At 34.9% G+C, this 57,671-nt stretch carries 50 protein-coding genes (2 of these 50 cut by a window edge); 23 read left to right on the top strand and 27 right to left on the bottom strand.

From position 1 onward, the window contains the following. Positions 1-955 carry the 5' portion of a beta-ketoacyl synthase N-terminal-like domain-containing protein gene (locus tag CLU83_RS15770; protein ID WP_100432488.1) on the bottom strand. Its footprint begins 200 nt before the window's first position, so 955 of the gene's 1,155 nt are visible here — the first part of the coding sequence; its start codon is at positions 953-955; the stop codon falls past the left edge of the window. Between the two features lie 199 nt (positions 956-1,154). Then, complete coding sequence (gene bioA, locus CLU83_RS15775; RefSeq protein WP_100432489.1) at positions 1,155-2,426, bottom strand: adenosylmethionine--8-amino-7-oxononanoate transaminase; 1,272 nt, start codon at positions 2,424-2,426, stop codon at positions 1,155-1,157. An 84-nt stretch (positions 2,427-2,510) separates the two neighbouring features. Here bioA and CLU83_RS15780 point away from each other — a divergent pair, with 84 nt between their 5' ends. The 3 genes from CLU83_RS15780 (at position 2,511) to CLU83_RS15790 (ending at position 5,004) form a co-directional block, all read left to right on the top strand. Further along, positions 2,511-2,909 (top strand): transposase, encoded by a 399-nt coding sequence (locus CLU83_RS15780; RefSeq protein ID WP_100432490.1) that lies wholly within the window; start codon positions 2,511-2,513, stop codon positions 2,907-2,909. 8 nt (positions 2,910-2,917) lie between these two features. After that, entirely contained in the window at positions 2,918-3,718 is an 801-nt protein-coding gene (locus CLU83_RS15785) for an IS3 family transposase (RefSeq protein WP_100432491.1), read from the top strand. An 89-nt stretch (positions 3,719-3,807) separates the two neighbouring features. Then, positions 3,808-5,004, top strand: coding sequence for an IS256 family transposase (locus CLU83_RS15790; protein WP_100431739.1), 1,197 nt, complete (start codon positions 3,808-3,810; stop codon positions 5,002-5,004). A gap of 194 nt (positions 5,005-5,198) precedes the next feature. Here the strand turns inward: CLU83_RS15790 and bioD are convergent, their stop codons facing one another. The 14 genes from bioD to CLU83_RS15855 form a co-directional block, all read right to left on the bottom strand. Continuing rightward, complete coding sequence (bioD, locus tag CLU83_RS15795) at positions 5,199-5,816, bottom strand: dethiobiotin synthase (RefSeq protein ID WP_100432492.1); 618 nt, start codon at positions 5,814-5,816, stop codon at positions 5,199-5,201. A gap of 29 nt (positions 5,817-5,845) precedes the next feature. Then, positions 5,846-6,106, bottom strand: a complete 261-nt coding sequence (locus CLU83_RS22545) for a GxxExxY protein (RefSeq protein WP_232727145.1) — start codon at positions 6,104-6,106, stop codon at positions 5,846-5,848. Beyond that, positions 6,030-6,248, bottom strand: a complete 219-nt coding sequence (locus tag CLU83_RS22550; protein ID WP_232727146.1) for a GxxExxY protein — start codon at positions 6,246-6,248, stop codon at positions 6,030-6,032. Before CLU83_RS22550 ends, CLU83_RS22545 begins: the two co-directional genes overlap by 77 nt. 178 nt (positions 6,249-6,426) lie before the next feature. After that, the gene (locus CLU83_RS15805; protein WP_100432493.1) at positions 6,427-7,035 is read right to left on the bottom strand and encodes a hypothetical protein; all 609 of its coding nucleotides are present in this window, start codon (positions 7,033-7,035) and stop codon (positions 6,427-6,429) included. Further along, positions 7,025-7,528: an RNA polymerase sigma factor gene (locus CLU83_RS15810; protein WP_100432494.1), complete on the bottom strand. Its 504-nt coding sequence runs from the start codon at positions 7,526-7,528 to the stop codon at positions 7,025-7,027. Before CLU83_RS15810 ends, CLU83_RS15805 begins: the two co-directional genes overlap by 11 nt. Positions 7,529-7,532: 4 nt before the next feature. Further along, positions 7,533-8,390 carry a TraB/GumN family protein gene (locus CLU83_RS15815; protein WP_100432495.1) on the bottom strand — a complete coding sequence of 286 codons (858 nt, stop codon included), beginning with the start codon at positions 8,388-8,390 and terminating at the stop codon, positions 7,533-7,535. Between the two features lie 99 nt (positions 8,391-8,489). After that, positions 8,490-9,641, bottom strand: coding sequence for a pyridoxal phosphate-dependent aminotransferase family protein (locus CLU83_RS15820; protein ID WP_100432496.1), 1,152 nt, complete (start codon positions 9,639-9,641; stop codon positions 8,490-8,492). Between the two features lie 65 nt (positions 9,642-9,706). Further along, positions 9,707-9,988 carry a F0F1 ATP synthase subunit epsilon gene (locus tag CLU83_RS15825; protein WP_100432497.1) on the bottom strand — a complete coding sequence of 94 codons (282 nt, stop codon included), beginning with the start codon at positions 9,986-9,988 and terminating at the stop codon, positions 9,707-9,709. Between the two features lie 71 nt (positions 9,989-10,059). Then, on the bottom strand, positions 10,060-11,571 hold the full coding sequence (gene atpD, locus CLU83_RS15830) for a F0F1 ATP synthase subunit beta (RefSeq protein WP_100432498.1): 1,512 nt from the start codon (positions 11,569-11,571) through the stop codon (positions 10,060-10,062). Positions 11,572-11,826: 255 nt separating this feature from the next. Further along, positions 11,827-13,314 (bottom strand): SGNH/GDSL hydrolase family protein, encoded by a 1,488-nt coding sequence (locus tag CLU83_RS15835; RefSeq protein ID WP_100432499.1) that lies wholly within the window; start codon positions 13,312-13,314, stop codon positions 11,827-11,829. Between the two features lie 33 nt (positions 13,315-13,347). Next, entirely contained in the window at positions 13,348-16,206 is a 2,859-nt protein-coding gene (locus CLU83_RS15840) for a TonB-dependent receptor (RefSeq protein ID WP_100432500.1), read from the bottom strand. A 308-nt stretch (positions 16,207-16,514) separates the two neighbouring features. Further along, positions 16,515-18,362, bottom strand: a complete 1,848-nt coding sequence (gene glmS, locus CLU83_RS15845) for a glutamine--fructose-6-phosphate transaminase (isomerizing) (protein ID WP_100432501.1) — start codon at positions 18,360-18,362, stop codon at positions 16,515-16,517. 8 nt (positions 18,363-18,370) lie between these two features. Beyond that, on the bottom strand, positions 18,371-19,984 hold the full coding sequence (locus CLU83_RS15850) for a DUF4270 domain-containing protein (RefSeq protein ID WP_100432502.1): 1,614 nt from the start codon (positions 19,982-19,984) through the stop codon (positions 18,371-18,373). Between the two features lie 21 nt (positions 19,985-20,005). Next, the gene (locus tag CLU83_RS15855; RefSeq protein WP_100432503.1) at positions 20,006-20,812 is read right to left on the bottom strand and encodes a glycogen/starch synthase; all 807 of its coding nucleotides are present in this window, start codon (positions 20,810-20,812) and stop codon (positions 20,006-20,008) included. Between the two features lie 107 nt (positions 20,813-20,919). Here CLU83_RS15855 and panC point away from each other — a divergent pair, with 107 nt between their 5' ends. From panC to CLU83_RS15880, 5 genes are all read left to right on the top strand, one after another. Continuing rightward, positions 20,920-21,768, top strand: coding sequence for a pantoate--beta-alanine ligase (gene panC, locus CLU83_RS15860; protein ID WP_100432504.1), 849 nt, complete (start codon positions 20,920-20,922; stop codon positions 21,766-21,768). 6 nt (positions 21,769-21,774) lie between these two features. Beyond that, the gene (gene panD, locus CLU83_RS15865; RefSeq protein ID WP_100432505.1) at positions 21,775-22,125 is read left to right on the top strand and encodes an aspartate 1-decarboxylase; all 351 of its coding nucleotides are present in this window, start codon (positions 21,775-21,777) and stop codon (positions 22,123-22,125) included. Positions 22,126-22,208: 83 nt separating this feature from the next. Next, positions 22,209-23,471 carry an alpha/beta hydrolase gene (locus CLU83_RS15870; RefSeq protein ID WP_100432506.1) on the top strand — a complete coding sequence of 421 codons (1,263 nt, stop codon included), beginning with the start codon at positions 22,209-22,211 and terminating at the stop codon, positions 23,469-23,471. Positions 23,472-23,473: 2 nt separating this feature from the next. Next, entirely contained in the window at positions 23,474-24,835 is a 1,362-nt protein-coding gene (gene radA, locus CLU83_RS15875; RefSeq protein ID WP_100432507.1) for a DNA repair protein RadA, read from the top strand. Positions 24,836-24,869: 34 nt separating this feature from the next. Continuing rightward, positions 24,870-26,831, top strand: a complete 1,962-nt coding sequence (locus tag CLU83_RS15880; RefSeq protein WP_100433774.1) for a transglycosylase domain-containing protein — start codon at positions 24,870-24,872, stop codon at positions 26,829-26,831. 95 nt (positions 26,832-26,926) lie between these two features. On the opposite strand, the gene CLU83_RS15885 is transcribed toward CLU83_RS15880, so the two are convergent. Next, the gene (locus CLU83_RS15885; protein ID WP_100432508.1) at positions 26,927-27,673 is read right to left on the bottom strand and encodes a LytTR family DNA-binding domain-containing protein; all 747 of its coding nucleotides are present in this window, start codon (positions 27,671-27,673) and stop codon (positions 26,927-26,929) included. Next, positions 27,670-29,487 (bottom strand): histidine kinase, encoded by a 1,818-nt coding sequence (locus tag CLU83_RS15890; RefSeq protein WP_100432509.1) that lies wholly within the window; start codon positions 29,485-29,487, stop codon positions 27,670-27,672. Before CLU83_RS15890 ends, CLU83_RS15885 begins: the two co-directional genes overlap by 4 nt. A 377-nt stretch (positions 29,488-29,864) precedes the next feature. Here CLU83_RS15890 and CLU83_RS15895 point away from each other — a divergent pair, with 377 nt between their 5' ends. The 3 genes from CLU83_RS15895 to CLU83_RS15905 all read left to right on the top strand — a co-directional run bounded on the left by CLU83_RS15895 (position 29,865) and on the right by CLU83_RS15905 (position 33,422). Next, positions 29,865-31,025 (top strand): VWA domain-containing protein, encoded by a 1,161-nt coding sequence (locus tag CLU83_RS15895; protein ID WP_100432510.1) that lies wholly within the window; start codon positions 29,865-29,867, stop codon positions 31,023-31,025. A gap of 56 nt (positions 31,026-31,081) precedes the next feature. Next, positions 31,082-31,705: a murein L,D-transpeptidase catalytic domain-containing protein gene (locus CLU83_RS15900; protein WP_100432511.1), complete on the top strand. Its 624-nt coding sequence runs from the start codon at positions 31,082-31,084 to the stop codon at positions 31,703-31,705. Positions 31,706-31,766: 61 nt separating this feature from the next. Further along, complete coding sequence (locus tag CLU83_RS15905) at positions 31,767-33,422, top strand: DUF4139 domain-containing protein (RefSeq protein ID WP_100432512.1); 1,656 nt, start codon at positions 31,767-31,769, stop codon at positions 33,420-33,422. 56 nt (positions 33,423-33,478) lie between these two features. Here the strand turns inward: CLU83_RS15905 and CLU83_RS15910 are convergent, their stop codons facing one another. The 3 genes from CLU83_RS15910 to CLU83_RS15920 form a co-directional block, all read right to left on the bottom strand. Beyond that, positions 33,479-34,516: an aldo/keto reductase gene (locus tag CLU83_RS15910; RefSeq protein ID WP_100432513.1), complete on the bottom strand. Its 1,038-nt coding sequence runs from the start codon at positions 34,514-34,516 to the stop codon at positions 33,479-33,481. A 283-nt stretch (positions 34,517-34,799) separates the two neighbouring features. After that, complete coding sequence (locus CLU83_RS15915; protein ID WP_100432514.1) at positions 34,800-35,738, bottom strand: OmpA family protein; 939 nt, start codon at positions 35,736-35,738, stop codon at positions 34,800-34,802. A gap of 167 nt (positions 35,739-35,905) precedes the next feature. Beyond that, positions 35,906-36,667 (bottom strand): exodeoxyribonuclease III, encoded by a 762-nt coding sequence (locus CLU83_RS15920; protein WP_100432515.1) that lies wholly within the window; start codon positions 36,665-36,667, stop codon positions 35,906-35,908. A 196-nt stretch (positions 36,668-36,863) separates the two neighbouring features. Here CLU83_RS15920 and CLU83_RS15925 point away from each other — a divergent pair, with 196 nt between their 5' ends. Further along, positions 36,864-38,678 carry a GNAT family N-acyltransferase gene (locus tag CLU83_RS15925; RefSeq protein WP_100432516.1) on the top strand — a complete coding sequence of 605 codons (1,815 nt, stop codon included), beginning with the start codon at positions 36,864-36,866 and terminating at the stop codon, positions 38,676-38,678. A 47-nt stretch (positions 38,679-38,725) separates the two neighbouring features. Here the strand turns inward: CLU83_RS15925 and CLU83_RS15930 are convergent, their stop codons facing one another. The 3 genes from CLU83_RS15930 to CLU83_RS15940 all read right to left on the bottom strand — a co-directional run bounded on the left by CLU83_RS15930 (position 38,726) and on the right by CLU83_RS15940 (position 40,595). After that, positions 38,726-39,163 (bottom strand): DUF2752 domain-containing protein, encoded by a 438-nt coding sequence (locus CLU83_RS15930; RefSeq protein WP_100432517.1) that lies wholly within the window; start codon positions 39,161-39,163, stop codon positions 38,726-38,728. Between the two features lie 7 nt (positions 39,164-39,170). Then, positions 39,171-39,551 carry a DUF4234 domain-containing protein gene (locus tag CLU83_RS15935; protein ID WP_100432518.1) on the bottom strand — a complete coding sequence of 127 codons (381 nt, stop codon included), beginning with the start codon at positions 39,549-39,551 and terminating at the stop codon, positions 39,171-39,173. Between the two features lie 93 nt (positions 39,552-39,644). Continuing rightward, complete coding sequence (locus tag CLU83_RS15940; protein ID WP_100432519.1) at positions 39,645-40,595, bottom strand: 2-hydroxyacid dehydrogenase; 951 nt, start codon at positions 40,593-40,595, stop codon at positions 39,645-39,647. Positions 40,596-40,939: 344 nt separating this feature from the next. Here CLU83_RS15940 and nhaA point away from each other — a divergent pair, with 344 nt between their 5' ends. From nhaA to CLU83_RS15970, 6 genes are all read left to right on the top strand, one after another. Beyond that, entirely contained in the window at positions 40,940-42,103 is a 1,164-nt protein-coding gene (gene nhaA, locus CLU83_RS15945; protein WP_100432520.1) for a Na+/H+ antiporter NhaA, read from the top strand. A gap of 106 nt (positions 42,104-42,209) precedes the next feature. Continuing rightward, on the top strand, positions 42,210-42,869 hold the full coding sequence (locus CLU83_RS15950; protein ID WP_157802117.1) for a hypothetical protein: 660 nt from the start codon (positions 42,210-42,212) through the stop codon (positions 42,867-42,869). A 69-nt stretch (positions 42,870-42,938) separates the two neighbouring features. Then, positions 42,939-43,571 carry a hypothetical protein gene (locus CLU83_RS15955; RefSeq protein WP_100432522.1) on the top strand — a complete coding sequence of 211 codons (633 nt, stop codon included), beginning with the start codon at positions 42,939-42,941 and terminating at the stop codon, positions 43,569-43,571. 73 nt (positions 43,572-43,644) lie between these two features. Next, on the top strand, positions 43,645-45,660 hold the full coding sequence (locus CLU83_RS15960; RefSeq protein WP_100432523.1) for a hypothetical protein: 2,016 nt from the start codon (positions 43,645-43,647) through the stop codon (positions 45,658-45,660). A 137-nt stretch (positions 45,661-45,797) separates the two neighbouring features. Then, positions 45,798-47,216: a hypothetical protein gene (locus CLU83_RS15965; RefSeq protein ID WP_157802118.1), complete on the top strand. Its 1,419-nt coding sequence runs from the start codon at positions 45,798-45,800 to the stop codon at positions 47,214-47,216. A gap of 180 nt (positions 47,217-47,396) precedes the next feature. Then, a complete protein-coding gene (locus CLU83_RS15970; protein ID WP_100432525.1) occupies positions 47,397-47,915 on the top strand; it encodes a hypothetical protein in 519 nt (172 codons plus the stop codon). A gap of 117 nt (positions 47,916-48,032) precedes the next feature. Here CLU83_RS15970 and CLU83_RS22295 read toward each other — a convergent pair whose 3' ends face one another. Next, positions 48,033-48,203 carry a hypothetical protein gene (locus CLU83_RS22295; protein ID WP_198512306.1) on the bottom strand — a complete coding sequence of 57 codons (171 nt, stop codon included), beginning with the start codon at positions 48,201-48,203 and terminating at the stop codon, positions 48,033-48,035. Between the two features lie 265 nt (positions 48,204-48,468). Between CLU83_RS22295 and metG the strand changes: the two genes are divergently transcribed. The 5 genes from metG to CLU83_RS15995 all read left to right on the top strand — a co-directional run bounded on the left by metG (position 48,469) and on the right by CLU83_RS15995 (position 55,052). Then, a complete protein-coding gene (metG, locus tag CLU83_RS15975; protein ID WP_100432526.1) occupies positions 48,469-50,535 on the top strand; it encodes a methionine--tRNA ligase in 2,067 nt (688 codons plus the stop codon). A 66-nt stretch (positions 50,536-50,601) separates the two neighbouring features. Beyond that, a complete protein-coding gene (locus CLU83_RS15980) occupies positions 50,602-51,288 on the top strand; it encodes an HAD family hydrolase (RefSeq protein ID WP_100433775.1) in 687 nt (228 codons plus the stop codon). 270 nt (positions 51,289-51,558) lie between these two features. After that, positions 51,559-52,827, top strand: coding sequence for an OmpA family protein (locus CLU83_RS15985; protein ID WP_100432527.1), 1,269 nt, complete (start codon positions 51,559-51,561; stop codon positions 52,825-52,827). Between the two features lie 187 nt (positions 52,828-53,014). After that, a complete protein-coding gene (locus CLU83_RS15990; RefSeq protein ID WP_100432528.1) occupies positions 53,015-53,644 on the top strand; it encodes a chloramphenicol acetyltransferase in 630 nt (209 codons plus the stop codon). 16 nt (positions 53,645-53,660) lie between these two features. Further along, positions 53,661-55,052 (top strand): hypothetical protein, encoded by a 1,392-nt coding sequence (locus CLU83_RS15995; RefSeq protein ID WP_100432529.1) that lies wholly within the window; start codon positions 53,661-53,663, stop codon positions 55,050-55,052. Between the two features lie 45 nt (positions 55,053-55,097). Here CLU83_RS15995 and CLU83_RS16000 read toward each other — a convergent pair whose 3' ends face one another. Both CLU83_RS16000 and CLU83_RS16005 read right to left on the bottom strand, forming a co-directional pair. Then, a complete protein-coding gene (locus CLU83_RS16000) occupies positions 55,098-56,642 on the bottom strand; it encodes a hypothetical protein (protein ID WP_100432530.1) in 1,545 nt (514 codons plus the stop codon). Positions 56,643-57,070: 428 nt separating this feature from the next. Continuing rightward, positions 57,071-57,671 carry the 3' portion of a hypothetical protein gene (locus CLU83_RS16005; RefSeq protein ID WP_232727147.1) on the bottom strand. It continues 116 nt past the right edge of the window, so the window shows 601 of its 717 coding nt (coding positions 117-717); the start codon falls outside the window, past its right edge; its stop codon occupies positions 57,071-57,073.

Raw genomic sequence — 57,671 nt, forward strand, 5'->3', positions numbered from 1 at the left:
TTGTCAATAAAGGCATGTTTCCGCTAAAGACTTTTTCAATAGCTTTGTATTCCGTTAAATCACCTTTTATCGTTCCTGGAGCATGCATCACGATGGCATCAACTTCGGATAAATCTGTGTTTGCTAAAGCCATTTTCATTGATTTTTGAAAACAGTCCGCTTCTGCAGAAATCGAAATGTTGTGTTCCAAAATTTCAGTAGCATAGCCGATGCCTTCAATAAAAGCCAAGGCATTTTCTTTTTTCCCAATTTCGAGACAGCACACTCCTGCTCCTTCTCCCAAAATCATGGTATTTTGCTTTTTGTCCAGATCCAAAGCACGGTTGGGATATTTTTCGTCACTTTTGGAGTAAATTTTCAGAGCCCTCATTTGACCAATCGTAAAATCGGTTAAAGGTGCTTCACTGCCGCCAACCAAAAATTTATCGGCCATACCTGAACGAAGCCACGCCACACCATTAAGAACCGCATGCAGTGCCGTAGAACAAGTGATGGAATGTGAAATTTCGGGTCCTGAACTCTGCAGATCATGACCAACCCAAGAAGAAATATTCCCTAGTGTGGTCGTTGGCGAAGCTAAAGTCTGCACCTTTCCACTCTCTAAGTATTCCTGAAAATGTTTTTCAAATAAATCAGTAGCCCCGCGGGAGGAACCAATGTTGATTCCGAAAATATCCTTATCATTCCATCCTGCTTTTTCAATCGCTTTCCGTGAAGCTGCCATTGCAAACAGAACGGATTTATCCAAAGACTTGTACTTTATGTCCGATTGCCGTAAGGCTTCAACTTCTGTCTTAGAATCCTCATCAAGTGCGGCAACAGCAGTATTTTGATGATCCAGAAATTGTATTGAGAAACAAGGATTTTCCCAAAGGTAATTTTTCCAAACAGTATCAGATGAATTCCCTAATGACGAAATGGATGTTATGGCGGTTATGGAGATAATTTGTGACAAAATATTCTATTGTGATTTGACCGCAAAGGTCGCAAAGTTTTACGCAAAGTCCGCAAATAATTATGTTCCTTTTTTACATCAACCCTTTATTTGCTAACCTGTGAGCGTAAATGGCACACAGATGACACAGATACTACTGATAAAAACAGTTTTTTAATCCGTGTGAATCTGTTTAATCCGTCTAATCTGTGGCAAATAACTAAGCGATATCTAAAGCCTTTTCAACCACTTCATACACTTTTTTCAGTTGTGTATCGGTAATCACATAAGGAGGCAAAATGTAAACGATATTCCCAACCGGCCGCAGAATCACCCCATTTTCAATAAAGAAATCATAAAGCCTGTTGCGCAAAGTTCCGTAATAGCTTGCCGAAGTTTCTGTTTTAATTTCCAATGCAAAAATAACCCCGAGAACTCTCGTGGCCGTAACCATAGGATGATTTTCAATATGTTTTTTAAATGCTAAATGGCTTTTATTTATTCTAACCAAATTATGCTGTATTGTAGCTGTTTCCAACAAAGTCAAACTAGCCAAAGCCGCTGCGCAGCCTGTAGGATTTGCGGTGAAAGTATGGCCGTGAAATAATGCTTTATTGATATCTTCATCATAAAAAGCATCGAAAAGATCGTGGGTAAAAGTCGTTATCGCCATCGGGATGGTGCCTCCAGTCAACGCTTTGGACAAACACATCATATCTGGTTTTTGTTCCAAATAATCACAGGCAAACGTTTTACCGGTTTTCCCAAAGCCCGTCATTACTTCATCGGCAATCGTGAGAACATTGTTTTCTTGGCAAATTTTAATTAATTGATCCAATGCTTCGGGTTCGTACATCACCATTCCGGCTGCTCCCTGCACCAAAGGCTCAAATATAAAACCAGCGCAATCATGATTTTTTATAACTTCCCTAAGCGCATCAAAACTTGTTTGCTCCTGCCCTTTTACAGGCACTGGAATCCGAATCACATCAATGAACATTCCTTGAAAAGCCTGCGTATAAAATGAAATTCCGCTGGCAGCCATTGCGGCAAAAGTATCGCCATGAAAAGCATTTTCGAAAGCTATTATTGTTGTTCTCTTTTCGCCTTTGTTGTAAAAATACTGCAAAGCCACTTTAATCGCCACTTCAACCGATGTAGATCCATTATCCGAGAAAAACACTTTTTTTTGATTATCAGGTAAAATAGCCAAAAGTTTTTCAGCCAAAATTATTGCTGGTTCATGCGTAAAACCGCCAAACAAAACATGTTCCAATGTGGTCAGCTGTTTATAAATCGCATCGGCAATGTATTTGTTAGAATGTCCATAAGGATTGACCCACCAGGAAGCGATGGCGTCAATGTATTCTTTGTTGTTTTCGTCCCAAAGCAAAGCTCCTTCTCCTTTAGTAATTGCAATAGGAAGAGCTGCCGTTTTATGCTGGGTATAAGGATGCCAAAGATGCTGGCTGTCTCTTTCGATTAAAGTCATTGGATAAAAGAATATAGATAACAGAGTATAGAAAAAAGACTAATGTATGTCCCTGATATATGTTGACCACAAAAGTCAATTTATATGAAAGCAAATTTAAAGAATATTCGAAAGAATCGGCATTATTCAGAAGATTTTAAACGGGAAATAGTTTCTATTTTTGAAAGTGGCAAGTTTAGTGTTCCTCAATTGGAAAAACTTTACGGAATCAATAATGTTACGATTTATAAATGGATTTATAAATTTTCTACTTTTAACGAAAAAGGATTTAGAGTTATTGAAATGAAAGGAAGTAGTATTGATAAACTAAAACAGCTCGAGCTGAAAGTAAAAGAGTTAGAACAAATTGTTGGTCAAAAGCAAATTAAGATTGATTATTTGGAGAAAATGATTGACATTGCCAAAGATGATTTAAATATTGATATTAAAAAAAACTACAATACCCCACAATCGACTGGTTCAGAAATAATAAAGAAAAAGTAAAATTTTCCATGAATCAGCTTTATAAAATTGTTGGAGTTAGTAAACAAGCCGTAAGTCAGTATTCGAACAGACAAACTGTTTTTGATAAAAATGTCCATAATCTAATAATAGAAGCTGAGGAACTAAGGGAAGATCACCCTGGTTGTGGGGTTGAGAAGATGTATAGTAGCCTTAAACCCGATTTTATAGGCAGAGATAGATTTGTGGATTTGTTTATGGATTTGGGATTTAGGATAAAAAAGAAAAAGAATTATAGGAGAACAACTTATGCGTCATCGATTTATTATCCAAATTTGATAAAAGGGATGAGTTTAAACGCTCCTTCTATGATTTGGCAGTCGGATATCACCTATATACATGTTGGCGATAAGTTTTATTATGCTGTATTTATAATCGATGTTTACACAAAGAAAATAGTTGGTTATCAAGTATCAAACCATATGAGAGCCACAGCCAATATAAATGCGCTAAACGAAGCATTAAAAGGTAACAAAGCGCCATTAATTCATCATTCAGACAGAGGCAGCCAATATATCTGCAAAGAATACAATGAATTGCTAAAGGTCAATAAAAGTAAAATCAGCATGGCTCTTTCTGGACAAGACAATGCTTATGCCGAAAGAATAAATAGAACAATAAAAGAAGAGTATTTGGATTATTGGACTCCAAAAACATTTGAACAGTTAAAAAGATGTGTCGAAAAAGCTGTAAATCATTATAATAACAAAAGACCTCATAACAATATTGGAAAATTAAGTCCGATAGAATTTGAAAATAAGTGGTTTAATGATGGCTCATTTTCTAGGTAGTATCCCATAAAGTGTGTAAGTAAAAAAAGTATGAGGGTTTGTGCAAACGCTCATACTTTTTTTACTTAATTTTAATATTTACACATTTTATGAAAAAGGAAGATTTATTATCCGATGAATTTTTGAAGCAATTCAAAACAGGCGAAGACCTTTATGGCTTTTTAGCCCAACTACAAAAACGAGGAATAGAGAAAATGCTCGAAGGCGAATTAGATGCTCATTTAGGGTATGAAAAGCACGAGAAAACTACTAAACCCAATGCTCGTAATGGTTTCTCTAACAAGAAAATAAAAACCTCATTTGGAGAATCCGAGATTCAAGTTCCAAGAGATCGAGACGCTTCATTTAACCCACTAATTGTTCCCAAAAGGCAAAGTATGCTTGATGGTTTAGAGAACGTAATTATCTCTCTCTATGCCAAAGGAATGAGCAATAGTGACATTGAAGAACAAATTAGAGAAGTCTATAACTTTGAGGTTTCTACCAGTACCATCTCCAGAATTACCGATACTGTTTCGAGTGATATTATTGCTTGGCAAAATAGGCCTTTAGAATCTGTTTATTTAATAGTTTGGATGGACGGCATTGTTTTTAAAGTTCGTGAAAACTCAAAAATAATCAACAAAACCATCTATTTAGCCGTTGGTCTGAACCGAGAAGGTAAGAAAGAAGTACTGGGAATGTGGCTAGGAAAAAATGAAAGTGCTAGTTTTTGGCTTGGAGTTCTAACCGATTTAAAAGCTAGAGGTGTTCAAGATATACTAATTACTGCTACTGACAACCTAAATGGTTTTACGCAAACCATCAAAAATGTATTCCCAGAATCACAAACCCAAATCTGTGTAGTACACCAAATCAGGAACTCGGCACGTTATGTGGTTTGGAAGGATAAAAAAGATTTTTCAGCAGATATGAAGCTTATTTACAACGCTCCAACTAAAGAAGCGGCCAAAGCATCCTTGGAAGATTTTTCTAAAAAATGGAATCATAAATATCCCTATGCGATTAAATCCTGGAAAGAAAATTGGGAGGAACTTACCGTATTTTTTGACTTTCCTGTAGAAATCAGAAAAATAATTTACACCACAAATTTAATCGAAAATCTCAATGGCAAAATCAGAAAATATACCAAAAACAAATTATCATTCCCAACAGATGAAGCTGTTTTAAAATCTGTATATTTGGCTTTGAGAGAAGCAACCAAAAAATGGTCAATGCCAATCCAAAACTGGGGATTAATCCTCAACCAGTTCTTAACTATATTTGAAAAAAGGGTTCAACTTTAATTAAAAAGTCAAACCCCTATAGTTTTTAACTTACACACTTTTTAGGATAGTGTCATTTTCTAAACCGATTTTAACTATTTTTGATAATGAAAAACAATTAAAAATCGGTCAACACTAATCAGGGAAGTTCATAAACACTGTGATTTTCGACAAAGATAAGAAAGTCTATTCTCTTTATTCTATATTCTATTGTCTTATAAGCTCAACAGTATCTCCCGAAATCGATCCGCATATTCTTTAATTACATTTTGGTCAAAATAAGGTTCCTGTTCAATTCGTCCGATGCATTTAATTCCAGTTTTATTCAAAATAATTGACTCCGTTGCTTTATTTTCTTCTCCAGAAAAAATAATTCCTCCAATTGCTATTTTACGATTAAGCAACGCTTCTATTGTAAGCAGCGCATGATTGATACTGCCCAAATAATGCCTTGAAACCACAATTACTTTATAATCGGACTGGATTAAATCGATAATACAATCCGTATTATTCAAAGGAACAAAAACACCTCCAGCACCTTCAATAATCAAATGGTTTTCGGTTTCTGGTTCCATTATTTGTTTCAAATCAATGGTTATTCCGTCAATTTCAGCCGCAAAATGAGGACTGACCGGAGTATTCAGCAAATAGCTGTTCGGATGAATAATTGTTTTACCATTGGAAACAAATGATTTTACTTTATGGCTGTCAGAATTGTGCAAATCTCCCGCCTGAACTGGTTTCCAATAATCGGCTTCTAAAGCTTCAACAATAATGGCTGAGGCAATGGTTTTGCCTACATCGGTAGAAATTCCTGTAATGAATAGTTTCATGATTTTTTAGCCACGGATATTACTGATTATCACTGATTTTTTAAATTAATTTTTCTATCATTTGTGTAGATAAACCTTTTAAATTTTGGTTCAACTCCAAAATTTAACAATAACCCTACTTCAATTTCTGTTGCTTTTAGATAATTCATTGTTTGAGCCACATGAACATTCATAAGTAATTCACAAGCTTTGAGTTCGACAATTACTTTGTCCTCAACTAGTAAATCTGCAAAATAGTCGCCTATAAGTTGCTTTTTGAAATAAATTTTTAATTTGCTTTTGAGCTTCACCTTTATAGCCTCTTGCTATAAGTTCAAAATACATTGCATTTTGATATACTTTTTCAAGGAAACCAGCACCAAGTTCATTATAAACTTCATAATAAACTTTTAAAATTGAATCTGTTATAGACCCATGTAATAAATTTGCCATACTTAATCTGCATAAATCAGTAATATCTGTATTATCCGTGGCTCAATATGCAAAGTTTTTAATAATTCTTTGCTTGTCTTCGAATTTTCATTTTGCGAGACTTAGCGTAATCATACATTTCAAAACACAAAAATACCAATAAAAAAACAAACCCATCATTGCGATGGGTTCTGTTTTATTACTCTTCTCTTAGTTCATCAATAACTTTCCTGATCTCTTTGGCATATTTTCCGTAAAAAAAGTGCACCCACCATTCCAGAGCCAAACCCATAAACAGAATTGAAAAAATAACAATCGAAAATGTAGTAACCAAAAAGGGAGTACTGTTAAGCCCTTTAGCAAAAAAATCTGGAATTTGGTAATACATAAACCCTAATAAAAACAATATAAGAAATGGTATTAACGCAAATCCGAAAGTTTTATACAGTTCCATATTCAGCCGAATATCAAAATAGGTTTCATACAGGCTGTCTTTGGTACTTAAAGTTATTCTTCCTAATCTCCTGTAAAAAATATATAATTTCACCAAATAATAAATGCAAACTGCAACAAATATCGAAAAAAGCAAATAAAATGGCATAATTGCATTGGCAGGAACCTCAAAAATAAAAGGAACGAATCCAATTATTACAATGGAAATGATTTGATATAAAAATTCCTTTTTTAAATTATTCTTAATTATTTCCAAAGGCGTATTTGCCGATTTTATTTTATCCAAATGGGTAGGAAGACTCACGTTTTCTGTGTTTTCATTCTTCCAAGCTGATTGTATATCGTTAAAGTCCATAACCTTGTTTTTTTATAATTTCTTTTAATTTGTCTTTTGCCCTGTTCAGCTTCACTCTTGCATTTCCTTCTGAAATACCTAAACTGATTCCTATTTCTTTATGTGAAAATCCCTCAAGCTGATAAAATATAATGGCTTTGTCAATTTTATCCAATTCCTGAACAGCTTTGTAAAAATGATGCAACTGGTTTTCTTTGTGGTCAGAATCACTTTCTTCTTCCTTTATATTCTCTGAGGCTATTTCGTATTTGTCAACCTTTCGTTTTTCCTTTTTCAAAAAAACAATCGATGTATTGATAGCCACTCGGTACATCCAAGTCGAAAATTGGCTTTCCCCTTTAAAACTGTCATAGGCTTTCCACAACTGCAGGACAATCTCCTGAAACAGATCCTGCTGATCGTCCCAATTATCCATATACATTTTGGAAACCTTATAGAGTATCCCTTTATGCTGCTCAATACGGGCTAAAAACTCCTGCTCTTTGATTTTCAAAATTTTAGTTCATTATAGGTTTCACTGTATATCCAGCTTTCTTTAATAAATTGATCACTCCAACTTCTCCTGCTAAATGTGCTGCGCCTACTGCAAAGAAAACACTTTCTTTACGCATCATTTCGGGCATTATTTTTAACCAATTTATATTTCTATTATCTAATAATATTTTTTTGGTTCTTACAGACATCAATTCTTTGTCAGTTGTCATCGCATAAAGACTGTCTATATCTTCATTTGCATAATCTTTTATCATAGTATCAGACATGTTGGCATTTATCTTTTGTAAATAAGCAAGCAGTTCATCATCTGTAAATGATTTGTTTAAAAAATCCAATTGCTCAGCAGCTTTTTCGAGTCCAACAATTGGCTTATTGCTTTCTTTAGCCTTAGCAAGAAATTCCACTTCATAAAATTTCAAATCGGCACAGCCAAACGATTTCATAAACAATAAACTCATAACTGTTTCCAGAGTATAACTATCGACCTGAGCCAATGTAAGTCCTCCGTTACTTTTTAAGACATCTTCTAATTGTGCAATTTGTTTTGGGGATAATGTTTTAGACAATGGTTCTTTGCCCATGGCTGCCTGCTGCACTATTTTTAACTCCTCAATATCACCCATATTAACTTCTAAAGCCAGTTTTGAGGTTTTAGAGAAAGCATCAGTGGCTTTAGGTTTCATAACAAAATCTTTCCCACAGATCATGTGAATGGTTCCGAAAAGGTAAGAAGGTTTTACCAATCCATTACCTGATACTTCCCACAACACTGAATTTTCACTTTTTTGAGTTTGTGCATTAACTGAAAAATTAAGGGCTAATACCGTTACTGCTACAATTGATTTAAATACATTTTTCATAACTTGTTTGTTTTTTGATTGATGATTGAAGTAATCTTATTTAATTACAGCACGTAAGTAATCGAACAATCAAAACGTTACAAAAAATTATAATCTTTTTCAAAGAAGTGAGGAAAGACAGGTCATCAGAGATGAAATTTCTTCTTTTGAATTGAAGTTATGGATACAAAAACGCAATCTTTCCTGCCCTTCTGGAACTGTAGGCGAAAGTATCGCTTTGACATCAAAACCCTTTTTTTGGAGAGCATTAGCAATGCTTTTTACCTTTTCATTTCCAGGAATAATGGCGCTTTGTATTGCTGATTTACTGCGGATAAAAAGCGGATTTAAATACAGCATTTTTTTTACCTGATTAAAAAAGACAATGTTTTCTTTTAGTAATTCAAGTGCGTTTTTATCTTTTTCTAAATGATGATAGCCAACTAAAATCGTGGCTACTGAATGAGGTGAAAGCCCTGTGGTATAAATAAAACTTCGGGCAAAATTAACGAGATACGATTTCAATTCCTCCGAACCCAAAACAACTGCCCCATGACAGCCTAAACCTTTACCAAAAGTCATTATTCGGGCAAATATTTTGTCCTGCAGCTGTAAATATTGAATCAAGCCTTCTCCTTTTTCTCCAAAAACTCCCAAAGCATGGGCTTCATCTACTACTAAATAACAGTTGTTTTTCTCCGAAACAGTAATCAATTCTTCCATATTTGGACAATCGCCGTCCATCGAAAAAACAGTTTCGGTCACAATATAGATTATTGCGGTTTTTTCATTGTTATTGCCATTGAAATTGATAATCTTTTTTTCTAAATCCTCAAAATCATTATGCTTGAATTTATAAGACTTGGCATTCGACAATTGAATTCCGTCCCGAATGGAAGCATGACATAATTCATCGTATAAAATCAAATCTCCTTTTTGGGGAACAGCACTGAAGAAACCTACGTTGGCATCATAACCGGAATTAAACAGCAAAGCCGATTCTGATTGATGGAATTGAGCAATAAAATTTTCTGTTTCAGTATATAAAAAGTGATTACCAGAGATTAACCGTGATCCTGTTGCTCCATTGCTTTTTATATTACGATCCAATAAAAATTGATGGGCAGCATTAAAAATTGCTTCCGATTTTGAAAAACCAATATAATCATTTGAAGCAAAATCAATTAAATCATTTGGCTGCGGAAGTACCCGTAGGGATTTATTTAGCTTACGCCTTTCGAGTTTATCGGTAAGATTTTTTGGAAAATTCATAAAAGCAAAGTTAAAAAAAAACGCCTAACAAAATGTTAGGCGTTATCTATTTAAAACTTATCGTCTTAATCTGCTAAAACAATTACTTTATTGTCTTTTAACTCAAGAGTCCCAGAGTTAATTTCTAAAGTATAATTTTGATCATTTATTTTTGTAAATAAACTTGCTGTTTCTTCGTCTAAATCAAAGCTTGGAGCAGTAATATTAACTGTTCCTTTTTGAAGCAATGAAACTATTGGAGCGTGGTTATTCAGCATTTGAAATCGACCGTCTACTCCTGGAACAGAAATAGAAGTGATTTCTCCTGAAAATAATTTCGCTTCTGGTGATACTATTTCTAATAACATAGTTATGAGTTTTGAATTATGAGTTATGAGTTTTCAAAATTTAAAAACTCATAACTTATAACTTATAATTATTAAGCTTCTGCCAACATTTTTTCTCCAGCCTCGATAGCTTCTTCAATCGTACCTTTAAGGTTGAAAGCTGATTCTGGCAAGTGATCCAATTCACCGTCAATAATCATGTTAAATCCTTTGATAGTATCTTTGATATCAACTAATACACCTTTTAATCCTGTAAATTGCTCTGCAACGTGGAAAGGCTGAGACAAGAAACGTTGTACACGTCTAGCTCTTGAAACCGCTAATTTATCATCTTCAGATAACTCTTCCATACCTAGAATTGCGATAATATCTTGCAATTGTTTGTATTTTTGAAGAATTTCTTTTACTCTTTGTGCACAGTCATAATGCTCAGCACCAATAATGTGAGGAGCTAAAATTCTTGAAGTAGAATCCAATGGATCCACCGCAGGATAGATACCTAACTCAGCAATTTTACGAGACAATACAGTTGTAGCATCAAGGTGGGCAAACGTTGTTGCTGGTGCCGGGTCAGTTAAGTCATCCGCAGGAACGTAAACCGCTTGTACTGATGTAATAGAACCTTTGTTTGTAGATGTAATACGCTCTTGCATCGCACCCATTTCAGTTGCCAATGTTGGTTGGTAACCTACCGCAGATGGCATACGACCTAAAAGAGCCGAAACCTCAGAACCTGCTTGTGTAAAACGGAAGATATTATCAACGAAGAACAATACGTCTTTTCCTTGATCAGAACCTGCACCATCACGGAAATACTCTGCGATAGACAATCCAGAAAGTGCCACACGTGCACGAGCTCCTGGAGGCTCATTCATTTGTCCGAAAACGAAAGTAGCTTTAGACTCTCTCATTCCAGGTAAATCTACTTTAGATAAATCCCATCCTCCATTTTCCATAGAGTGCATGAATTCCTCACCGTATTTAATAATTCCTGACTCCAACATCTCACGAAGTAAGTCATTCCCTTCACGTGTTCTTTCTCCTACTCCTGCGAATACAGAAAGTCCACCGTGACCTTTTGCAATATTGTTAATCAGCTCCTGAATCAATACTGTCTTACCTACTCCAGCACCACCAAACAATCCAATTTTACCCCCTTTTGAATAAGGTTCAATCAAATCGATTACTTTAATACCTGTAAATAAAACTTCAGAAGATGTAGATAAATCTTCGAATCTTGGTGCTTGCTTGTGAATTGGAGTTCCGTTTTCACCTGTTTTAGGCAAAGCTGGCAAACCGTCAATAGCATCACCAATTACATTAAACAAACGACCGTAAACATCGGCTCCGATTGGCATTTTGATTGGATTTCCTGTTCCAACTACTTCATAACCTCTGCTCAAACCGTCTGTTGAATCCATCGAAATGGTACGAACAGTGTTTTCACCGATGTGAGATTGCACTTCTAGAACTAATAACGTTCCGTCTTTTTTTGTGATTTCTAATGAATCATAAATTTTTGGAAGTTCAACATCTTTTCCGTTGAAAACTACATCGACTACTGGTCCAATGATTTGGGCAACTTTTCCTATTACTTTTGACATTACTTATGTATTTATTAAATAGCTATTTAGGTTTATGAAATACAGCCCATCGAATCTCATCGAATGGATACTTTTTTCAGAGTGCAAAGATAATTTTTTAAAATATAAAATCAATATTTTTTTTTACAAAAAAAGCTAAAATTTTATCGGATTGACTATAAAGCCGTTTCAAACTGTCAAAACAGCCTATTTTGTCTTAAAATCAAAAAACCACCTCGTCATAAACGGGTGGTTTTTTAACATCAAAAATTAGAATTACTTTATGACAGCAGGAAACAAACTTTGATACTGTGACAAATCCACTGTTCTCAATGTTGCTCCATATTTGGTATTTATAGCATTTACAAAAAGGTTAGCAATATAAGCATAGCCTCTTGGTGTAGGATGAACCCCGTCTAATGAAAAAGCACCGCCTGTCACATAAGAAGCCGTCATTTGAAAGTTTCCAAAACGGACTCCCGTTAAAGACAATTGAGTCAGCGCAGCTTTAGTATCTACAAAAGCAAGTCCTTTAGATTTTGCAATTGCATCGATAGTCACATTATAAGCATCTGTAGCTGCAGCTACTTCTTTAACTTCATCTTTTGAAAGCACCCATTGATCCGCCAAAGGAACAGAAACACCATTGATTTTTGTCTGATCTCCACCAACCAAAGTACCAATAAAATTCTTTGCTGTTAATACTACAAGATCTTCTTTGGTCACTTGTCTGTAAGATGGCACTCCATAAGCAGATAAATTAGTCAAATAACTGTCTACAATAACAACCGCATTATTACCCGCTGCAAATTTTATAGTTCTTCTTGTCGCTTCTTCTGCACTTAGCAATTTATTTGTTACCATAGCCTGCAAACCTCCATTGTATTGCGCATAACCCGCATTTAATTGAACCGCCTTTGCTGCATCCAAAGGAACAGGATTGTAAGGAACTGTTGTGAAATAAGGCAATGACGTAACGTATGGTAAATTTGCAACTACCCCTTTTGCTCCTTTAGCCGTCAAATTAGTAACCAAACCAGTATATACATTGGCAAAAACGTTTGGATCTGTAATATCATTTGAACCGTAAGTTGAAGGATCTAAATTTCCTGTTTGGTTCACACCAACACCTCCAGATGTAGCAAAACTTAAAACATCATTTCCACCAATAAACAAAGAAAAGAAACTTGGCGACTGCACCAAGGCATCAGCCAGCACAGTAGTTGTTCCTGAAGTGGCAAAACGTGCATAATAAGGATTTGCTTTACCCGAAGCCACTCCAGCCACATTTCCATATCCAGATGCAATTAAATGATAACTTTTGGCTCCTGGAATTCCCAAATTATTAAATGAACCCGTTAAGTGATTTGTAACTTCAGTTGTCGGAACACCAGGAATCGAACCTATATTTGGCGAACCCGCTGTAAAACCAAGGATAGCCATTCTGCTGCTGGCAATTACATTACCTCCCAACAGCAAACCTCCGACATTATCAGACATTAAAGGTATCGTGATAGCCGTACCGCCAGCTGGTATAAATTGTTGGGCTAATATATTTACATACGATGTTTCCTGACTTGCTTTAAAAAGAGCTCCATCGCTATAACCTGCCGCAAAAGAATCTCCTAAAGCCACATATTTTGCAAAAGAAGCAGAACCAGGAGTAATAGGAATTTCCGCCGTCGCCGAATCCTCATCATCATTATTATTACATGCTACAAAGCTTAAAGAAACTAACAGCAGCCATTTGAATTTTTTTATCATTACTATATCTTTTAAGTTTTTGTCTTATTTTAATTAAGGATTAATTGTCAATGAAGCAAACCATTGCTGACCTATTGAACCCGCACCTATTACTTGGATATAATCTTTGCCTCCAATATTAGTAGCCCCTACTTTGAATAACAATTTACAAGCTGGAACAGCATAATTGATTTGAGCATCTACTACAGTGGTAGACGGAATCATTCCATCAGCAAAAGAAGATTGCCACAAATACTCCGAGTTCCATCTAACATTCGTATTAAATCCAAAATTTTTAAACAATTTGGCATTTCCCAATGATGCTTTTACTCTATGCTTAGGAGTATTGAATCCAGTTACAAATCCAGGATCCTCAGATTGATCAAAATTTAATTGAGAGTAATTATAATTCGCACCTAATTCAAAATCTTTATATACTTTTTTAGACATACCAATACCAAAACCCAATGAAGCAACATCCGCAGTAGTATTCGAATACACTTGGTAAATTCTTCTGTCACCTCTTATCAAAGCTTTTGTAGCACTTAATTCTTCTGCTGGATTAAAAGCCGCATTCACATCCCCATAATAAACTCCAGCTACTCTAGAAGTATTCAAGAAATGATTGTACTGATTGTAATATCCATTGATATCTACTGAAAAATCATTATTAATTATCGTTCTATACCCTAATTCATAGGCTTTCACTTCTTCAGGACGCACTAGATTAACATTTGCTACTTTCAACAAGGCGGCCGCAGTTGCTTGCTCAGTAACATTAGTAGCAACAGCATAAGCCGCACTAAAAGCCTGCAAAGAAGTTAAAGTATATGATTTATTGTAAGCATCCGTCCCATCCATTACAACAGTTGTAGTTGGATTTCCTGCGGCTGTATATGCAGCTTGACCTGCAGCACTTACATTTCTAACTTCAGAATAACGTACTAAATTCTCAGGAGCAGAACCAATTAAAGCAAATGGCCCTAAATCAAGTCCGATATACTGATCCTGTGTGGTTGGATTTCTAAAACCTGTTTGGTAAGAAACTCTAAAATTGTGTGTTTTCTGAGCACCTGCAGAGTACACAACAGAAACTCTTGGAGATACATTACCATCAAAATTTTGACTTTTATCATAACGTATAGAAGCAACCAATTTTAAACGTTCCTCCATAAATAATTTTGAAGCTTGAGTATAAACCCCAAATTCATTATAACGGATTGGTCCGTCATAATCAGTAAAAATTGAACCGCTGGAATTCATTTCGTATTGGCGGGCAGAACCTCCGACTTGAATTTCAGCAAACTTAATTAGTTCTTTAAAATTATAATTTACATCAGAATGGTATATTTTTGACTGATCCGTAAATTTAGCTCCTTCAGTAAAGTCAGGATTGGATTTAACAGTATTGAGCGCATTTGCAAACTCAGGAGTTCCCGGCTCAAATCTTACCCCTCGAGGTGCTGACGGATTAGTAGGATCCGTATTAGGCACTAAATTCAAACCTGGAGAAACATTGGTATCTGCAAAAGTCCGTGCATAATTTGCAGCTTCATTGGAATCAAGCCCTAAAGCAGCAGATGATAATTGAAACGATGTCGCATAATCAGTAAACCAGTTAGTATCCGATTTAGCCATTCTTTGCACATTCCAACCCGCGAAACGCATATCATACGAATTTCCAGCATCTTCAGAAGATTGATAAGCTCTAGCAAAAAAGTTTTTCCCCTTCACTTCGATTCTCGTCTGACTCATAAAGAAATCATTCAAAGCATATCTATTCGCTCCTTGGTAAATAGTATTTCCAAGACCCAACTTATATTGAAGTATAATCTCAGTATCATTTGCCCATGGCTTAAAATGCATAGAAAAATCAGCTTTTACACTATTTACTTTATTATCATTTAAATCTTTTTCACGATATCCGGTTCTGCTTACCTGCCCGACATTAGTAATAAAAGTAGTCACCTCGTCTCCATAAATATTCAACCCGTCATAATTTTGATTTCCATCATGACCTATAGCACCACCAGTCATACTTCTTCTATCATCAGCTATCCATTCGGTAGCTTTCATATAATTAAAATTAGCTTTAACTGCAAAATGTTTACTAAAAGCAGTAGCCGCCCTAATTCCCATATCAAAATAGTCATTGGTTCCGGCAACATCTTGAGAAGTCTGCCCATATTTTACATAAGAGCTGATTCCCTGATAAACAAAAGGACTCTTGCTGTTCATGAATAAAATTCCATTGAATGCATTTGCTCCATATAAAGCAGAAGAAGCTCCCGGCAAAAGCTCCACACTAGCTACATCAATATCCGAAAGACCAATTAAGTTGCCTAAAACAAAGTTCAATGCTGGAGATGAATTATCCATACCATCAACCAGCTGCATAAAACGGGTATTTCCTACTGCGGCAAACCCTCTGGTATTAACAGTTTTGAATGAAATACTGCTCGTATTAAACTGCACTTCTTTCAAATTTTCTAAACCATCATAGAAAGTTGGTGCTGTTGTACTTTTTACCTGCTGGATGCCCATTCTTTCAATTGTAACAGGTGACTGTAATACTCTTTCAGGAGCTCTCGAAGCAGAAACAACAATTTCATTTAATTTAGTCTCTTCTGAATCTAATTTTACAATAACTTTTTGACTAAATGATTCCACAGAAATATCGGAAGAACTATAACCGATAGCTTTAATTTCAAGAGAAAAAGGAGGTGTTTGCTTAGTAATTAAAACAAAAGAACCATCATAATCCGAAACCGCTCCTTCCTTTGTTCCTGCCACATTAATACTGGCACCTGCTATTGGCTGATTTTTTTCATCTGTAACAACCCCTTTGATGGAATTTTGCGCAAAAGATATGCTACAAAAGAATAATGTTAAAAAAAGTAAATACAATCTCATTTGGCTAAATTTTCTTGGTTAATGAAGCCAAATTACGTATATTTTTTAATTATCAATAAAAAAAATAAAAAAACTTATTGTTATTATCACAAAAACAACAGTATTGATAATAATATTGTATTTTCATAAATTGCATAATTATTAATAAAATAATGACTTATTCGTGTAAAATATTATGCATACATAGTAATTTAGCAATTTCTTTAAATTTATCATAAAAATTTACAACGTTTTCGTAAAAAGCAAAAAGCAAAAAAAAGCGAGAACAAATCTCGCTTTTTAAAAAAAATATGTAATTCTATTTCTATTTATTCAACCGTAACCGATTTAGCTAAATTTCTAGGCTGATCCACATTACATCTTCTCATTACAGCTATATGATATGATAAAAGCTGTAATGGTATTGTAGTAATCAGTGGGGATAAAGCATCTGATGTTTCCGGAATTTCAATAACATAATCAGCTAATTCACGAACTTGTGTATCACCTTTAGTTACAACTGCAATAATTTTACCGCTTCTGGATTTAATTTCCTGAATGTTACTGACAATTTTATCGTAGTGCCCTTGTTTTGGAGCAATTACAATAACTGGCATCAATTCATCAATTAATGCAATTGGTCCGTGTTTCATTTCTGCAGCAGGATAACCCTCGGCATGTATATACGAAATCTCTTTAAGCTTCAAAGCCCCTTCAAGTGCTACAGGAAAATTGTAACCACGACCAAGATACAAACAATTAGGAGCGTCCTTAAAAATAGCTGCTATCTCCATTGCTTTTACATTAGTTTCTAAAGCCTCTTTCACTTTTTCCGGAATGATTTCCAATTCCTGAAGATAAGTATGAAAATCAGAATGAGTTAGAGTTCCTTTAGCTTTAGCTAAACGCAAAGCTAACATTGTCAAAACAGTAATTTGAGTAGTAAATGCCTTTGTCGAAGCTACCCCAATTTCTGGCCCAGCATGCGTATAAGCTCCTGCGTGAGATTCTCTGGAAATAGAAGATCCTACTACATTACATACGCCAAATACAAATGCTCCATGATCTTTTGCTAATTTTATGGCAGCCATCGTATCAGCTGTTTCACCTGATTGTGAAATTGCAATTACAACATCTTTACTGTTAATGATTGGATTTCTATATCTAAATTCAGATGCATATTCAACTTCAACAGGTATTCTGGCAAACTCTTCAATAACATACTCAGCAACCAAACCTGCGTGCCAAGAAGTACCGCAAGCCACAATTATAATGCGGTCAGCATTTAAAAACTTCTCAATATTATCTTCAACACCTGCCATTTGGATAATTCCTTCATTAGCATGTAATCTCCCTCTATAAGTATCTTTTATTACGCTTGGCTGTTCGTAGATTTCTTTCAGCATGAAATGATCATAACCTCCTTTTTCAATTTGCTCCAAGTTCATTTGAAGCTCCTGAATATAAGGATCAACAATAGAGTCATCTTTAATTTTACGGACTTTCATCGGTTTATGCAATCTAATATTGGCCATTTCCCCGTCTTCAAGATACACTGCATTCGTAGTATACTCAATGAATGGAGAAGCATCTGAAGCAATAAAATATTCACCTTCGCCAATTCCAATCGCTAATGGACTGCCAAGTCTTGCCGCAACAATTTCATTTGGTGTTTTTTTATCAAAAACCGCAATAGCATAAGCTCCAACAACTTGATTTAATGCTACTTGAACCGCTTTCCCTAATTTTAATTTTTCCTTTTTCTGAACTTCTTCAATAAGATTAATTAAAACTTCAGAATCAGTATCAGAAGCAAAAGTATAACCTCTTTTTATCAGCTCCACTTTCAACGGAGCATAATTTTCAATAATCCCATTGTGAATAATCACTAAATCTCCTGAATTAGAAACATGAGGATGTGAATTTACATCATTTGGAACACCATGAGTTGCCCAACGCGTATGACCAATTCCAATCGATCCATTTAAAGTAATTTCATTTTGAGCCTTAATTTCTAAATCAGAAACTTTGCCCTTGGTTTTTGATAATTTTAAGAATTCCCCATCATACAGCATAACTCCAGCACTGTCATATCCACGATATTCTAACCGCTTAAGTCCTTTTATTATAATAGGATAAGCTTCTCTATGACCAATATATCCAACAATTCCACACATAGTTTTTCTTAATTAGCTTTAGTATAATAGATTTCAAATTTTACACGCTTGTCATAATTCACATCATTACTTGGAATATTATTTCCAAAGACAATAGCTCCTAATGGGTTTATCACTGAAGCCATTGGAACATATAACGGAATACCCGTTTTGTCTTTTAGAGCATAAAAAACAAATTTATTAATATCTTCGGTGACCACCAAACCCAATTCAACATTGGCTGAAGTAGATGATTTAACAAGATTTCGGATATGTTCTGTTATTCTAAATTTATATGAATAACCTCCTCCTGTTGCGTCTTTAGAAATAATACCGCCAAAAACAAACTTATTATTTTTGGAATTTGAAGCCGCTGTAGCATCACCATAATCCGCCAAGACTTTATGGTTCGTATAGTCATACAAATAAATTCTCTGCGGGTAATAGCTAGTCGTCATAGCAGCCGTATTTAAATGAAAAGTTAAATTAGCTTGATTAATAAGACATTTGTTTCTTCTCAAATCGTCCAATTGATCTGGAACCCCATTTGGAACATCAGTCAATTCTAAACCATGATTATCCGTTGGGTCAAATAAACTCAAAACAGACATCGATCCTTCCCCTCCTTTTAAATATAAATTAGCAACACCTTGAGCTTTAACCGCATCAGTAGCTGTTTTTGTAGCATCAGTATAATTGGCATTAGTATTACTTTGATTCAATAAACTAACCGTATTTCCAGTCAAATTCAACACAAATGTTTTTTCCGTTTCAACCGCGCTTACAGTCTCTGTATAAGTAATTGTTATCTTTCCTGCTTTAAAATTAATCATTGCCAACTCACCTGAACTAGCTTCAATATTGAAAAACAAACCTCTAAAATAATTCGTAAACACATTATTATCAACCAAAGAACCTGCTGGCGCATTCAATATTTTAGCTGTAAAAAAAGCAGTATTCAAATTCAGCTGCATTGCCGGAGGAGTCCAAGTGGTTACATCTTTGCCGCCTGTAGTGGTTTTCACAGAGTGTTGAGAAGGATCAAAAAAGAATGCAGAATTTTGAGCAGTGTCTGCATCATCGTTTAAAGCATTCCCTATTATATTTTGAGTAAAATCCGAATATTGGTCGTTATAATATTTTTGAGATTGTGTCAATTGATCCTCTGGATCTAAATTTCTCAAATAATAACCAGACTCATGAACACTGAGCTTCATTTTTGCCTTAGCAGGCCCATAAATAGAATCTAAAATATACACAGTTTTTCCTTCACTGTCAACTGTTGCGTCAGGATCTTTATGACCGAAATAAGGAATAGACAAAACAACGCTTTTTATTTTTGCAGTAGTTAAATCAAAAGTTGGGTTTACAGATGCCATTGTAAGCTGCGTTACAAAAGTTGCAGTAGTAATACCAAAAGAAGGGTTATCATACACTCCAAAAGCATTAATATCCAAATTATTCGACTGAACAGCATTTATTTTTTCATTGTATGCAACAACTGGAAATTCTTCCTTTGTAATACCAAAAGAATTATCCCCTATAATATCTTCACCAACAACGCTGAATTCTTTATCACATGAATTTAAAAGGAGAATAAAAAAAAGAAAAGGAAATGTTTTAAAAAAAGAATTTTTAAGCATATTTATTCGTAAAAGATTGATTTATAACAACATGTTTTGATAGAACTCAGTATAGGCTACTGCAAATTCGTCCTTAAATTTCAAAGGTAAAAAAGGTTTATTGGAAGATTCTATAAATTTTGTTAAACTTGGCGAGATCCCGTCAGAAGCAATGATAACAGCATCTGAATTACGGACAGTAGTTTTCATAATATTTTCGTAGTTAGGAACTTCTAATTCGGAAATGGCTTCATTAGGAATACCGTCAAAACGCACTTTATTTATCATTTCAGCATCTAATGTTCCGTCAAAAGACTGGCTGTAAACAGAGGTAACTATCTTAGTGTCCGAAAACAACGCTTCATTTTTATAAAAATGCTTCATATAAACTGGCAGCATAGCAGCCATCCAGCCGTGAACGTGAATAATGTCTGGAACCCAGTTTAATTTTTTTACAGTCTCCACTACACCTTTTGCAAAAAAGATAGCACGTTCGTCATTATCAGGATACATCACTCCTTCTTCATCTGCAAAAGTGGCTTTTCTCTTAAAATATTCTTCGTTATCAATAAAATAAACTTGAATTCTCTCTTTTGGAATAGAAGCAACTTTAATAATAAGAGGCATGTCCAAATCATTCACCACCAAATTCATCCCAGAGAGCCTGATCACTTCATGTAATTGATGTCTTCTCTCGTTAATATTTCCATACCTTGGCATAAAAATTCTAATTTGCCCTCCTTGATCATTAATCATTTTTGGTACGTCATAAGACATTAATGAAACCTCATTTTCAGCGAGATAAGGCACAACTTCAGATGATACGTATAATATCCTCTTATCTTTCATAGTATAAATTGATTAATTATTGGCAATAAAAACCACGCAAAATTACAAAATTTTATGCAGTTATAGACTAAAATATTAAGTTTGCATCTAATTTAAACAAAACAGCCATGCAGATTTTTGACGGAAAAACAGCTTTAATGGATTATTTAAGTTCAATAAAGACTACAAAATCTTCAATTGGATTTGTTCCAACAATGGGTGCTTTACATAAGGGGCATCAGTCGCTGATGCTTCAATCAACACGGGAAAACGACATAACAGTTGTAAGTATTTTTGTAAATCCAACACAATTTAACAATCCGGAAGATTTAGAAAAATACCCCCGTACACTAGATGAAGATGTCATCAAAATTTCTCAAATAAACCCGAATATTATTGTTTTTGCCCCGACGGTCGTAGATATGTATGAAGGAAAAACCTTGTCACAGTCATTCGATTTTGACGGTCTGGAAAATAAAATGGAAGGAAAGTTCAGACCCGGCCATTTTGACGGGGTCGGAACTATTGTAAAAATCCTTTTCGAAATTATTCAGCCCACAAGAGCCTATTTTGGGGAAAAAGACTTTCAGCAAGTGCAGATTGTAAAAAAAATGGTCGAGAAAAACCATTTACCCGTAGCAATTGTTGTTTGTCCCATTTTGAGAGAAACCAACAACTTAGCTATGAGTTCTCGAAATGAACGCTTAACTTTGCAACAAAGAAAAGAAGCAGCCATCATTTATAAAATACTAAAAGAGGCTAAAAATAAATTCACAAATAATAGCGCCCAAAAAACAGCTCAATGGGTTCAAAAAGAATTTGACAAAAACAAAGAATTCACTTTAGAATACTTTGAAATTGCAGATGAAGATACACTTTCAACCTGCATCCGAAAAAATAAAAATAAAAAATACCGAGCGTTTATCGCAGTGTTTATAAACAGCGTACGCTTAATAGATACAATTTCTTTAAATTAAAATACCATGCAAATTCAAGTTGTTAAATCAAAAATTCACCGTGTAAAAGTCACAGGAGCCGACTTAAATTACATCGGAAGCATAACTATAGATGAAGCATTATTAGAAGCATCAAATATAATAGAAGGAGAAAAAGTATCCATCGTAAACATTAATAATGGAGAACGTTTTGATACTTATGCTATTGTTGGAGAGAGAAATTCCGGAATAATTACACTGAATGGCCCTGCAGCGCGAAAAGTTCAAAAAGACGACATCATCATCATCATTTCGTATGCTACATTAGACTTTGAAGAAGCAAAAACATTCAAGCCATGGATTGTTTTTCCTAATGAAAACGACAACTCTTTAACATAACAGTTTAACTGTCATTTGTCACGATACAATAATAATTGTTTATATTGCACACTATTTCTTATAAATAACCAACCCCAAACAATATGAAACATTTATTAACAGTATTACTAGCCCTTTTTTCCTTTTCTTGTTTTGCACAAATAAAGACAGTCAGTTTTAACTCTGAAAAATTAAAAGAAAAAAGAGATATTTATATCTCATTACCTGCTTCCTATGAAAAAAACAAAACCAAACAATACCCATTATTGGTTTTATTAGACGGAGATAATTTATTAAATCCTTTTACTGGTGCATTAACTTATGGTTCTTATTGGAATGATTTACCAGAAGTGATAATTGTAGGCATAAATCAAAACAAAAACGGTCAAAGAAACATAGATTGCGGAGTTGATCCTGTAACAGGAATACCTGATGGAAAAAGTGTAGATTTCTTCGATTTTATTTCTCTAGAACTTATTCCTATGATTCAAAAGGAATACAGAATAACCAATTTCAAAATTATAGCTGGGCATGACACAACCGCCTCTTTTTTAAATTTCTTTTTATATAAGGACAAACCATTATTTAACGCATATATCTCATTAAGCCCGGAATTACCTATAAATATGGAACAAACACTACCAGATTTACTAGCAAATTCTAAAATCCCTCTTTTTTATTATTTATCAACAGCCGATGGTGATGAGAAAAAAATGAGAGAAAGAATTCTAAATCTTGACACAAGTCTAAAAGCGATTAAAAACCCAGAATTAAATTATAAATTCGAAGATTTCAAAGAAGCCTCTCATTATTCTCTGGTTTTGCATTCGATTCCTTCAGCTTTATATCAAATTTTTTCAGCAGCAGAGCCAATATCTGTACTGGAATACAAGACTAAAATAGCCACTCTCAAAGAAGGCTATGTAGATTATTTGAAAAAGAAATATAATATTATTGAAAATTCATTTGGTATAAAAAACCCAATCCGAATAAGTGATTTTAAAGCTATCGAAGCCGCAATTCTGGAAAACAAAGATTATAACGAACTAGATGCCTTAGCAATTCTTGCCGATAAAAATTATCCAAAAAGCATGTTGGGAGACTATCAGCTGGCAATAATGTTTGAGAAAAAAGGAGATAATCCAAGAGCCGTACGTTATTACATGTCAGGTTTTAATAAAGAAGAAATTGCCGATCTGACCAAAGACATGATGTTTGCCAAAGCGGAAGAATTAAAAAAGACCTATGCTAAAAAACCAAAAATAAAAGGCAAAGTAGGTCAAGACACTTCAGCAGATGTAAAAACTGATACTCCAGCAACAGATGTTCCCACAACTGAAACACCAATTACTGAAGAAAAAAAATAACAATGGCTAAAGTAAAAACAACGTTTTTTTGCCAGAATTGCGGTGCCCAATATGCAAAATGGCAGGGACAATGCAATTCCTGTAAAGAATGGAATACTATTGCCGAAGAAATTATACAAAAACAGGAAAAAGCAGCTTGGAAAAGCGAATCGTCTACAACCAGCAAAGCGCCAAAACCTTTACGTATTAATGAAATTGACTGCGCCGAAGAAATTCGGCTGGATACTACCGATGGGGAACTCAACAGAGTACTTGGTGGCGGAATCGTTCCTGGCTCTTTGATTCTCTTGGGAGGTGAACCCGGAATTGGAAAAAGTACGCTTTTGCTTCAGATTTCATTAAAATTACCTTATAAAACTTTATACGTTTCCGGAGAGGAAAGCCAAAAGCAGATTAAGATGCGTGCAGAACGCATCACTCCAAACGGAGACAACTGTTACATTCTGACCGAAACCAAAACACAGAATATCTTCAAACAGATTGAAGCCATTCAGCCCGAAATTGTCATAATCGATTCGATTCAGACACTGCATACCGATTATATTGAATCGACTGCTGGGAGCATTTCTCAAATACGAGAAACCACAGCCGAATTGATTAAATTTGCCAAGGAAACCAACATACCTGTAATTTTAATTGGTCATATTACCAAAGACGGAACCATAGCAGGTCCAAAAATATTGGAACACATGGTCGATACCGTTTTGCAATTTGAAGGCGATCGAAATCATGTATATCGTATTTTGCGATCATTAAAAAACCGTTTCGGTTCTACCGCCGAAATCGGAATTTACGAAATGCTGGGCAGCGGATTACGAGAAGTATCAAATCCGTCCGAGATATTAATTTCGCACAAAGACGAAGAACTGTCAGGAACAGCCATTGCCACTACACTCGAAGGCATGCGCCCTTTAATGATCGAAATACAGTCACTAGTAAGCACAGCTGTTTACGGAACTCCTCAGCGAAGCACCACAGGTTATAATGCCAAAAGACTGAATATGATTTTGGCAGTTCTAGAAAAAAGAGCTGGCTTTAGGCTTGGCGCCAAAGACGTTTTCCTTAATGTAACCGGCGGAATCTCTGTAGATGACCCCGCTATCGATTTGGCCGTAGTCGCCGCCATTTTATCTTCCAACGAAGATATTCCTGTCGAAAAAGGGTTTTGCTTTGCCGGCGAGGTTGGACTTTCGGGCGAAATTCGTCCTGTGAACAGAGTCGATCAGCGCATCCAAGAAGCCGAAAAATTAGGATTCTCGACTATTTTTGTATCCAAATACAATAAAATAGCCTTAAAAAACACTGGGATAAAAATCCAATTGGTCGCCAAAATCGAAGATGTTGCCAGTCAGTTATTCGGATAATATTTTAAAAAAAGACTATCTTTCCTACTTCAATATGAAAACTAATAAACAAAAGTTCCTTCTTGCTTCCAAAATACTTGGAATCGTTATTGCTGCACTACTAATAGGTTTTCTTGTGTTTAGGGACGAACTTTTGGATCAAGCCATCGATAAGGTTTCAGCAACAATGAAGCTAGAATACAATAGCGAATTTGCCATAAAAAAAGCTTCTTTTGATGGTGTTTCCGGAATAGAATTGGACGAAATCACTTTGGCTCCAAAAAATCTGGATACTATCTTTAAAATTCAAAAAATAAAAACGAGTGTCAATTTATGGCGGTTACTTATTGGCGATGTACAGCTGGGTACTCTTGAAATAAAAAACGGTTATGTTCAATTAACCAAAAAAGGAAAAATCAAAAATTTTGGCGCTTTCCTAAAAAAAGACAAAAATGAACCAGTTAGCAATAAAAAAAGAGATTACGCAGAATTTGCCTATCGCATTATCAGCAAAGTCCTTAATTTGGTTCCAACTGATATGACACTTGAAAATTTGGTTTTCAAACTGGATGATAATGGCAAAAAAGCAACTGTAAACTTCAAAAAACTAACTTTATTCGAAACCAAATTAGAATCATCCATCGATGTTCAAACCAATACTTTTGCTCAAAGATGGAGAATCAACGGAATAGCAGACCCGAGAAATAAAAAAGGAGATCTGCGTTTTTTCAATATTGACACTGGCGCGATCAAAGTTCCCTATTTTGATGAACGTTACAACCTGAAAGCCAGTTTTGACTCCATCCGGTTCAAAATCCAAAATATTGAAATGAGTCATGGCGAACTGCATTTTGACGGCTACAGTTCGATTACCAATTTAAAAGTCAACCATAAAAGAATCGCTAATAAAGACGTAAACATCAAAAATGCCAGATTTGATTTCCGTTTCCTCTTGGGTTCCGATTTTATCTCGATTGACAGCAGTTCAACTTTTCAGTTTAACAAAATAAAAATACACCCTTATCTTTCCTATAATACAGAAGAAGATACGGTTTACAGGCTAAAAATCACCACTCCAAAAATGAAGACGCAGGATTTTATCACTTCGCTTCCCGACGGATTGTTTACCCATTTTCAAGGCATGGAAGCCACGGGAGATTTTGATTATAAATTGGACTTCATGTTCAACAAAAACAGACCGAACACCATTGTTTTCAAAAGTAATGTAAACAAACAAAATGTAAACATAATCAAATACGGGAATATAGACCTTGCCAAATTAAACGGAGAATTTACCTATAGAGCTATCGATAAAGGTGTACTGCAGCGACCTGTTTTTGTAGGCGCAAGTAACCCGTATTACACGCCTTTAGACCAAATTTCTCCTTACTTGCAAAAGTGTGTTTTAACCTCCGAAGACCCTTCTTTTATGTCGCATCATGGTTTTATAAACGAAGCCTTCAAACAGTCGATACTTAAAAACATCCGCACCAAAAAATTCTCCCGTGGAGCAAGTACAATAAGCATGCAATTGGTAAAAAACGTTTTCCTTACCAGAGAAAAAACCTTGTCAAGAAAACTGGAAGAAATTCTGTTGGTATACATCATAGAAAACAACCGAATCACAAGCAAGCAACGTATGCTGGAGGTTTATTTCAATATCATCGAATGGGGCCCAAACGTATATGGAATTGGCGAAGCTGCCGAATTTTATTTCCAGAAAAGACCAGCCGATTTGAATGTGCGCGAATGTTTGTTCCTCGCTACGATAATCCCAAAACCAAAGAAATTCATGTGGCAGTTTGACCAGCAAGGTTTGCAGAAAGCTTATGCTACCAAGCAACAGACATTCCTGAGAAATCTAATGTTTCGCCGAGGTTTATTGGTTCCTGAAGACACTATTGGTTTGTCATCTCCCATAACAATTACTGGCCGTGCTCATTCCTTATTGAACATCAAAGTAAAAGATACAACTGTTATTGATTCTACGACAGTGAAAGAAGAATTTGATTTCTAATTATTTATTTAACCGCTAAGTTCGCAAAGGAAGCGCTATGAACGCAAAGCTTAGCGAACTTTGCGATATTCTTTGCGCACATTGCGGTTAAGCCTTCATTTAAAATTCCTCAGAAAATCTTCCTTATAAGTCGGGGAAACCTCAATTTCAGCACCATCGTTCAAGGTAATAATACCACCTTTATTATAGGATTTCACACAGTTCAAATTGATGATATGGGATTTATGAACTCGGATAAAAGGCAAAGGCAGGATTTCTGAGAAATGCTTTAAAAAACGGCAAACCATTTTCTTATTTCCATTGTGAAGATATAAATCGGTAAAATTACCATTACCGCGAAGGCGAACGATTTCTTCCATTCTAACTACTTCAAAACCTTCCAATGTTGGTAAAATTACCTGCTGTTTTTCGGGTTTTTGTTCCTGAAAATTTTCAACGATTATCTTGTTTCTATTAAAAATTTCCTGATTTAGAATTTGATGATGCACTTTGTTTACCGCCACGATTAATTCTTCAATGCTAATGGGTTTCAGCAAATAGTAGGCTGCGCTTTGATTTAAAGCTTTCAAAGAATACTCCGAAAAAGCCGTTACAAAAATAGTCTCAAAATGCAAATCCTTGCAGGCTTCGAGCACATCAAAAGCATTCCCAAAAGGCATTTCGACATCCAGAAAAACCAATTGTGGCTGTAATTTGTGCAGCAGCGGAACAGCTTCTTTTATATTTTGGGCTTCGCCAATAACCTCCACTTGCGGACAATATTTGCTCAAATAATTCTTAAGCACCTCTCGTGCAGCCAATTCATCTTCGACAATTACGCTTTTTATCTTTTGAAAACTCATCCTATTTTATCAATTAATGGAAAAACAATTTCTACTACAGTTCCTGTTTCCGGCAAGGCTTTCTCAAAAATTTGAAAAGAAATATTCTTTTTGTACAATTCATTAAGCAGACCAATGCGCTCTTTCGTATTGCTCATTCCCCGCGATTCATGCGCTTTTTGATTAATCGTTTTCAGCTCTTGGCTCTTGGTCAAACCAATGCCGTTATCTTCAATACGAATCACCACTTTCCCGTTGGTTAACTGAACCTGCAATTGCAATAATCCTTTGGTGTCCAAATAACGTAATCCGTGCCAAATGGCATTCTCCAAATGAGGCTGAATAATCATATTGGGAACCATTGTTCTTTCTGCATCCAATTCTGGGTCAACGCTTATTTTGAAATCAAACTTATCCTGAAAACGCAAATGTTCTAACTCCAAATACTTTTTCAATTGTTCCAATTCATTGTCCAATGTGATGAAATCCTTGTTGGAATTCTCCATCGTATTTCGCATCAAATTTGAGTAGGAAGTCAAGTATTTATTGGCTTCGCGTTCCTTGTTTTCGGCTATAAACTGGTTAACGCTGTTAAGACTGTTGAAAATAAAATGCGGATTCATTTCACGACGCAACGACTGCAATGCTATTTCTTTGTTCTTGGTTTTAATTGAAAAAAGCGTTTTTACAATCCACAAAAACAGCAATAAAAGCAAACCTATGGAGCCCAAAAGAAAGTAATTAAAAGTATTTGTCTTTGTGATTAGTTCATCTTTCAACGATTTCTCTTTTTCCAATTGGCGAATTTTATCTTCGCTAACCTGAAACGCTTTTGTGTCAATCAAAGTCGTATCCAATTGTACTAATTGATCAAAATTTTGAAGAAATTGATCGTATAACGCCAAACTTTCCTTGTTATTCCCTTTTCTATTGTAATACTGAGTCAACGAAATCAAACTCTTTTTGGCTTCGGCAGAATTTCCTTTTTGCAATGCCAAAGAAAAGGCTTCCTTCAAAGCAGTGACTGCTTTATTCGGATCTTCTTTTTTGAAATAAAGAACTGATAATGACTGCAATTGTTTTATTTGAGTGCTGAAATCCTGATTGGTTTTGGCTTCCGCCAAAAGCTTTTCGTTAATACCAATTGCTTTCTCAAATTGGTTGTCTGAAGCGTAAACTTTGGCAATTTCATTATTAATTTTGATGATTGCTGCCGGTTTTCCTTTTGCGTAAGCGAGCGCCTGATTGTAACTTTCTATCGCAACTTCCTTGTTTTTTTGCTTCAATGAATTCTCAGCTTTTTGAACATAAGCCGCCGAAACTTCTTCTTCTTTATTTTCCTTTTTAAGTAACTCAATATTCGAATTGAGATAACCTACTTGAGCCACCGGACTTGCCGCAGAACGCAAGCGATTGGCGTCATTCGAATTTATTTTTTCAAGGCTTTTATCTTCCGATATATCGCCCGCGACTTCGTAACTCTTAATCGCCGATTTATAGTCTTTCTGGGATTCCTGCACTTTAGCGAGGCATCTCGTTATGCGGGTTACATCATCCGACAGCTTTAATTTGGTGTAACTGGCAATCGCTTTTTTAAAATATTCTTCGGCCTTCGCGTAATCTCCTTTATTTTGAAATTCATTGGCCAACCGCTCATAATTTTGAGCAATCTTCGCTTCGTCATTTACATCCAAAGATTTTTGTAAATCATAGGTTGCCCTACTCATCTTAGAAGCGGACATCGCTTTGCTTTTGGACAAAGAATCCTGCGCCATCGTGCCAAAAGGCAACAACAAACCAAGAAGGAAGAAAAAATATACAGTCAGTAAACGCATTTTTTTTAAGTTTCTAAGCAAATTAATAATAGTTTGGAGCAGAAAGATTTGGTCTTTTTATCAGCATTAGTCCCGCTTTCCGTTACAATCTTGTTTGCCGAACCCCGGCAAACAAGGATTTCCTCTGCAATCGGGGCTAAGAAGAAATATTTAGTCTTTTTAAGCTATTAAGAGGCTAAAACTCCAAGACACTTAGAATCTCAGCAACTTAGAATCTTAGAAACTCCCAAAAAAAATCCACTCTGTAAAGTAAAGTATTTTAAACTCCTTTTACAACTCGTTTCACCAAGTGAAAAGGCCGTTTCACCATTTGTCCAAAAAATGGGTGTTTTTAGTTTCTAAGTTTGATCTGTAATCAACCCTTAAAACTATAAATCATGAAATCGACTCTATTTATCTCGGCGCTTTTGGCAACAACACTTTCTTTCGCAAGCTATAATTCTTCGAATGCAAAACCCATCAAAAATGACACTTGTAGAGAACCAAAAGCAACTGAAAATACCAAAATTCAAGTAGCGCTTTTGTTAGATACTTCCAATAGCATGGACGGATTAATCGATCAAGCCAAATCAAGGCTTTGGAATATTGTAAACACGCTAATTACCCTTAAATATTCCGGTAAAACTCCCGATATCGAAATTGCTTTATATGAATACGGCAATGACGGATTGGCGCAACAATCTAATTATATCAGACAAGTAACGCCTCTCAGCACCGACTTGGACTTGATTTCCGAAAAATTATTTGCTTTAAAAACCAACGGTGGTAACGAATATTGCGGTGCGGTAATCCAAGATGCCACCAAGAAACTGCAATGGGGAAAAGAAAACAGCAATATGAAACTCATTTACATTGCAGGAAACGAGGCTTTCAACCAAGGCGGAATAAATTATAAAGAAGCCATAAGCGATGCGCTGAAAAACGATATTTATGTGAACACTATTTTTTGCGGAAGCAGTATGGAAGGCATTAATACCTTTTGGAAAGACGGTGCCGATTATGGCAAAGGAAAATACTTCAACATTGATTCCAACTTATCTGTTCAATATGTATCAACGCCTTATGACGATCAAATATCCAAATGCAATGTAAAGATAAATAACACCTATATTGGCTACGGATCAAAAGGTTCTTCCAAAAAAATGAACCAAGAAGTGCAAGACAAAAATGCACAAGGAGTTTCATCTGCCAATTATGCCGAACGCGCCGTAAGCAAATCCAAAGCAGTGTACAAAAATGAAAGCTGGGACTTAGTTGACCGCGTAAAAGAAGATCCAAAAGCCATTGCAAAAATAAAAAAAGAAGAATTGCCCACTGAACTTCAAAACAAATCGGAAGCCGAATTGGAAGTGATTGTAACACAAAAAACCAAAGAAAGAGAAACAATCCAAAAAGAAATTGGTGAATTGGCCAAAAAACGCCAGCAATACATCGATGCCGAAACCAAAAAAACAAAGTCACAAGACGATTTGGGAAATGCAATCAGCACTTCAATTGTGTCTCTAGCAAAAGTGAAAGGTTATACTGTAGATAAATAAATATTTATCTTTGGGAAAACTGTAAAGCTATATATCAAAAAAAGAATCCTGTTTATATGAAAAAAACAATCTTCGCTTTTATTTTAATTGGAGTTTTTAGCGCAAGTTTTAGTTGCGTGCATAAAAAAAATGACCTCCAAACAACTAAAGTAACAGAACCTGTTTATTCTTCGGAAGAAAAACTGGAAAGCCAAATAAGCGAAGTTAAACGGTTTGTAAATAGGGATTCAAAATACAACACAGAAATTGGCTTTTTTATAGACATGAGAATTACATCTGGAAAAAAACGCTTTTTCATTTATGATTTAAAAAACAATAAACTGCTTGATAAAGGCTTAGTCGGTCATGGTTCAGGTTCAGAAACGGGAATCTCAGGAAAGCTAAAATTCAGCAATACTAACAATTCACTTTGTACTTCGCTTGGGAAATACTCCATTGGCAATTCGTATAATGGCACTTTTGGAAAAGCATACAAACTATATGGATTAGACAAGACTAACAGTAATGCTTTTGACAGAAATGTAGTTTTACACAAATATTCCAGAGTTCCATTTGAAGAACAAGAAAACGATATCTGCAACAGTTACGGATGTCCAATGGTGAATGAACGCTTCTTTGGGGCAATTGAAAAAATAATTGACAACTCAAAAAAGAAAATCATTCTTACAATTTACTATTGAAAGCCCATCGAAATTTTCGTTATTTGTAATGGGTATCATATAAAAATTAAAACACCAACTTATGTTTAAAAAAACAATACTATCCGCTTTTCTATTGGTTACTGCTTTTGCTTTCGCACAAAAACCAATTTTTACGACTGCCAAAGTAAAATCGGCAATCGTATATTTTAATGCCGCCGAAATTTCGCAAACTACCAATGTAAATTTGCCAATAGGCACGAGTGAAATCGTAATCAAAAATGTCGCAGTTGACCTGAATGAAAATTCGGTTCAAATAGGCGCGCCTGCAACAGTAACTGTTCTTTCTGTCCAATTCACTAATGATTATGTCTCGGAATATGAAATAGATTTGAAATCTCCAGCTTTAAAAAAAGTGAAAGACAGTATTGTTTTGGTACAAAAAGAACTTTTAAAAGTTGGAAATTCCAAAAATGCAGAAACCAAAACACTGACACTGTTAGACAAAAACCAACAGGTTTCAGGAATAAATTCGGGTTTGAATGTAATGGAATTAATGAAAATGGTCGATTATTACAAAGCCAAACAGACAGAAATCGCCAATACCATAAATTCGTTAACCGAAAAAGAGCAAAAACTGAATGAGACCCTTCAAAAACTAAACAACAAACTCGAAGTAGATACGAGCAAAGAAGAGAAAACCTCATCTGGAAAACTAATTGTTCAAGTAATGAATAATTTGGCTGGAGCCATTCCTTTGGACATTACTTATTTGTCAAATAATGCTTCGTGGACACCTTTCTATGATTTACGCACCGAAAGCGTAACCGCACCAATTAATATGATGTACAAAGCGCAGGTCATCCAAAATACTGGAATCGATTGGAAAAAAGTAAAACTGACTTTGTCCAGCGGTATTCCTAACCAGAATAATGAGGCACCTTTACTCAGTTCTTGGTTTTTAAACTACAAAACGAATAACCAATTACAAGAAGTAGTTGTAGTTGGCTATGGTTCTAAGAGAAAAGGAGTAGCGAATCAATTGCAGGGAAGAGTCGCAGGTATTCAAATTGGTAAGGAAGAAATGAATGCACAACCGATAATGGCCGCAGAATCTTCAGTTTCAAACTACACCACCGTTTCTGAAAATCAACTGAATATTTCATTTGATATTGATATCCCTTATGATATTTTATCGAATGGAAAAGTACACAGCGTCTCGCTAAAAGAAATCAAACTTCCAGCATCTTATAAATTTTATGCCGTGCCTAAAGCAGAAAAAGACGCTTTTTTACTGGCACAAATTGCGGATTACAGTAAATACAATCTGTTGAGAGGGGAAGCCAATATCATTTTTGAAGGTATGTATGTAGGTAAGACTTTTATAGAACCGAATCAGACCAGTGACACTTTGAGTTTGAGTATGGGCCGTGATAAAAAAGTGACCATCAAACGTGAAAAAGTGGTCGATCAGTCGGGTACTAAATTTTTGTCTTCCAAAAAAGAACAGACTTTTACCTTTGACATCACCCTAAGAAACAACAAAAAAGACGCAATCGAAATGTTACTGAAAGATCAATATCCGTTGAGTTCTAATAAAGACATTGAAGTTGAATTACTGCAAAGTGACAATGCTAAAATTAACGCTGAAACAGGAATCCTGACTTGGCAGCTACAGATGAAGCCAAATGAAACCAAGAAAATCAGGATCAGTTACAAAGTGCGGTATCCTAAAGATGAGATTATAGAGAATTTATAAAAAAATTAACCCTGTCATCGTTTTGAACACTGACAGGGTTTTTTACGTCATTTAAATTATGGCGCGGGATCAGGAATAACAGCCTGAATAGCATTAATATCATTTAAGATTTCTTTCGACAAAACAATATCAATAGTTGCAATATTTTCTTTAAGCTGTTCCATTGTTGTTGCGCCAATGATACTGCTCGTTACAAAAGACTGCTGCTGTACAAAAGCTAAAGCCAATTCAATCAATGTCAATCCATGTTTATGGGCTATTTCATGATACAATTTGGCAGCTTCTGCACATTTTGCACTGCTGTATCTTGTATATTGTGGAAACAGGCTCAATCTCGCATTTGGATGACTTTCACCTGTCAAAAATTTACCTGATAAAACGCCAAAAGCTAATGGCGAATACGCCAATAATCCCACATTTTCACGAAGACAAACCTCGGCTGAAGCATTTTCGAAAAGGCGGTTCAATAATGAATATGGATTTTGAATGGTTTTAATTCTAGGCAAATTATTGTATTTGCTTTCTTCCAAAAAACGCATTATTCCCCACGGATTTTCATTGGAAACCCCAATGTGCTTTATTTTTCCAGCTTTTATCAAACCATCCAATGTTTCCAGAACTTCGTGGAAATTATCTTCCCAGGCATCGTCTTGAACTTTAAGTCCTCGCTGTCCAAAGCAATTGGTTTTACGTTCCGGCCAATGCAGCTGATAGAGATCTAAATAATCAGTTTGAAGTCGCTGCAAACTTTTATCTAAAGCATATTGAATACTCGCAGGAGAAAAATCCAGCTTTTCACGCATGTAGCCAAAATTAGGATTCGGTCCTGCGATTTTGGAAGCCAAAACTACTTCTTCCCTTCTTCCAGTTTTCTTGAACCAGGTTCCAATGATTTTCTCGGTACTTCCGTACGTTTCTTCTCTGCTCGGAATGGAATACATCTCGGCAGTATCAAAAAAATTAACTCCTTTCTCAAGCGCATAATCCATTTGGGCATGTCCTTCGTATTCAGTGTTTTGCTGTCCAAAAGTCATTGTTCCAAGGCATATTTTACTGACTTTGATATTGGTGTTCGGTAAAGTAGTGTATTTCATTTTTTTTAAGTGGCTAAGATTCTAAGACGCTAAGTTTTTTTTGAATGCAAAGATAAAAATTAGTTAATCGATTGTGGATTGGCCTAACTTAATTTTAATCTAGATTGCGAAATAGCCCACAGATGTAACGGATCAAACAGATTTGCATGGATTTTTTTATTGTGTTTTTTTAAACGCCATAATCAGAATGTGAATTTTGAGTTTAACAAAAAAGGTTCAACGTTTACACGCGAACCTTTTTAAACTTAGTTTCATAGAATCTCAGCAACTCAGTATCTTTCTGCTAAAACTCATTCAGCATTTTTGAAATTTCGTCCAATTTTGGAGTCAGGATAATTTCGATTCTTCGGTTTTTAGCTTTTCCTTCGGCTGTAGTATTACTTGCTAATGGAGAATATTCGCTTCTTCCTGCTGCCGTAAGATTTTGTTTGTTTACTTTTTTGTTCTCGCCCAAAATAGTAACAATAGCTGTTGCTCTTTTGGTCGAAAGATCCCAGTTGTCAGCAATTGGTCCTGAACCTTCATACGGATCATTATCGGTGTGCCCTTCTATCAATACGGAAATATCTGGATTGTCACCCAAAACTTTTCCAACTTCGACAACTGCTTTTTTCCCTTCACTACCTACAGCCCAGCTTCCCGAATTGAAAAGCAGTTTGTTTTCCATAGAAACATAAACTTTACCGTTTTTTTGTTCTACTGTAAGTCCTTTCCCTTCAAAACCATTCAGTGCTTTAGAAAGCGTTTCTTTTAGTTTTTTCATGCTGGCTTCTTTGGCAGCAATTAAATCTTCCAGTTCTTTTAAACGCTGGCTGCTTTCATTTAATTTTTCCTGTTCTAGTGCCAATGCTTTTGCTTTAGCATCCAGTTGCGCCAATAAATCGCGGTTCTTTTTCATATTGGCTTCCAAGGCTTCATCACTGTTTTTTTCTAAAGCTGCATACGAATCCTGCATCACTTTCATTTTGTTCTTGGCTGCTTCATAATCAGCTTGGACTTTGGCCAGATTAGCATTTACATCGTCCAAATTCTTTTTCAGTGCTTCTTTCTCAGATTGCAATTGTGTTTTGGAGGCCAATAAAGCTGCATTCTCGTCTGAAATGGCTCTGTTTTCTTTTTTTAAATCGGCAAACTTGGTTTCTAGTTCATTGTAGATCTTCTTGGAAACGCAAGAAGTTGACAATGCCAATATTAAAAGTCCGATAGAAATTTTTTTAATCATTTTTGTTAAATTTAAATATTTATGTGTAGTATTTTGGGGTAACAGTTCTTGAAATACGGAATGCCCTAACCAGATAAAAGTGGAAATCTTTTGGAACAGATAGCTGGATTAGCTCCTTATAACTTTCATTATTTTCTTTTTCAATTGCCATTGATATTGAAATTATCTCACTCAATTTCAACCAAAACGGGACAATGATCAGAATGCATGGCATCTGGCAATATAACGGCTCTTTTCAGTTTATGTTTTAGGGAATCGCTCACTAAATTGTAATCGATGCGCCAGCCCTTGTTATTCCCGCGGGCTCCCGCACGATAGCTCCACCACGAATATTGATGCGGTTCGCTGTTGAAATGACGAAAACTGTCTACAAAACCAGATTTCATGAATTTATCCAGCCAAGCTCTTTCTTCGGGTAGGAAACCTGATACGTTTTTGTTTCTGATAGGGTCATGAATATCTATCGCCTCGTGGCAAATGTTGTAATCCCCGCAAATAATTAGATTGGGAATGCTTTTTTTGAGTTCGTCTATGTAATTTTGAAAGTTATCCATGTACATAAATTTGTGGCTCAGACGGTCAATATTGGTTCCCGATGGTAAGTATAAACTCATTACAGAGCAGTCATCAAAATCGGCACGAAGGTTTCTCCCTTCGAAATCCATGTGCTGGATTCCTGTTCCATACACCACGTTATTAGGTTTTATTTTGGAAAGAATCGCCACGCCGCTATAGCCTTTTTTGGTGGCTGGATAATAGTATTGGTAAGGATAACCAGCTGCTGCGATGTCAGATACAGGGATTTGTTCTTCAGTAGCTTTGATTTCCTGTAAACAGATAACATCAGGATTGGCGTGCTGCAGCCATTCAATAAATCCTTTGGTGATTGCTGCCCGAATTCCGTTTACGTTGTATGAGATTATTTTCATGTATCTAAATTTGTTTTTATATCCGAAATAGTATGCACAGTAAGAAGATTCTTCTACTCTCTTTTCTATCAGAACCTTGGATTATTTTCTGCTGTGGAATCCAAAAGTAATAAAAAGTAAAAAGATTGATTCAAAAAAAAACATAAAAAATGGAGTATTTTGCTATCTTTGTCTCTTGCTCAAAAAAGAAAAATAAATGGGTTTAGTTACCGCTAAAGAAGTTGCAAAGGCAATAAATACGGACAAGTACGGAGTTTTCGGCACTTTTTCAGGTTGGTTGCTGATGAAAGTTTTAAAGATTTCGACATTAAACAAAATATACGACCGCAACAAACATTTGAAAGAGCTGCCGTTCTTGAATGCTATATTAGATGAGTTTCAAATTAAATTTGAGATTCCGGAAGAAGATTTTAAACGTTTGCCGAAAGATGGTGCCTATATTACCATCTCGAATCATCCGCTTGGAGGAATTGACGGTATTTTACTATTGAAATTAATGCTCGAAAAAGAGCCCAATTTTAAAATAATCGCCAATTTTTTACTGCACCGCATTGACCCGATGAAGCCTTACATCATGCCGGTGAATCCTTTTGAAAACCACAAAGATGCCAAGTCAAGTGTTGTGGGAATTAAGGAAACGCTGCGCCACCTTAGAGACGGAAAACCGCTGGGAATGTTTCCTGCCGGTGAAGTTTCGACCTATAAAGACGGCAAACTTGTAGTAGACAAAGCTTGGGAAGAAGGCGCTATAAAAGTAATCCGAAAAGCGCAAGTTCCCGTAGTACCTATTTATTTTCATGCCAAAAACAGCCGTTTATTTTATTTTTTATCGAAAATAAATGACACACTTAGAACAGCCAAACTTCCTTCGGAATTATTGACACAGAAGGATCGCATTATCAAAGTGAGGGTTGGAAAACCTATTTCGGTTACCGAGCAAAACGAATATGAATCGATTGAAGAATACACGGAATTTTTGAGAAAAAAAACCTACATGCTGGCGAATCCGTTTGAAAAAGAAAATAATTTTTTGAATACCGCTAACCTAATACCTTCAAAACCTCCAAAAAAGATTGTTACTCCTGCCAGTACAGAGAAAATGATTGCCGAGGTAGAAGCTTTGAGAACAGCAGATCTTCGTCTTTTGCAAAGCAAAAATTACGAAGTATTTTTTGCCGAGGCCAAACAAATTCCAAATATCCTCCATGAAATTGGCCGTTTGCGCGAAATTACTTTTAGAGAAGTAGGCGAAGGAACTAACGAGTCCATTGACATTGACAAATATGATCAATATTACCGCCATCTCTTTTTGTGGGATGATGATACCAAACAAATTGCCGGGGCTTACCGCATGGGATTGGGATCCCATATTTATCCTAAATATGGCATTGAAGGTTTTTATTTGAATGGACTATTCCGTTTTGAGCCTGAACTTCACGATATGATGAGTAAGTCTATCGATATGGGAAGGGCTTTTATCATTAAAGATTATCAGCAAAAACCAATGCCGCTGTTCTTATTATGGAGAGGAATTATACATACTACTTTACACTATCCGGAACATAAATATTTATTGGGCGGTGTGAGCATCAGCAATCAATTTTCGGATTTCTCAAAATCTTTGATGATAGAGTTTATGAAATCCCACTATTATGATCCTTATATTGCGCAGTATGTACATCCTAAAAAAGAGTTCAAAGTTAAACTAAAAGATGCGGACAAAGATTTTATTTTTGATGAAGCTGAAGCCGATTTGAATAAATTTGACAAGCTGATTGACGAACTGGAACCAGGAATTTTAAGGCTTCCGGTGTTGATTAAAAAATACATTAAACAAAACGCAAAATTGGTTGCATTTAATGTTGACCCTTTATTCAACAATGCGATCGATGGATTAATGTACATTCGAATTTCAGATATCCCTGAAAGCACAATGAAACCCGTGATGGAAGAATTTCAGGCCGAATTGGAACGCAAGCTAAATGATAAGGAAGAACACGAACAAGAGTAAATCTCTTGGTTGATAAGTATAAAAAAGCCCGAAAATTTCGGGTTTTTTTATTTCCAAATAGATTCTTTTAAAATAGAATCGCAGGTATTATTTTCTACAAAATAAGTAATTCTCACTATTTGATAGCATATCAGAAAACAAGCTAGGAAATAAGCCAGTTTTTTATTGTACAAAATTCCATTGAAATACTCTTTTTTTGTAAATAATTCGGCTAATAAAACGAATATTGTCACTACGCAAAAAAGAACTACAAAAGGCCCCAAAATATGATAATAAAGGCTTTTATATAAATCTCCCTCATAGAAATAAACCAATGACTTTGTTATGCCGCAACCCGGACAAGGAAATCCTGTAAGCATCTTGAAGGGACATAAAGACTGATCCGTTTCAAGATGATTATTCTGATTGTGCAGCATTAAAAAAAACGGAATTACAAGGGTTAATACAGCCCCTATAATTCCGAGTATTTTGCGTTGTCGTTTCATTTCTTTATTAATACAGCTTGTTGATTTCGTTTTGTACAATCATTGCTGCAACCATTGGAAAAAACAAGCCTAAAATCAAATAAAGCAACGAATCATCTTTAACTTGTATTCCCATTCTTTTTTGAACAGCAGGCAAACCCTCTTTTCCAGCCAGATAAAAGAAATAGCCATTTATAGGATAGCAGCAGCCTGCAAAAATAGCTATAGGACTTGAGATAATTTCTCTCTCTGCAACTGCATTTAATACTTCAGATGCTTTTAAATTCCAATAAATTAAATACAGTCCACAGGTTAAAAAACTCAAAATTAACACTACAATTGGGTCAACTTTGAATGTTGGTATTGGATTTCTGGGCGTGTTCCAAGTTTCTTCTGTTTTGATTTCCATAACTTATAATTAAATGATTGATTAGATATTTGGACTAAATTATAAAAAATATCACAAACTCCTATTTTTTAAACAATTAAAAACCTTACAATATTAACTTTTCCCATACAAAGCTTTAATTTTATCAACAATCACCTGAGCTAACCGCTCATGGCTTTCGTAAGTCCAGCCAGCAATATGAGGGGTCAAAATCACTTTTCGTCCATCCAATAAATACTGGAAAGCTTCTGGAGTGTTTTTATCTTGAAAAAGGTTTTCAAAAGACAATTTCTCATATTCCAAAACATCCAATCCTGCACCAAGTACTTTACCAGATTGTATCGCGGTAACCAAATCGGCAGTTATTATGTTTTTCCCCCTTGAAGTATTGATGATCCAGATGTCTTTTGAGAAAGCATTAATAAAATCCGAATCCACCATCTTATCGGTTTCGGGCGTCCACGGAATGTGCAGGCTCAATACATCGGTTTTTTGTTGTAATTCCTTCAGTGAAACCTGTCTGGCATTGGCATCGCCCACATTTTCCTTAATGTCATAACACAACACTTCTACCTCAAAACCACGAAGTTTTTTAGCAAAAGCCTTTCCCATATTTCCGTATCCAATAATCCCGACCGTTTTGCCGTTGAGCTCATAACCGCGGTTTTTTTCTCTATTCCATTCGCCGGAACGGATCTCGCTGTCGGCTATATTTAATTTGTTGAACAAAGACAAAATCATTCCTAAAGTATGCTCGCCAACTGCGTTACAATTTCCTTCTGGAGCGGCTATTAGTGCTACATTCTTTGAGGTGGCATAATCACAATCAATACTTTCCAGACCCGCTCCTACTCTGGCTATAAACTGCAGATTTGTGGCTTTGTCCAAAAACTGTTTGTCTATTTTAAAACGGCTTCGGATAACGATTCCTTGATAATCTTGAATTTTAGCTTCAATTTCCTGTTTGGAAGAAGTAAAATCGGCGTGATTGATGAAACCAGCCTGTCCCAATTGTTCCCAAAGCAGGGGATGATTGCTGTCAATATGAAGGATTTTGATGTCCATATAAAAAATATTACTAAATTAGAGTTTCAAAATTAATTAAAAAATCACTGTTAATAACGGGTCAAGCGCATTAGCTTTAATAATAACCGCAAATTCGCAGATTTATTTATTGAAAAGCTGAATTTTAAATTTTGGACAAATTAATTCACTTTATCAATTCACTTCGCTCGTGTGCGCTAATTTTGCTGCAAGATATTGCTTCAGTATAGAGATTTTATTAAAAAAATACGAATCTGGAATAAGATAACTGATGTCACTGCCTTATGTTTATAATTTGAATCCAGAGTAATTAATTAACCTACAATGCTTAAATTAGCCATTTACTTTCAAATCCTAATAAAAAGATGAAATTAACCCAAACGTTTACTGCCTTTTTTCAAAGCGAAAAAGCGGGTGGTCTTTTGCTTCTTTTCGTAACCATAGTTTCCTTATTGCTGGCCAATTCCTCCATTCAAACGGAATATATCGCTTTTTGGGAAACCGAAATAGGGCATCATTCCATTACACATTGGATTAATGACGGGTTAATGACCATTTTCTTTTTACTTATTGGTTTAGAATTGGAACGTGAATTATATCACGGTGAATTGGCTAATATCAAAAACGCAGTTCTGCCCATTTTCGGAGCTTTGGGCGGAATGATTGTACCCGCGGGAATTTTTATGATTTTAAACCTCGGAACACTTACCCAAAACGGAGCTGGAATTCCTATGGCTACCGACATCGCTTTTGCTATTGGTGTTTTGTCATTATTAGGCAACCGCATTCCAGCCTCATTAAAAATCTTCCTGACAGCACTGGCCGTTATTGATGATTTGGGAGCAATTCTTGTCATTGCTCTATTTTATACACAAACCATCGCATTTAACAACCTGCTTATAGCTTTTGCCATCATGGGCTTCTTGTTTATCCTGAACCGACGTAAAGTGCATTATCTAATGCCTTATTTAATTGGAGGTGTTTTTATGTGGTATTTTATGCTGAATTCGGGGGTTCACGCAACCATAACGGGAGTATTACTGGCCTTTGTAATTCCGTTTGGCGATGGAGGAAAAGAAACAGCTTCGTACAGACTGCAGTATTTTCTGCATCATCCAGTAGCTTTTGTCATCCTCCCTTTATTCGCAATAGCTAATACCTGTATTCCAATACACACAAACTGGCATGAAGGGTTAAGCCATGAAAACTCAATAGGAATTATTTTAGGTCTTGTGGTAGGAAAACCGCTGGGAATTTGGCTTTTTTCTTTTCTTGCCGTGAGTTTGGGCATTAGTAAATTACCTAAAGATTTGAAATGGAAAAACATTTTGGGCGCAGGAATGCTCGGCGGCATCGGATTTACTATGTCTATTTTCATCACGTTATTGGCTTTTAAAAACGATGGAGAGGAAGTCATAACCTACTCAAAAATTGCAATTTTAATTGCTTCGTTTCTGTCTGGAACTTTTGGTTTTATATGGCTTAAACTGACTTTTAAAGAGACTGAAAAATCGATTAAAATCAAATAAATGAGATAAAAAACGTATTAAATAAATCTGAAAGAGAAATTTTATCCTTTCCTTTGCAGTACCATTGATTACAGGTATTAACCAAAACCTTGCAACAAAATATGCAATGAAAAAAATTTATTTTATCCCCTTATTGTGTTTTGTATTTTTATTCCAAAGCTGTTTCGAAGTCATTGAAGAGGTAAAAATGAAAGATGACGGAACAGGGCATTTTAATTTTGTAATTAATTTTAGCCAAAGCAAAACTAAAATCAATTCGGTTTTGAAGATGCAGAAAATCAACGGCTATACCATTCCTTCCAAAGAGGAAATTAAAAATGAGGCTTCAAAAATAGAAGCACTGGCACAGAACACCACAGGAATTTCCAACGTAAAAACCAATATCGACTTAACAAATTATATTTTTGCAATCGACTTGGATTTCCAAAAAATAAGCAGCCTGAACGCCGTTTTTTTAAAACTGAAAAACAGCAAAAAAATAAGCACAGCAATTGCTACGGACTATTTTACTTTCAATGATAAAAAGTTTGTCCGTAGCCAGAAAGTGCCTATAAAAACGCTTTACGATAAATTGGAAAAAGCGGATAAAGAAGTTTTTCAGACTGCAAAATACACTTCGGTTTACAAATTTGATTCGGTCATCAAATCTTTTACCAACAAAAATGCAGTCACGTCCAAAAGCAACAAAGCCATTAAACTAAACGGTTCTATAATCAACGTAATTAACGGAAACGAAAAAATAGAAAATACGATTATACTTAATTAAGGAATGATTGGAAACTAGTGTTTGTTGGGAGTTAGTGGTAACAATGTAATAAATTTTTAATCATAAAGAATGAATAGAAAATTTGAAAAAGATATGAGTAAGCGAAAATTAATGTATTCTATATTGGGTTGGTTTATTATAACAATAATAGAATACTATTTTATTCCATATTACATTGTTGTTCTGTTGTGGATAGGATTTTCTCTCACTTTATTGATAATTACCATTATCCAACTTCTAAAACTTGTAAAAGAACATAATTCAATAACTAAATTACGAATACAAAATCTAATCGTTTTTTCTATTTTATTCTATCTGACATTTAATAGATTCCATATAAACAGTCTTATTGAAAAAGTAGACTGGAGAATATTTTACAATAATCGTATGGAAATTGTTCAACAAGTAAAACAAAAAGAACTAAATCCTAATGTAAGTTGGAATGAAACGGTTTGTGAATTGCCTTTTGAATTACCCGTAATCTCAAACGGTGGCAATGACATTGCAATTCACAGAAACGAAAAGAGCAAAACTCTAACAGTTGACTTTTGGGTTTATAGAAATTTTTTTAGTGCACCTTCAACTTTTTTTGTCTATACAGACGACAAAGAAGAAGAAAAGGAACTTAAAAAACTTATTGCTAATGACCCTAATAATAATTGGAAAATTGATGATAACTGGTATCGAATATTTAGAGAATAAAAGAACAAATTCAATTAACTAAATACAGCGAAAGTAAATCGATAAAATACAACAACAAATAACCATTACATAAATGAAAAATCTTATCCTATTCCTTATCATTTGCTTCTCCACGGCGATAAACGCCCAAGATTTAGCCAGCAAAATTCCAGACAATGCACCTTTTGCCTTATGCTTTAACGGCAAAAACCTAAATGAGAAAGTAGCTATCAAAACCATTCAGGAATACCCTTGGATGCAGGCTTTACTAGAAAAAGAGTTGAAGTTTTTACCCAAAGATTTAAGCCAAACCGGAATTGATCTTACCGACAAACAATATCAATACTACATCAGCAAAGATACTGTGATGAATTATGTAGTGATGCTTCCGCTAAATAATGCCGGGCTGTTCGAAAAAATAGTTCAAGCCAAATACGGAGACAGCCTAAAAATAAAAAAACAAGCAAACTATACGAGTGTCAGCACTTCCAAAAACCATCATTTGGCGTGGAATGACAAATTTGCCGTTTTGGTAAACGCCAGCTATACCAAACCTAAAAAAAACAGTCATAGTGACACTGAACCGTATGCTGATTTAACAAGCATAGACTCAGCTGCCATAGTGGTAGATTCAGCAGCTGTCAATTATGATACTGCCGCGACTGCCTATGTACCCGAAGAAGTAAAGCCAACTCCAGTTCCTACAAAAGAAAAAACAAAAAAAGGAAAAAACAAAAAGGGAAACAAAACCGCAAAGACAGTTAAAGAACCCATCTATACAGGACCAACCGAAGAAGAAATTTATGCAGCTCAAGAAAAAGCCAATGCGGAATTGGAAGAAACCAACCGAAAACTATTGGAACTCGAATTAAGAAAGAACGATTCCCTCGAAAGATTAAAAATTGACCCAGTTGTTCAATCGATTTTCAAAGAATCTTTCGATTCCAAAACAGAAACAGCTGCAGTAAATTCGAATATATTTAAAAACAACAGCCCCAAATCTGATTTTTATATTTTTGCCGATTTGGATGCATTAACCACACAGCTGTACTCCAGTTTTGCAGGTTCTAATACCGCTTTAGCCAGTATTTACAAAAACGGAATGCTAAACAGCAATTTTTATCTGAACGGGTATTTTGAAAAAGACAAAATCAGGCTGAATCAAGTCTTGGCACCCAAAAACGAAGAAACAAAAAAATCGTACCAAGAAATGTGTGATTCGAAAGTAGACAAAAACCTATTGAATTATATAGGCAATAATATTTTGGGATATTACTCCATCGCAATGGATACGCAAGCGATTATGAACTACGAATACAAAGTATTAAAAAACACCTTGAATTCGGTTTATCAATCCTACACAAAAGATGCCAGCGGGAATGAAGCCGATGTTTTGATTGATGCCGTTGCCTTATTTTTAGACGAAAAGGCCATCGCTGACCTTATCCCGGGCAATGCTGTTTTTGTGCTTCACGATCTCAAAAAAGTACAAAGAGATTATATTGACATCACTTATAATGACAATTATGAGCAAATAGAAACCAAAGGCATCAAAGATGAAATTCAGCCTGATTTTACATTTGTAATGAATACGCGAAATGAATCGTTTGTTAACAAATTGCTTCAGCTTCCACTGAATAAAAGCAAATTCACCGCTACCGATTATCAATTGACCAACGGCTATTACACTATTCATTTTGAAAAAGACAATCTTCTTGAAAACTTATATTTTGGCCTAAAAAACGGTGTCCTAATGATAACAACCTCTAAAGTAAATATTGAAAACCTTATCCAGCAAACTCTAATGCCATTACAGGCTGATTTCAAAAAATCCATTTCCAAAAATAATGCTGCAGCTTGGCTTGATATACAAAAAATAGTAGCTGCATCCAAAACTGAATTGGACAAAGACACCAAAATCAATTATTATAACATTGCTTTGAAAAACGCTGGGCAAATTACAGTGGAAACCAAATTCAAAAATGGTGCTATTATTTCGGATGCATCCTACACCATTAAGGGAGAACACGCCAACAGCCTGCAATATTTCTTTGATGTCATCAATGAAGTATATGCCGAAAACAAAAAAGAAACAATTGTTACGGAGTAATCTGTAGTAATAGAGACAAAAAAGCTGTATTTTAAAATAAACCGTATTTAATTTTAAATATATAAATCAGGTAAGTTTAAATGGCTTTCTTGAATGGAATAATTGTTTTACTCGATTCTATTCAAATTAAAACTTTTATGCCTTATATATTTAACAATGTATTGAACAAAATGCTAGAATTTTTAGAATTAAGCACAAAAAAAAATTTCTGCAGAATTGCCATACTCCTTATTGCCATTGGGAGTATGGCATTTTTATATTCGTATGGTTTTTACAAAAAATTTGACGAAAAATGTGTTCCTCAAAATACCGATGCCATTGCTATGACCGATATCAAAAACATTCGGAATCATTTTGTTTTTTCATGCCTAAAAAACCCATCCGAATGGGAATGGAATACAAGTAAAACTCCGATAAAAAAGAAATTTGACCTTTCCAGTTTCGGAATAAAAACTCCTGATTATTTGGCTTTTTTCCACATTGAAAACCAACCCGCCACACAATGGTTTGTGACTGTAGAACTTGAAGATGAAACAGTATTTGAAAAAACTTTAACTGAAAAGCATTTTAGTAAAACTAGGCTTCAAAACGGAATGCAGGCTTATTATTCCAAGGCATTGAATCTTTGCGTTATTAAGCATTTGAACCAAATTCTGGTTTCGAACATTCCCGAAATGCAAAAACAAATAGCTGTAAAAACAGCTGAAAATTTATTTTTGAAAAAACTTTTTTTAGACACCGCAAAAACATCAAAAACAATTGGCAACTCCAATGCCATAACGTTTTGGATCAAAAAAAACAGTTTACTCAAGGAAGATGGAATTCTGAACCTGACTTTGAAAGACAACGAAATAACGGTTGACGGGCAACTGCATTTCAAATCTAAGTTTCAAAAAGAATGGCAATTCACTCAAAATCCAAATGCATTACTCTCTATTGGATTTGATTTTGAAATGATTCGCAATCAAAAATTCATTACTGAAAATGCAACCAAAATCAGCAAAATCATTGGTTTTGATTTTGATTCTATTTTGACCCAAAACCCAAGCAAAACTGAATTGTTGCTAAACAAAATAATAGAGAAGAAAGACTCGGCCACCAGTTATGACTATGACGATGACTTTAATCCCATAAAAAAAATGGTAGTTCATACAAATCGTGAACCTTCTTTTTATTTCTCAATGCAGACTGCAAATCCTAAAAAGATTTTTGATTACCTAAAAAGCCAAAATATCATTGACGATCAAAGTCTTTTTGTCAATTTTCCTTTGGCACAAACAAAAGCATTAGTCAAGAATAATTCTTTTAAACTGGAAGCTAATGCGTTAAAAAATCCACTTCAGCACTCTGTTTCAAAAATTGGCTATTTACAAGCACATTTAGACCAACTCCAGCCGAAAGATTGGCGTTTTATCATTGCTAAAAACAAAAATTTAGGTTTTTTAAAATCTTTTGAAACCGTAGAAATTGATCTTTCAAAAGAAAATAACTTAGCACGTTTTAAAGCAAGCTTGAAAACAAAAGATAGAAAAAGCCTAAGTGCCATTTTTGAATAGGGCAAACTTAACTTTCTTTCGCTGAAAACTCATATTTGCTAAATACCTGCAAATTATGTAACTATTAAACATAAAATTGTAATGTGTATTCTAAAATATTAAATTCAGCCATTTTTATTAAAAAAACATAAATAAAACTATAATAAAATCATATTTTTGCGTTGTATCTAAAAAAAAATTATGAAAAAGTTTATTCTAATTATTGCATTTGGTTTTATATCAAATGGTGTATTTGCTCAAAGTCCGCTTGAAGAAGGTGGGGTACAATTAAATGCTGGTCTAGGAATTTCAGGCTGGGGAGTTCCAGTTTATTTTGGACTTGATTATGGAATTGCTAAGGATTTCACCCTTGGAGGCCAATTGTCATTTCAAACAGATAATGACCCATACCGTTATAGCGGCTATGATTACCACTATAATTCATCAGCAATTGGAATTGGCGCTAATGGAAATTATCATTTCAATAGAATTCTGCATATTCCAAGCAAATTTGACTTCTATGCTGGAGCAAGTCTTACGTATTACATCTGGAATTATGATGATTACAATGGAAATCCACATCCTGACAACGATTCTTTAGGTCTTGGATTACAAGCAGGCGGACGTTATTTCTTTACCGATAACTTTGGTATCAATTTAGAACTGGGAGGAAACACTGGAACCAGCGGTGCAAAATTTGGAGTTACTTTCAAATTATAAAAACACAATACGATTTATACTAAAAAACCATCCGAGACATCAGATGGTTTTTTTTATAATTATTTCTTAAAAAAACTAACGCTAATTGCAAATTTTTTTATCAATTAGATTGGATTATTATATGGTATCCGATTCGCTGCTATTCTTTTTCTGATTCATTTTTGCAACTAAAGCTTTCAAACGCAATGCTTTTTCTTTTTTCTCTTCTTGAAGTTTAGCCTTTTTTTGATTTAGCAATTTGGTATGTAAAGCCTTATTTTTAGTGTTTTTTTCAGGTCCTTTTGCCATGATTTTTAATCTTAATTAATTGCACTGCAAAGATAACAAATTGCTAATTGTGATTGCTCCGTCCTTCCCAAAAACATAATAAACTGGTACAGAAACGAAATGCCCCGAAGTAGAAATCCTTTTTGTTTTTTCTTTAAAAACAAAAGATTGCAACGAATTGCTTCGCCTGTTCGGCTTTCAGCCTCGTGTGCGGAAAACAGCTCCTAATAAAAACCATACAACTCTCGATTCTATTGCTTATTTTTGCACTCAATAAAATTGAATCATGACACAGAATCCAGAAAGATATACGATTACGGCGGCATTGCCATATACAAACGGGCCAATACACATTGGGCATTTAGCGGGGGTTTATGTACCTGCTGATATTTATTCGCGTTACCTGCGTTTACAGGGAAGAGACGTTTTGTTTGTTTGCGGAAGCGATGAACATGGAGTAGCTATTTCGATGAAAGCCAAGAAAGAAGGTATTACGCCACAAGAAGTAATCGACAAATATGACGGAATTATCAGAAAATCGTTCTCTGATTTTGGAATTGCATTTGATAATTACTCCAGAACTTCGGCTAAAATTCATCACGATACGGCTCAGGAATTCTTTAAAAAACTATATGATAACGGAGACTTTATCGAAGAAGTAACCGAGCAACTGTATGATGCCAAAGCAGATCAGTTTTTGGCAGACCGTTTTGTAGTTGGCACATGTCCAAAATGCGGTAATGAAGAAGCTTATGGTGACCAATGCGAAAAATGCGGTTCTACGTTGAATGCTACAGATTTAATCAACCCAAAATCGACTATTACAGGAGAAACTCCGATTCTTAAAGAAACAAAACACTGGTTTTTACCTTTGGATCGTTATTCAGATTTTTTGAGTGAATGGATTTTGGTTGGACACAAAAACGACTGGAAACCGAATGTTTATGGACAAGTAAAATCTTGGATCGATGGCGGTTTAGAGCCTCGTGCGGTGACTCGTGACCTCGATTGGGGAATTGATGTTCCGGTTGAAGGCGCCGAAGGAAAAAAATTATATGTATGGTTTGATGCGCCAATTGGTTACATTTCGTCCACCAAAGAATGGGCTCAAAGAGAAGGAAAAGACTGGACGCCTTACTGGAAAGACAAAGGAACGAAACTGGTTCACTTTATTGGGAAAGACAATATTGTTTTTCACTGTGTAATTTTTCCAGCGATGCTAAAAGCCGAAGGAAGCTATATTTTGCCGGACAATGTTCCTGCAAATGAATTCTTGAACTTGGAAGGAAATAAATTATCGACTTCTAAAAACTGGGCGGTTTGGCTGCATGAATATTTGGAAGAATTTCCAAATCAGCAGGATGTTTTGCGTTATGTTTTGACCGCAAATGCTCCTGAAACCAAAGACAATGATTTTACATGGAAAGATTTTCAGTCGAAAAATAATAATGAATTAGCAGACAACTTAGGGAATTTTGTAAATCGTGTGGTAGTTTTGACTCAAAAATATTATGATGGTTTTGTTCCTCAACCTAATGAACTTAATGAAGTTGATGAACAAACTCTAGATGCTATGAAAGCTTATCCAGCGGTGATTGCAAATTCTATAGAAAGATATCGTTTTAGAGAAGCATTGACAGAATTGATGAACTTATCTCGTTTAGGCAACAAATATCTAGCGGATGAAGAACCTTGGAAAAAAGTAAAAACTGATCCCGAAAGAGTAAAAACACAGATGTATGTGGCGTTGCAAATCACAGCGGCTCTGAGTGTTTTAGCAGAACCTTTTTTACCGTTTACTGCATGTAAATTAAAGAGATGTTTAAAATTAGAAAATCAATTTGGCTGGAATAACATAGTAAATTCTAATGAATTAATTGCTGTAAATCATCAAATAGAAACTGAAAAAATAGACATCCTATTTGGTAAAATCACAGACGAAGAGATCCAAAAACAAATAGACAAATTGGAAGCGACTAAAACAGTTAATAATGCCGAAAATAAAAAAGCAGAACCTCAGAAAGATTTGATTCAGTTTGAAAATTTCGCAAAAATGGATATCCGCGTGGGAACAATCCTTGAAGCTGAAAAAATGCCGAAAGCCAACAAACTTTTGATTCTGAAAGTAGATACTGGAATTGATGTCCGAACAATAGTATCGGGAATTGCCGAAAGTTTTAAACCCGAAGATATTATTGGAAAACACGTGACTGTTCTAGTGAATTTGGCATCAAGAAACCTTCGTGGCGTAGAGAGCCAAGGAATGATACTGATGACCACAAATGCTGAAGGAAAATTAGTTTTTGTAAATCCGGATACTGATGGTGTTAGGAATGGAGAGACGATAAATTAAAAAAATTAACCGCAGATTTGCAGATTGATAAAAATAATCAGCGAATCCGCGGTAAAGCAAATAATAATGAACCTAAAAGTAATTGCCTTCGATGCCGACGATACCCTTTGGGTAAACGAAACCTATTTTGATGAAACCGAGAAGAAATTCTGTGGCTTAATGGAAGACTACCTTTCGCATCAGGGAATTTCGAATGAATTATTTAAAATTCAAATTGGCAATCTCAAATTGTACGGCTACGGAATTAAAGGCTATATTCTTTCGATGATAGAAGCGGCAATGAACATTTCGGATAATACGATCCGAGTGGAAGTCATTGAAAAAATAATTAAATATGGAAAAGAGTTACTCGAAAAACCCATTGTATTATTAGATGGAGTTGAAGAAACTTTGAAAGCTTTGCATGGCAAATACAAACTGGTTGTAGCCACCAAAGGCGATTTACTCGATCAGCGCCGTAAATTACACAAATCGGGCTTAGGGCATTATTTTCATCATATCGAAGTGATGTCAGACAAACAGGAAACTGATTATTCGGACTTGATTAAGCGTTTGGAGATTAAGCCCGATGAGTTTTTCATGATTGGCAATTCTTTGAAATCAGATGTATTGCCAGTTTTAGCAATTGGCGGATACGCCGTTCATATACCTTTTCACACTACTTGGGCTCATGAAAAAATTGATCATAAAGTCGAACACAAAAATTTCCACGCATTCGAAAAAATAACCGAAATTATGTTATTATTAGCTTAAAATGACACGAATGAGCAATAAAATTTGAAATCTACGCATATATATAATACTAAGCTTCAATTCCTTGTATCAATTTTCTTAGAAATCCGTTACACCTAAAATTCGTTAAAAATCGGCAAAATACTATTAACTTATTTATTATCAGTAATTTATATTAAAAAACAACTTGTATCCGATGATAATAATATTCTTTTCTTACACAAATGAGCTTCAAAAATTATAATTTGGCTCTAAATTTTGTATTTTTGCCCGAATTTTAAAATTACAATCATGAAAAAAACAATACTTGCATTAGTTTTTGCTTCAGGTTTGACAACTTTGACCGCACAAACAGAGACAGAACAAAGTAAAGAAAACAACAACTTCAACAGATGGTCTATCGAAGTTGGCGGAGGTTTTAACAAACCTGTAAAACCATTGACAAACAAATATTTTACATCTTCACCAAGCCCTTATGTTATTGATCTTGGAGCAAGATATATGTTTAACAATAAATTTGGTGTGAAAGCTGATTTAGGATATAATCACTTTACAAATAAAAACTCTTCTAAAGATTTTGACACTAATTATTATAGAATTGATGTTCAGGGTGTTGCTAACCTTAGCAGAATAATGAACTTTGAAGACTTCACACAAACATTTGGCTTGTTAGCTCATGCTGGAGTTGGATTAGCGCAAGCTAGTTTTGACAATGCAACCTCTAATGATCTAATGGCTAATATTATTGCTGGTGTAACAGCTCAAATTAAATTATCAAACAGAATTACCTTAACAGGAGATTTCTCAACTATTATTAATACAAAACAAAGCTATGCTTTTGACGGATACAGTGCAAATGGATCAGGCACATCCTCAGGACTATTATTAAACGGGACTATTGGTTTATCATATTCTTTAGGCAGATATCAAAAACATGCTGACTGGTATGTACAACCAATTGTTGATGTAAATGAATTTGTTGCATTAAGCAAAAAGGTAGCTGACATAGAAAGCACAATGCAGGATGCTGATAAAGATGGTGTTCCTGATTATCTAGACCAAGAACCTAATACTATTGCTGGAATAATGGTTAACACAAAAGGACAATCTATTGACGTTAACAGAAATAACATTCCTGATGAATTAGAAAGTTATTTACAAAAAACTTATGGAGATAATTCTGAAAGTACAGTTATTGCAAAAAATAATGAATCAATTAAGAGGTTAATTAACTCTGGTTATATTTGTGCATATTTCGATTACAATTCAACTACGGCTTCAAATGATTCAACAGACTGGATTAATTTTGTTCTTACTTACCTAAGAAACAATCCTTCTGCTACAGTTGATGTTGTTGGTCATGCTGATGAATTAGGAAAAACAGCTTACAACGACAAACTATCTACTGCTAGAGCAAACACAATAAAAGATATTTTAGTAAAGTCTAAAATAGACGCATCAAGAGTAAATGTTGTTTCTGGCGGAGAAGACACTTCAGTTGATAAAACATCTGACGGAGCAAGAAAATTAGTTAGAAAAGTTACTTTTACAATAAAATAAACTTCTTTTTATACCTTTCAAAAAGCCCTAAAATAAAATTATTTTAGGGCTTTTTTTTGCTTTATAGCCTAAAAAATATTTAATACATTGCCTGTTTACAACGAATTATTTTCACACCCGCGCTTACAAAATCCACAGCCAAGAAAGATTAAAAGAAAAACTGTATTTTTGTAAAAAAAATAGCATTTTGAAAAAGCTTTTAGACTTAGACAGTTGGAATCGAAAAGAACATTTTCTATTCTTTAAACAAATGCAGGAACCTTTTTTTGGGGTAACCGTAACCATAGATTGTACCAAAGCGTACGAAACATCCAAAACACTCAACACTTCCTTTTTTATTTATTATCTGCACAAAACCTTGACGGCTGTAAATGCTTTTGAAAATTTCAAATATCGTATTGAGAACACCCACATTTACGTTCACGACCGAATCGATGGCTCAGCAACTATAAGCCGCAGTGATGGCACTTTTGGTTTTTCACTGATTGAATACCATCCTGATTATTCTATTTTTGAACAAAAAGCAAAGACCGAAATTGAACGTATACAAACCACCACAGGATTATTTACCAGGGAATTTAAAGATGATAATGTCATTCACTTTTCGGCAATACCATGGCTGAATTTCACCTCGCTTTCGCATGCGCGCAACATGACGTTTCCTGACAGCAGTCCCAAAATTTCCTTTGGTAAAATGATAATTTCCAAAAAAGGAAAAAGAAAAATGCCTATGTCAATACACGTTCATCACGGGTTGATGGACGCCATGCACGTAGGGCAAATGGCAGATTATTTTCAAGCCATAATGAATCTATAAATTGAATTGAAAAAACATGAAAAAACTCCTCCTTTTTTTGACTATAATTCAATGCAGTTTTCTTTTTAGCCAGACCGTTTTGGCAACTTTTCCATTGGAACTAAAAAAATCCAAAGAATATAAACAAATCGTCAATGCCGAAAATACTGTCACTCACGATATATTTGTATTTGCTTCCGATAAAGAAAGCCTCACGATTCTAAAATACAACAGTGCTTTATTCCTAACCAATCATTATACTTTTGCAAGACCAGATACCAGCTACAAATTATTAACGGGATATAGTTTTAATGAGCAAGGGAATCCAACTATTTATTGGTCAAGCCTGGATTTGAAAAATATACAGGCCATACGATATGAATTAAACACGAATACTACCGTCATTTTCAATTATTACAATTCGTTTTCCCAGCAGTCTATTGTTACTCCTTTTCAAGAAAACAACACTTTTTATATCCTAACGCAAAAAGATTCTGAAGAGAAATTAGTTCTATACAGCTTCAAAAATGGACAAAAAGAACAAAAAACAGTCGATTTTAGTTCTTTTAAATTCAAAAACAGCAGAAATCAGCCTTTAACATTCAGTCAAATTCTGGAAGCTTGTCCTATTGAAAAAATAGAGACCAATCAGTTCAATCCATTATTCAAAGGCACAAAAAAAACAAAACTATACATTCTCAAAAACCGATTGCTTCTCACTTTAGACCATAACGACAATGAGACGCAGACTTTTGAAATTGATCTTGCAACTTTAGATATTCAGGAAAAAATCTTCCCGAAAACTGCAACAAAAAATTACGTCTGTCTGTCCAATTCTTATTATCATGAAAGTAAAATATACCAATTTAAAGTTAATGCCGATGAATTGCTGTTTGAGATAAAGGATTATAAAACAGCAGATAACATCAAAAGCATTCTGGTTTCAAAAACCGATACAATACCCTTTAAAAGCTCTCCTTTGTGGCTGCAGTTTGAAGGACAAAAACCAAAAGAATTTAAAAACACAGCCAAATTTTTAAATCAGTTAGTGCATTTAGAAGTAGGCTTGGCGGTTTACAAAACTTCTAATTCCATATTGATTACATTTGGAGGTACGGGCAACATCCAATTTACAGACTTTATCAATTCATTATCCGACAGTAATCTTTTTAATAATGATTTAATGTATCGTGACATACCAACAACCGTTTATTTCGAGAGCATATTTGATAAAAAGTTAGACCGTACAAAGAAAGATGAGGATCCCTTAGCAATTGATTTCATATCACGTTTTCAGCAGGAACATCCCGAAGTGTCTATTCCTAGCATTATCCGCTACAAAAACTATTATATAATGGGATATTACGATGCATACGCCAAACAATATACGATGCGCAAGTTTATTGACGGATTTGAGCGTGATTTTTAGATCAAATCCAATCAATAATCATTAAATCACAATTGGGAAGAATAATTAATTTTCGCAGAAAGAACCTATCTGCTGTAAATGCCTTTCGGTTTGGTATTTGTTGAAGTTCTCCCATTTTGGAGGAAAATCTGTTTTTTGTCCGCACATGGAATCCAAACAAACATTATTGTCTTTGTATTTTTCATGCAAAACAGCCAAAATTTTGAAGAAAAACGCGTCAAGCAATACAATGGCTTCAAATTCAGATTTTAGAATCGCATAATTAGAATCTGACGGGTCTAATAACTGCAATAAATCTAAGACTTCGTTCTTTTCAGTTTCATTGATTTCGGTTAAATAACCATTCTTTAAAGTTTTGAAAACTAAATTATTCCAAGCCACACTATCGTGTCCCCATTTTACATCAGGCAAGTTTAGAGAATGTTCACAAATAAGGATAATGGAAAAAAGCACATCATTTAAATACTCAGCCGGAAACTCATCAAAACTTCTGAATTCAAAACCGCTTTGGTACATTTTCTCCTGATTAAAATCAAGTCCCACTTCCGAAAGCATTTCATATTCCATATCAGCTTCAATCTGGTCTCTCCACCAAACGTTTTCTTCTTTTTCGAACTTTAACAATTTTCTAAAATCATCCACATTATACGTTAGAATTTTACCTTTTGGCATTGCTTTGTTATACGTTCCTACGCCTATGTAGCGGGACATGGTATTTCGCATAGAACCCAAAGTAAATTTTTTGTCCAAACTGTATTTATCACTTATCACGCCCATAATATCAGGACTTCCAAGAGTTGCTATAAAAAACGGCTCAAACCATTGCAGTAAATAAATGGCGTTGGCGTGTGTTTTTTCAAACTCATTGTAATCTATAATTCTGCTGTCTTCTGTCAGTGAAGGCAACGTAATATGAAAATGGTACGTTCCATTATTAAACAAAACTAGGTTTTCCTGATTGGTCATAAACATATTCAGGCCATTGTTATAATCCGGGAAGTTTAACTTGCCATTCAATACAGATGATTCATTGATTTTATCAAGGAATAATTTTTTGGTAGCTTTTAGTTCTTTGCAGGAATCGGCTATCGTACGATTTTCAAAATATTTGGTTACAAATTCAATAGAATCTCCATCAAAATGTACCGACCCCATCGTTTTATTTCTTTGGGTGATCATGCTTTGAATATTATAAGGCTGATCCTCAAGAAAAAGTTCCATAATAGATTTTCCAAGATATTCAGGGTTTTCAAGCGGTTGCGGATTCACCTCTGCAGTTTCTGTAGTCTCAACTAATGGTTTTACTGCCGATAATGTTTTGTGCTGGTAATTTATATCGAGTTTTTCCAGCGAATGACTGTTAATCATTCGGCTTACTTTGTAGTTTTCATTCAAACCAAAAGCTTTTTTCAACAGAGGCGTTAAACTTTCTGGTTTATAGCATTTTCTGTAATCAAGACTGTATTTCTCAAAACCAATTTTTTCTTGTATAAACTCACCAGAAACTATAAGGGATTCTTCAAATTGCATGTAGGTTTCGTTTTCTAATCCTATTCCCCAATAATATTTTTTGTTCTGATTGTCTTTCATTTATACTTTTTTTCTTTTTTATGGTTATGAACTTTTTAAAATCTTTTTTCTATTTGGAAATACAATTATAAATCAAAAGGAGACAATTCATCTAATGGATTCAACATAGTTGTCTCGCCCATCAGAATAATGTTTTTTTTAAACTATTAGGAATTTATAATATATCAGTCTCAGAAATTCTGTACTTGTATCGGCTGAATGTTTGTGAAAAAATTAAAATTTTACAATGGGGTTATAAAATCACTATTGTCATTAATCACTTTTATATCAATAATTTACGAAGATGAACAGCGCCGTTGTAACTTTTGCTATCCTCATTTTTTCTGAGTTGCAAAAGTAGCTCATTATTACGATATTTCCAAGAAGTTAATTCATTGAAAATCAATAACAAAACAAAATTATTAAGTTGTAAGATTTATAGTTTGGATTTATTCATGATAATAAAACACATGAGAAGAATACAATTCATCATTCCACCAATCTTTTCTAACTTCCGAAAAATAGTTGTAATTCAATATTCCCGCTTGTGACTGCAGAGGATATAACACCGTTCCATTCTCTCGATACGCTTTATTTAAATCAGTTTCGGGAACAATGGGAACAATATGTCCGGAGAGTCCTTTTATTTTTCTTTTGGCACAAATTATTCCAACTCCTCCGTTGGCGTTCACTTTGTTTTGAATTTCATCTAAAGTAAACATTCTCTTCCAACCAAAGCTTTCTCCCCATTCTAAAAACCAATCGTGTATGGCACTGGAATAAATTCGGTCAACAGTTTGTTCAAAAACAGCGGTAACCTCCTGTCCTTGTTTTATGTGTTCCAAAGATTCGTCAGTCCACCAAACAGTAGGCAAATACACTTTGCAGAAATGACAATAATCATAAGCGTAAACATTGCAGTATGTATCTTCTGGAGTTTTTTGATACCTGGTGCTCGTTTCAACATCGAGTTTGTCTATAAGTCTGCCAATGCTTTCGCGTTTACTTTCAGGGTTTGTCAAGTCTCTAAACGGAATACTGGAATCCAAA

Source organism: Flavobacterium sp. 1 (assembly GCF_002797935.1).
Taxonomy (GTDB): Bacteria; Bacteroidota; Bacteroidia; order Flavobacteriales; family Flavobacteriaceae; genus Flavobacterium.

Bases quoted from the DNA above. Each gene is read 5' to 3' on its own strand.
- bioA (WP_100432489.1), bottom strand. From the start codon at position 2,426: ATGACTTTAATCGAAAGAGACAGCCAGCATCTTTGGCATCCTTATACC.
- CLU83_RS15780 (WP_100432490.1), top strand. From the start codon at position 2,511: ATGAAAGCAAATTTAAAGAATATTCGAAAGAATCGGCATTATTCAGAA.
- CLU83_RS15785 (WP_100432491.1), top strand. From the start codon at position 2,918: ATGAATCAGCTTTATAAAATTGTTGGAGTTAGTAAACAAGCCGTAAGT.
- CLU83_RS15790 (WP_100431739.1), top strand. From the start codon at position 3,808: ATGAAAAAGGAAGATTTATTATCCGATGAATTTTTGAAGCAATTCAAA.
- bioD (WP_100432492.1), bottom strand. From the start codon at position 5,816: ATGAAACTATTCATTACAGGAATTTCTACCGATGTAGGCAAAACCATT.
- CLU83_RS22550 (WP_232727146.1), bottom strand. From the start codon at position 6,248: ATGGCAAATTTATTACATGGGTCTATAACAGATTCAATTTTAAAAGTT.
- CLU83_RS15805 (WP_100432493.1), bottom strand. From the start codon at position 7,035: ATGGACTTTAACGATATACAATCAGCTTGGAAGAATGAAAACACAGAA.
- CLU83_RS15815 (WP_100432495.1), bottom strand. From the start codon at position 8,390: ATGAAAAATGTATTTAAATCAATTGTAGCAGTAACGGTATTAGCCCTT.
- CLU83_RS15820 (WP_100432496.1), bottom strand. From the start codon at position 9,641: ATGAATTTTCCAAAAAATCTTACCGATAAACTCGAAAGGCGTAAGCTA.
- CLU83_RS15825 (WP_100432497.1), bottom strand. From the start codon at position 9,988: ATGTTATTAGAAATAGTATCACCAGAAGCGAAATTATTTTCAGGAGAA.
- atpD (WP_100432498.1), bottom strand. From the start codon at position 11,571: ATGTCAAAAGTAATAGGAAAAGTTGCCCAAATCATTGGACCAGTAGTC.
- CLU83_RS15835 (WP_100432499.1), bottom strand. From the start codon at position 13,314: ATGATAAAAAAATTCAAATGGCTGCTGTTAGTTTCTTTAAGCTTTGTA.
- CLU83_RS15840 (WP_100432500.1), bottom strand. From the start codon at position 16,206: ATGAGATTGTATTTACTTTTTTTAACATTATTCTTTTGTAGCATATCT.
- glmS (WP_100432501.1), bottom strand. From the start codon at position 18,362: ATGTGTGGAATTGTTGGATATATTGGTCATAGAGAAGCTTATCCTATT.
- CLU83_RS15850 (WP_100432502.1), bottom strand. From the start codon at position 19,984: ATGCTTAAAAATTCTTTTTTTAAAACATTTCCTTTTCTTTTTTTTATT.
- CLU83_RS15855 (WP_100432503.1), bottom strand. From the start codon at position 20,812: ATGAAAGATAAGAGGATATTATACGTATCATCTGAAGTTGTGCCTTAT.
- panC (WP_100432504.1), top strand. From the start codon at position 20,920: ATGCAGATTTTTGACGGAAAAACAGCTTTAATGGATTATTTAAGTTCA.
- panD (WP_100432505.1), top strand. From the start codon at position 21,775: ATGCAAATTCAAGTTGTTAAATCAAAAATTCACCGTGTAAAAGTCACA.
- CLU83_RS15870 (WP_100432506.1), top strand. From the start codon at position 22,209: ATGAAACATTTATTAACAGTATTACTAGCCCTTTTTTCCTTTTCTTGT.
- radA (WP_100432507.1), top strand. From the start codon at position 23,474: ATGGCTAAAGTAAAAACAACGTTTTTTTGCCAGAATTGCGGTGCCCAA.
- CLU83_RS15880 (WP_100433774.1), top strand. From the start codon at position 24,870: ATGAAAACTAATAAACAAAAGTTCCTTCTTGCTTCCAAAATACTTGGA.
- CLU83_RS15885 (WP_100432508.1), bottom strand. From the start codon at position 27,673: ATGAGTTTTCAAAAGATAAAAAGCGTAATTGTCGAAGATGAATTGGCT.
- CLU83_RS15890 (WP_100432509.1), bottom strand. From the start codon at position 29,487: ATGCGTTTACTGACTGTATATTTTTTCTTCCTTCTTGGTTTGTTGTTG.
- CLU83_RS15895 (WP_100432510.1), top strand. From the start codon at position 29,865: ATGAAATCGACTCTATTTATCTCGGCGCTTTTGGCAACAACACTTTCT.
- CLU83_RS15900 (WP_100432511.1), top strand. From the start codon at position 31,082: ATGAAAAAAACAATCTTCGCTTTTATTTTAATTGGAGTTTTTAGCGCA.
- CLU83_RS15905 (WP_100432512.1), top strand. From the start codon at position 31,767: ATGTTTAAAAAAACAATACTATCCGCTTTTCTATTGGTTACTGCTTTT.
- CLU83_RS15910 (WP_100432513.1), bottom strand. From the start codon at position 34,516: ATGAAATACACTACTTTACCGAACACCAATATCAAAGTCAGTAAAATA.
- CLU83_RS15915 (WP_100432514.1), bottom strand. From the start codon at position 35,738: ATGATTAAAAAAATTTCTATCGGACTTTTAATATTGGCATTGTCAACT.
- CLU83_RS15920 (WP_100432515.1), bottom strand. From the start codon at position 36,667: ATGAAAATAATCTCATACAACGTAAACGGAATTCGGGCAGCAATCACC.
- CLU83_RS15925 (WP_100432516.1), top strand. From the start codon at position 36,864: ATGGGTTTAGTTACCGCTAAAGAAGTTGCAAAGGCAATAAATACGGAC.
- CLU83_RS15930 (WP_100432517.1), bottom strand. From the start codon at position 39,163: ATGAAACGACAACGCAAAATACTCGGAATTATAGGGGCTGTATTAACC.
- CLU83_RS15935 (WP_100432518.1), bottom strand. From the start codon at position 39,551: ATGGAAATCAAAACAGAAGAAACTTGGAACACGCCCAGAAATCCAATA.
- CLU83_RS15940 (WP_100432519.1), bottom strand. From the start codon at position 40,595: ATGGACATCAAAATCCTTCATATTGACAGCAATCATCCCCTGCTTTGG.
- nhaA (WP_100432520.1), top strand. From the start codon at position 40,940: ATGAAATTAACCCAAACGTTTACTGCCTTTTTTCAAAGCGAAAAAGCG.
- CLU83_RS15950 (WP_157802117.1), top strand. From the start codon at position 42,210: ATGAAAAAAATTTATTTTATCCCCTTATTGTGTTTTGTATTTTTATTC.
- CLU83_RS15955 (WP_100432522.1), top strand. From the start codon at position 42,939: ATGAATAGAAAATTTGAAAAAGATATGAGTAAGCGAAAATTAATGTAT.
- CLU83_RS15960 (WP_100432523.1), top strand. From the start codon at position 43,645: ATGAAAAATCTTATCCTATTCCTTATCATTTGCTTCTCCACGGCGATA.
- CLU83_RS15965 (WP_157802118.1), top strand. From the start codon at position 45,798: ATGCCTTATATATTTAACAATGTATTGAACAAAATGCTAGAATTTTTA.
- CLU83_RS15970 (WP_100432525.1), top strand. From the start codon at position 47,397: ATGAAAAAGTTTATTCTAATTATTGCATTTGGTTTTATATCAAATGGT.
- CLU83_RS22295 (WP_198512306.1), bottom strand. From the start codon at position 48,203: ATGGCAAAAGGACCTGAAAAAAACACTAAAAATAAGGCTTTACATACC.
- metG (WP_100432526.1), top strand. From the start codon at position 48,469: ATGACACAGAATCCAGAAAGATATACGATTACGGCGGCATTGCCATAT.
- CLU83_RS15980 (WP_100433775.1), top strand. From the start codon at position 50,602: ATGAACCTAAAAGTAATTGCCTTCGATGCCGACGATACCCTTTGGGTA.
- CLU83_RS15985 (WP_100432527.1), top strand. From the start codon at position 51,559: ATGAAAAAAACAATACTTGCATTAGTTTTTGCTTCAGGTTTGACAACT.
- CLU83_RS15995 (WP_100432529.1), top strand. From the start codon at position 53,661: ATGAAAAAACTCCTCCTTTTTTTGACTATAATTCAATGCAGTTTTCTT.
- CLU83_RS16000 (WP_100432530.1), bottom strand. From the start codon at position 56,642: ATGAAAGACAATCAGAACAAAAAATATTATTGGGGAATAGGATTAGAA.